General features: G+C 42.7%; 56 protein-coding genes and 2 pseudogenes (2 of these 58 running past the window's edge). 36 read left to right on the top strand and 22 right to left on the bottom strand.

The window, feature by feature from the left end:
- Both MKX71_RS18730 and MKX71_RS18725 read right to left on the bottom strand, forming a co-directional pair.
- Positions 1 to 431, bottom strand: the 5' end (the start) of a protein-coding gene (locus MKX71_RS18730) for a histidine kinase (protein ID WP_250622429.1). It extends 541 nt beyond the left edge of the window; only the first 431 of its 972 coding nucleotides appear in the window; the start codon lies at positions 429 to 431; its stop codon lies off the left edge, out of view.
- Positions 432 to 608: 177 nt separating this feature from the next.
- A pseudogene (locus MKX71_RS18725) lies at positions 609 to 1,922 on the bottom strand (ATP-binding protein); the annotation flags it as partial.
- 806 nt (positions 1,923 to 2,728) lie between these two features.
- Here MKX71_RS18725 and MKX71_RS18720 point away from each other — a divergent pair.
- The 3 genes from MKX71_RS18720 to MKX71_RS18710 all read left to right on the top strand — a co-directional run bounded on the left by MKX71_RS18720 (position 2,729) and on the right by MKX71_RS18710 (position 10,822).
- The gene (locus MKX71_RS18720) at positions 2,729 to 3,805 is read left to right on the top strand and encodes a response regulator (protein ID WP_044052439.1); all 1,077 of its coding nucleotides are present in this window, start codon (positions 2,729 to 2,731) and stop codon (positions 3,803 to 3,805) included.
- A 317-nt stretch (positions 3,806 to 4,122) separates the two neighbouring features.
- The gene (locus tag MKX71_RS18715) at positions 4,123 to 10,086 is read left to right on the top strand and encodes a SpaA isopeptide-forming pilin-related protein (protein ID WP_339231482.1); all 5,964 of its coding nucleotides are present in this window, start codon (positions 4,123 to 4,125) and stop codon (positions 10,084 to 10,086) included.
- Between the two features lie 97 nt (positions 10,087 to 10,183).
- On the top strand, positions 10,184 to 10,822 hold the full coding sequence (locus MKX71_RS18710; RefSeq protein ID WP_015251045.1) for a class A sortase: 639 nt from the start codon (positions 10,184 to 10,186) through the stop codon (positions 10,820 to 10,822).
- Positions 10,823 to 10,961: 139 nt separating this feature from the next.
- Here MKX71_RS18710 and MKX71_RS18705 read toward each other — a convergent pair whose 3' ends face one another.
- The gene (locus MKX71_RS18705; protein WP_003227794.1) at positions 10,962 to 11,372 is read right to left on the bottom strand and encodes a YwpF-like family protein; all 411 of its coding nucleotides are present in this window, start codon (positions 11,370 to 11,372) and stop codon (positions 10,962 to 10,964) included.
- A 174-nt stretch (positions 11,373 to 11,546) separates the two neighbouring features.
- Here MKX71_RS18705 and ywpG point away from each other — a divergent pair, with 174 nt between their 5' ends.
- From ywpG to ywpJ, 4 genes are all read left to right on the top strand, one after another.
- Entirely contained in the window at positions 11,547 to 11,930 is a 384-nt protein-coding gene (ywpG, locus tag MKX71_RS18700) for a DynA interaction protein YwpG (RefSeq protein ID WP_014478204.1), read from the top strand.
- Positions 11,931 to 12,006: 76 nt separating this feature from the next.
- The gene (gene ssbB, locus MKX71_RS18695; RefSeq protein WP_198878443.1) at positions 12,007 to 12,348 is read left to right on the top strand and encodes a single-stranded DNA-binding protein SsbB; all 342 of its coding nucleotides are present in this window, start codon (positions 12,007 to 12,009) and stop codon (positions 12,346 to 12,348) included.
- A gap of 223 nt (positions 12,349 to 12,571) precedes the next feature.
- Entirely contained in the window at positions 12,572 to 13,348 is a 777-nt protein-coding gene (gene glcR / locus MKX71_RS18690; protein ID WP_015251048.1) for a transcriptional regulator GlcR, read from the top strand.
- A gap of 5 nt (positions 13,349 to 13,353) precedes the next feature.
- Positions 13,354 to 14,211: a phosphatase YwpJ gene (gene ywpJ / locus MKX71_RS18685; RefSeq protein ID WP_015251049.1), complete on the top strand. Its 858-nt coding sequence runs from the start codon at positions 13,354 to 13,356 to the stop codon at positions 14,209 to 14,211.
- A gap of 124 nt (positions 14,212 to 14,335) precedes the next feature.
- Here ywpJ and MKX71_RS18680 read toward each other — a convergent pair whose 3' ends face one another.
- Both MKX71_RS18680 and MKX71_RS18675 read right to left on the bottom strand, forming a co-directional pair.
- Entirely contained in the window at positions 14,336 to 17,104 is a 2,769-nt protein-coding gene (locus MKX71_RS18680) for a DEAD/DEAH box helicase (protein WP_339231480.1), read from the bottom strand.
- Positions 17,091 to 18,701, bottom strand: coding sequence for an SWIM zinc finger family protein (locus MKX71_RS18675; RefSeq protein WP_339231479.1), 1,611 nt, complete (start codon positions 18,699 to 18,701; stop codon positions 17,091 to 17,093). Before MKX71_RS18675 ends, MKX71_RS18680 begins: the two co-directional genes overlap by 14 nt.
- A gap of 203 nt (positions 18,702 to 18,904) precedes the next feature.
- Between MKX71_RS18675 and MKX71_RS18670 the strand changes: the two genes are divergently transcribed.
- From MKX71_RS18670 to MKX71_RS18600, 15 genes and pseudogenes are all read left to right on the top strand, one after another.
- Positions 18,905 to 19,048: a hypothetical protein gene (locus MKX71_RS18670; protein ID WP_003242876.1), complete on the top strand. Its 144-nt coding sequence runs from the start codon at positions 18,905 to 18,907 to the stop codon at positions 19,046 to 19,048.
- Between the two features lie 232 nt (positions 19,049 to 19,280).
- On the top strand, positions 19,281 to 20,027 hold the full coding sequence (gene tkmA, locus MKX71_RS18665) for a protein-tyrosine kinase activator TkmA (protein WP_339231478.1): 747 nt from the start codon (positions 19,281 to 19,283) through the stop codon (positions 20,025 to 20,027).
- Positions 20,017 to 20,733: a tyrosine-protein kinase PtkA gene (gene ptkA / locus MKX71_RS18660; RefSeq protein ID WP_043858830.1), complete on the top strand. Its 717-nt coding sequence runs from the start codon at positions 20,017 to 20,019 to the stop codon at positions 20,731 to 20,733. Before tkmA ends, ptkA begins: the two co-directional genes overlap by 11 nt.
- Positions 20,734 to 20,781: 48 nt before the next feature.
- Positions 20,782 to 21,546, top strand: a complete 765-nt coding sequence (locus MKX71_RS18655; RefSeq protein ID WP_339231477.1) for a tyrosine-protein phosphatase — start codon at positions 20,782 to 20,784, stop codon at positions 21,544 to 21,546.
- Positions 21,547 to 21,740: 194 nt separating this feature from the next.
- On the top strand, positions 21,741 to 23,063 hold the full coding sequence (gene uglF, locus MKX71_RS18650; RefSeq protein WP_120363537.1) for a UDP-glucose 6-dehydrogenase UglF: 1,323 nt from the start codon (positions 21,741 to 21,743) through the stop codon (positions 23,061 to 23,063).
- Between the two features lie 203 nt (positions 23,064 to 23,266).
- Entirely contained in the window at positions 23,267 to 24,052 is a 786-nt protein-coding gene (locus tag MKX71_RS18645) for a YwqG family protein (protein WP_339231476.1), read from the top strand.
- Positions 24,053 to 24,127: 75 nt separating this feature from the next.
- A complete protein-coding gene (locus MKX71_RS18640) occupies positions 24,128 to 24,226 on the top strand; it encodes a hypothetical protein (protein WP_128993489.1) in 99 nt (32 codons plus the stop codon).
- A gap of 216 nt (positions 24,227 to 24,442) precedes the next feature.
- Entirely contained in the window at positions 24,443 to 24,865 is a 423-nt protein-coding gene (locus MKX71_RS18635) for a DUF5082 family protein (RefSeq protein ID WP_017696586.1), read from the top strand.
- An 8-nt stretch (positions 24,866 to 24,873) separates the two neighbouring features.
- Positions 24,874 to 25,134, top strand: a complete 261-nt coding sequence (locus tag MKX71_RS18630; RefSeq protein ID WP_339231474.1) for a YwqI/YxiC family protein — start codon at positions 24,874 to 24,876, stop codon at positions 25,132 to 25,134.
- Positions 25,135 to 25,152: 18 nt separating this feature from the next.
- Positions 25,153 to 27,039, top strand: a complete 1,887-nt coding sequence (locus MKX71_RS18625; protein WP_339231473.1) for a T7SS effector LXG polymorphic toxin — start codon at positions 25,153 to 25,155, stop codon at positions 27,037 to 27,039.
- Between the two features lie 2 nt (positions 27,040 to 27,041).
- On the top strand, positions 27,042 to 27,506 hold the full coding sequence (locus tag MKX71_RS18620) for a hypothetical protein (protein ID WP_163131583.1): 465 nt from the start codon (positions 27,042 to 27,044) through the stop codon (positions 27,504 to 27,506).
- A 336-nt stretch (positions 27,507 to 27,842) separates the two neighbouring features.
- Positions 27,843 to 28,205, top strand: coding sequence for a hypothetical protein (locus MKX71_RS18615; RefSeq protein ID WP_163138352.1), 363 nt, complete (start codon positions 27,843 to 27,845; stop codon positions 28,203 to 28,205).
- Positions 28,206 to 28,245: 40 nt separating this feature from the next.
- Positions 28,246 to 28,797 (top strand): hypothetical protein, encoded by a 552-nt coding sequence (locus MKX71_RS18610; RefSeq protein WP_064671652.1) that lies wholly within the window; start codon positions 28,246 to 28,248, stop codon positions 28,795 to 28,797.
- A gap of 75 nt (positions 28,798 to 28,872) precedes the next feature.
- Positions 28,873 to 29,349, top strand: a pseudogene (locus tag MKX71_RS18605) (hypothetical protein).
- A 109-nt stretch (positions 29,350 to 29,458) separates the two neighbouring features.
- Positions 29,459 to 30,175, top strand: a complete 717-nt coding sequence (locus MKX71_RS18600; protein ID WP_339231471.1) for an endonuclease V — start codon at positions 29,459 to 29,461, stop codon at positions 30,173 to 30,175.
- A gap of 86 nt (positions 30,176 to 30,261) precedes the next feature.
- Here MKX71_RS18600 and MKX71_RS18595 read toward each other — a convergent pair whose 3' ends face one another.
- Positions 30,262 to 31,143 carry a LysR family transcriptional regulator gene (locus MKX71_RS18595; RefSeq protein ID WP_029318742.1) on the bottom strand — a complete coding sequence of 294 codons (882 nt, stop codon included), beginning with the start codon at positions 31,141 to 31,143 and terminating at the stop codon, positions 30,262 to 30,264.
- A gap of 122 nt (positions 31,144 to 31,265) precedes the next feature.
- Between MKX71_RS18595 and MKX71_RS18590 the strand changes: the two genes are divergently transcribed.
- Positions 31,266 to 31,811: a flavodoxin family protein gene (locus MKX71_RS18590; protein WP_064911633.1), complete on the top strand. Its 546-nt coding sequence runs from the start codon at positions 31,266 to 31,268 to the stop codon at positions 31,809 to 31,811.
- On the top strand, positions 31,808 to 32,029 hold the full coding sequence (locus MKX71_RS18585) for a hypothetical protein (protein ID WP_032722655.1): 222 nt from the start codon (positions 31,808 to 31,810) through the stop codon (positions 32,027 to 32,029). The genes MKX71_RS18590 and MKX71_RS18585 overlap by 4 nt, the downstream gene beginning before the upstream one ends.
- A 26-nt stretch (positions 32,030 to 32,055) precedes the next feature.
- Here MKX71_RS18585 and chrA read toward each other — a convergent pair whose 3' ends face one another.
- Genes chrA through chrS form a run of 3 tightly spaced genes read right to left on the bottom strand, consistent with a single transcriptional unit; the run spans position 32,056 to position 33,672 of the window.
- Positions 32,056 to 32,592, bottom strand: coding sequence for a chromate resistance efflux protein ChrA (chrA, locus tag MKX71_RS18580; RefSeq protein ID WP_014665634.1), 537 nt, complete (start codon positions 32,590 to 32,592; stop codon positions 32,056 to 32,058).
- On the bottom strand, positions 32,589 to 33,182 hold the full coding sequence (chrB, locus tag MKX71_RS18575) for a chromate efflux transporter subunit ChrB (RefSeq protein ID WP_015251064.1): 594 nt from the start codon (positions 33,180 to 33,182) through the stop codon (positions 32,589 to 32,591). The genes chrA and chrB overlap by 4 nt, the downstream gene beginning before the upstream one ends.
- 13 nt (positions 33,183 to 33,195) lie before the next feature.
- The gene (gene chrS, locus MKX71_RS18570; RefSeq protein WP_014478181.1) at positions 33,196 to 33,672 is read right to left on the bottom strand and encodes a chromate efflux transcriptional regulator ChrS; all 477 of its coding nucleotides are present in this window, start codon (positions 33,670 to 33,672) and stop codon (positions 33,196 to 33,198) included.
- Positions 33,673 to 33,885: 213 nt separating this feature from the next.
- On the opposite strand from chrS, the gene ggt reads away from it, so the two are divergent.
- Positions 33,886 to 35,463, top strand: a complete 1,578-nt coding sequence (ggt, locus tag MKX71_RS18565) for a gamma-glutamyltransferase (protein WP_046381376.1) — start codon at positions 33,886 to 33,888, stop codon at positions 35,461 to 35,463.
- 4 nt (positions 35,464 to 35,467) lie between these two features.
- Here the strand turns inward: ggt and MKX71_RS18560 are convergent, their stop codons facing one another.
- The 3 genes from MKX71_RS18560 to cotG all read right to left on the bottom strand — a co-directional run bounded on the left by MKX71_RS18560 (position 35,468) and on the right by cotG (position 37,358).
- Positions 35,468 to 35,803 carry a DUF4181 domain-containing protein gene (locus tag MKX71_RS18560; protein WP_021480762.1) on the bottom strand — a complete coding sequence of 112 codons (336 nt, stop codon included), beginning with the start codon at positions 35,801 to 35,803 and terminating at the stop codon, positions 35,468 to 35,470.
- Positions 35,804 to 35,979: 176 nt separating this feature from the next.
- A complete protein-coding gene (locus tag MKX71_RS18555; protein WP_003227852.1) occupies positions 35,980 to 36,597 on the bottom strand; it encodes a flavin reductase family protein in 618 nt (205 codons plus the stop codon).
- A gap of 173 nt (positions 36,598 to 36,770) precedes the next feature.
- Complete coding sequence (cotG, locus tag MKX71_RS18550; protein ID WP_072692783.1) at positions 36,771 to 37,358, bottom strand: spore coat protein CotG; 588 nt, start codon at positions 37,356 to 37,358, stop codon at positions 36,771 to 36,773.
- Between the two features lie 140 nt (positions 37,359 to 37,498).
- On the opposite strand from cotG, the gene cotH reads away from it, so the two are divergent.
- The 3 genes from cotH (at position 37,499) to MKX71_RS18535 (ending at position 40,594) form a co-directional block, all read left to right on the top strand.
- Positions 37,499 to 38,587, top strand: coding sequence for a spore coat protein CotH (cotH, locus tag MKX71_RS18545; protein ID WP_064911629.1), 1,089 nt, complete (start codon positions 37,499 to 37,501; stop codon positions 38,585 to 38,587).
- A 127-nt stretch (positions 38,588 to 38,714) separates the two neighbouring features.
- Entirely contained in the window at positions 38,715 to 39,857 is a 1,143-nt protein-coding gene (gene cotB, locus MKX71_RS18540) for a spore coat protein CotB (RefSeq protein WP_277736746.1), read from the top strand.
- Positions 39,858 to 39,916: 59 nt separating this feature from the next.
- Entirely contained in the window at positions 39,917 to 40,594 is a 678-nt protein-coding gene (locus MKX71_RS18535) for a DUF2642 domain-containing protein (RefSeq protein WP_015714829.1), read from the top strand.
- 56 nt (positions 40,595 to 40,650) lie between these two features.
- Here the strand turns inward: MKX71_RS18535 and MKX71_RS18530 are convergent, their stop codons facing one another.
- Together MKX71_RS18530 and alsR are read right to left on the bottom strand one after the other, a co-directional pair.
- Positions 40,651 to 41,979 carry an arsenic transporter gene (locus MKX71_RS18530; RefSeq protein ID WP_080529885.1) on the bottom strand — a complete coding sequence of 443 codons (1,329 nt, stop codon included), beginning with the start codon at positions 41,977 to 41,979 and terminating at the stop codon, positions 40,651 to 40,653.
- Positions 41,980 to 42,189: 210 nt separating this feature from the next.
- Positions 42,190 to 43,098 (bottom strand): acetoin biosynthesis transcriptional regulator AlsR, encoded by a 909-nt coding sequence (gene alsR, locus MKX71_RS18525; RefSeq protein ID WP_003227859.1) that lies wholly within the window; start codon positions 43,096 to 43,098, stop codon positions 42,190 to 42,192.
- Between the two features lie 157 nt (positions 43,099 to 43,255).
- Here alsR and alsS point away from each other — a divergent pair, with 157 nt between their 5' ends.
- The 3 genes from alsS to MKX71_RS18510 all read left to right on the top strand — a co-directional run bounded on the left by alsS (position 43,256) and on the right by MKX71_RS18510 (position 46,424).
- The gene (gene alsS / locus MKX71_RS18520) at positions 43,256 to 44,968 is read left to right on the top strand and encodes an acetolactate synthase AlsS (RefSeq protein WP_014478171.1); all 1,713 of its coding nucleotides are present in this window, start codon (positions 43,256 to 43,258) and stop codon (positions 44,966 to 44,968) included.
- 61 nt (positions 44,969 to 45,029) lie between these two features.
- Complete coding sequence (gene budA / locus MKX71_RS18515; protein WP_339231469.1) at positions 45,030 to 45,797, top strand: acetolactate decarboxylase; 768 nt, start codon at positions 45,030 to 45,032, stop codon at positions 45,795 to 45,797.
- Positions 45,798 to 45,896: 99 nt separating this feature from the next.
- A complete protein-coding gene (locus MKX71_RS18510) occupies positions 45,897 to 46,424 on the top strand; it encodes an NAD(P)H-dependent oxidoreductase (RefSeq protein WP_003242788.1) in 528 nt (175 codons plus the stop codon).
- Between the two features lie 39 nt (positions 46,425 to 46,463).
- Here the strand turns inward: MKX71_RS18510 and MKX71_RS18505 are convergent, their stop codons facing one another.
- From MKX71_RS18505 to MKX71_RS18470, 8 genes are all read right to left on the bottom strand, one after another.
- The gene (locus MKX71_RS18505; RefSeq protein WP_003227867.1) at positions 46,464 to 46,760 is read right to left on the bottom strand and encodes a DUF3892 domain-containing protein; all 297 of its coding nucleotides are present in this window, start codon (positions 46,758 to 46,760) and stop codon (positions 46,464 to 46,466) included.
- A gap of 155 nt (positions 46,761 to 46,915) precedes the next feature.
- Entirely contained in the window at positions 46,916 to 47,452 is a 537-nt protein-coding gene (locus MKX71_RS18500) for an SH3 domain-containing protein (protein WP_021480756.1), read from the bottom strand.
- Between the two features lie 81 nt (positions 47,453 to 47,533).
- Positions 47,534 to 48,451: a ribose ABC transporter substrate-binding protein RbsB gene (rbsB, locus tag MKX71_RS18495; RefSeq protein ID WP_160244549.1), complete on the bottom strand. Its 918-nt coding sequence runs from the start codon at positions 48,449 to 48,451 to the stop codon at positions 47,534 to 47,536.
- A 12-nt stretch (positions 48,452 to 48,463) separates the two neighbouring features.
- Positions 48,464 to 49,432, bottom strand: a complete 969-nt coding sequence (gene rbsC, locus MKX71_RS18490; protein ID WP_069322945.1) for a ribose ABC transporter permease RbsC — start codon at positions 49,430 to 49,432, stop codon at positions 48,464 to 48,466.
- A gap of 1 nt (position 49,433) precedes the next feature.
- On the bottom strand, positions 49,434 to 50,915 hold the full coding sequence (rbsA, locus tag MKX71_RS18485; protein ID WP_257434374.1) for a ribose ABC transporter ATP-binding protein RbsA: 1,482 nt from the start codon (positions 50,913 to 50,915) through the stop codon (positions 49,434 to 49,436).
- Between the two features lie 15 nt (positions 50,916 to 50,930).
- A complete protein-coding gene (gene rbsD / locus MKX71_RS18480; protein WP_015251073.1) occupies positions 50,931 to 51,326 on the bottom strand; it encodes a D-ribose pyranase in 396 nt (131 codons plus the stop codon).
- Positions 51,323 to 52,204, bottom strand: coding sequence for a ribokinase (gene rbsK / locus MKX71_RS18475; RefSeq protein WP_015251074.1), 882 nt, complete (start codon positions 52,202 to 52,204; stop codon positions 51,323 to 51,325). Before rbsK ends, rbsD begins: the two co-directional genes overlap by 4 nt.
- Position 52,205: 1 nt before the next feature.
- Entirely contained in the window at positions 52,206 to 53,186 is a 981-nt protein-coding gene (locus tag MKX71_RS18470; protein ID WP_217011547.1) for a LacI family DNA-binding transcriptional regulator, read from the bottom strand.
- Positions 53,187 to 53,969: 783 nt separating this feature from the next.
- On the opposite strand from MKX71_RS18470, the gene pgsB reads away from it, so the two are divergent.
- The 5 genes from pgsB to pgdS all read left to right on the top strand — a co-directional run.
- Positions 53,970 to 55,151 (top strand): poly-gamma-glutamate synthase PgsB, encoded by a 1,182-nt coding sequence (gene pgsB, locus MKX71_RS18465; RefSeq protein ID WP_003227883.1) that lies wholly within the window; start codon positions 53,970 to 53,972, stop codon positions 55,149 to 55,151.
- 14 nt (positions 55,152 to 55,165) lie between these two features.
- Positions 55,166 to 55,615: a poly-gamma-glutamate biosynthesis protein PgsC gene (gene pgsC, locus MKX71_RS18460; protein ID WP_003227889.1), complete on the top strand. Its 450-nt coding sequence runs from the start codon at positions 55,166 to 55,168 to the stop codon at positions 55,613 to 55,615.
- 18 nt (positions 55,616 to 55,633) lie between these two features.
- Positions 55,634 to 56,776 carry a capsular polyglutamate synthetase PgsA gene (gene pgsA, locus MKX71_RS18455; RefSeq protein ID WP_003243306.1) on the top strand — a complete coding sequence of 381 codons (1,143 nt, stop codon included), beginning with the start codon at positions 55,634 to 55,636 and terminating at the stop codon, positions 56,774 to 56,776.
- Positions 56,777 to 56,790: 14 nt separating this feature from the next.
- The gene (gene edmS, locus MKX71_RS18450) at positions 56,791 to 56,958 is read left to right on the top strand and encodes an extrachromosomal elements maintenance protein EdmS (protein WP_003227896.1); all 168 of its coding nucleotides are present in this window, start codon (positions 56,791 to 56,793) and stop codon (positions 56,956 to 56,958) included.
- A gap of 140 nt (positions 56,959 to 57,098) precedes the next feature.
- Positions 57,099 to 57,671, top strand: the 5' portion of a protein-coding gene (gene pgdS, locus MKX71_RS18445) for a gamma-DL-glutamyl hydrolase (protein WP_326131690.1). It continues 669 nt past the right edge of the window; only the first 573 of its 1,242 coding nucleotides appear in the window; it begins with the start codon at positions 57,099 to 57,101; its stop codon lies off the right edge, out of view.

Below are 57,671 nucleotides of genomic sequence, written 5' to 3'. Positions count from 1 at the left end.
GCCTTTTCAATATCCAAATGAGTGAGAGAAATAATCGTGTTTAATACATTATAAAGAAAATGAGGCTTGATTTGCGACTGGAGAAACGCCATTTCCATTCTTGTGGCTTGATTTGCTGTATGTTTCATCATGATCAGGTTTTGAATACGCGCCATAAATTCAGAGTAATGATAGGGTTTTTGCAAAATGTCATTCGCTCCGGCATGAAAAGCCTTGTATTTGTCATGGCCGATAATGGCAGCTGTAATGATCAGAACCGGAAGATCAACCATGCTGAATCGTTCACGAATTTTCATACAGACTTCGAAACCAGTCATATCCGGCATCATCAAGTCCAAAATAACCAAATCAAGGTTTGTGCAAGAGATGATTTCTAATGCTTCCTTTCCGTTCTTCGCAGCAATCACATTGTAGGGCACACCTTCAAGCATATCGCTCAAAATTTTTAAACTGTCAATGTTATCATCGACAATCAGGATGGTTGGAGCGTCAATATGCTCAGAGTAATAAGGCGTGCTAAATGAGATATCTGATAGATCTCTCTCGGATTGTAATTCAGGAAGGCGTTTTTTTGTTTCAGATACAGGTTCATACTGGGCGATCGGCAAGGTGAAATGGAATGCCGAACCTTTTCCTTCTTCCGATTCGACCCAAATGTCTCCGTTATGGAGCTGAACCAGCTGTTTGACAATGCTGAGGCCAAGACCGGCACCATCGTCTTTATTCTTTTCGGCTTGCTGAAAAGACTCAAAGATGGTTTGGCGATCGGCTTCTGAAATGCCGCTTCCTGTATCCGCTACTGTCACTTTGATCATGTTGTCGTTCAGTCTTGAAGCAGAAAGTGTGATTTGGCCCTCTGTTGTATATTTGATTGCATTGTCTACCAAATTGGTTAATATTTGGCGGAAGCGGTTTTCATCTGCGAGCACTAAAGGAAGATCGTCAGGGATATGGTTCATCATATTCAAGTTTTTATGTCTCGATAAAAGATTGTAGAAATTCATTTCCGAAAAAACTAAAGTATAAATATCAACAGGAACCGGGTGGATTTGAAGCATGCCCTGCTTTATTTTTTCTAAATCCAGGATGTCATTTACCAGATTGGACAGCCTGTAGCCCATGCGGATGACGAGCTGCATGTTTTCTCTCTCTTCTTCTATCGTTCTTTTTCCTTTGCCGGCCAGCAGGGTCTGGCATATATTAATGATGCTGTTCAGCGGTGTTTTGAATTCATGTGATGTTTTGGCAATAAATTCATCCTTTAGCCGGTCACTTCTGAGCAATTTCCACGACAGCACTTCATTTTCACGGAATGCTCCGGCAAATTGCTGCGCCATCAGCAGAACGATCGCCAGTAAAGCGATAACTGTTGGCAATGAATAAATCGAATTAAAAGAAAAGGCCGTTTTGCCGCTGTAAGCTGAAATGGTGGTTAAAATGACAAAAGCACTCATTGATATAGATGCAATAGTAAGATACAGACTTCCTTCCATTTTGCGGATCGCAGCAATCGTAAAAATATATGTAATATAAACCAGAGTCGAGACGGCTAGCACAGAATGTAAGATGTACGAGGCATGGCCGATAAAACCCACGGTTAAAAAATCTGTGACTAAGACCAGCCCGGAAGAAACAGTGGCAATGCGAATAAAACGCTTTGAAACAATCCCTCTGTAAGCAAAAAAGAGATAGAGAAAAACCGCAATGCTGACGAGCACAGTAGAGGTTGCCCTCAATGAATTTAGCAGTGAAAATGAAATTGACGGATAGAGGAGAAATATAATCCGCTCTTTTCCGATCATCAGAATAATGAACGAAAACAGAAGACACATAACAGAAAAAAACAACAAATGTTTATCTTTTTTTCTTTGCAGGAAAAAGCCCAGAAAATATAATCCGGTAATGAAAAAAGCTGTAATCATGATTGTATCATTAAGAAAGGAAATTTTGTTTTCCCGCACTATTTGCTCCTGGGTGCCAAAAGTAATTGGCTTTGCGATTCCCCATCCCGGCGTTTTTCCGAAGTTCGAAAATTGTACGACAAGTTCATTGTCACCCTTGTGAAGCGTAAAAAAGCTCGTATATGGGCGGTTTTGTGCCGCAAAATCAGGTTTATTTGAAGGGTTGCCGCTTTGGCCAATGAATTGTCCATTAAAATAGATGCGATTGGCACTGTAAATAAACGACGTGCTGATCCCAAAAACCTGATTGTCTTGCTTTGATCTGATGGTCAGCTTATACGTTCCGTAATCCACATTGATACCCTGCTTGGCTAGCTTCACATTGCTGGGGACATCAACGCAGAGAGGATCTTTTCCTTTTGCTGAAGCGATCTCTTTTGGTGACAGAATCTGATTTGGATACAATGTCCATTTTCCGTTCAGCTGTACATTCCCATCCTTCTGAAAATCCCAATTCTCCAGGTTCATGACCCCATGCCTTGCCGCAGGAAGCGTTGTTCCAGAAAAATGGTCAATGGCAATGAAAACCATAAAAAATGCAGCGTAACCGAAAATAATCGAAGTGAAGATCAATTTCTCTTTCATATCATGGCTCCTTTATTCAAATAGGATCATTCTAAATTCCTATTTTTTTATAAATATTGTAAGTGCAAAATTTCAAAAACTACAATAGAAAGAAAAAGAATCCAGATAAAGGGGTTATTTGTCATGATATAATAGAAGTTATTTACTGATATCTCGATTTTACATATAGGGTGGGATGTTTTGTGAAAGCGTTAATTGTTGATGATGAGCACTTGGCATTGCTTCATTTTAAGAAAATGCTTGAACGAACAAACGCCTTTCAATCTATTATGGCGTATCAAGATCCAGTTGAAGCCTTAGAGCATCCTGAGACTCCTGCTGTAGATGCGGTGTTTCTTGATATTGAAATGCCGGGGGTAAACGGCATTGAGCTTGCTGAGGCGATTCAATCGATGAATGAAAACATCCAAGTCGTTTTCATCACGGCTTATAATGAGTTTGCTATCAAAGCGTTTGAGCTGAATGCCATTGATTATTTGCTGAAGCCTGTCATATACAAGCGGCTTGAGACAACTGTTGAACGAATCAAAACGAATAATATGCTCAGACAAAATGCAGAAAATACCGAGGCGCATTTTTCCATCCAATGCTTTGGGAGCTTGCAGTTTCATCAAACCTTAAAGGATGTCAAAACAAGCATTCCAGTCAAGTGGAGAACGTCGAAAGCACGTGAAATATACTTATTTTTGCTTCACAATCAAGGCCATGTGGTCAGTAAAGAAATGCTAATCGATCTTTTTTGGCCTCATTACGATGTTTCAAAAGCAAGCACCCAACTTTACTCCACCATTTACCAAATACGAAAATTATTCAGCCAGATCCCTTTCAGCCAAACTATCGAGAAGACTGATACTGGGTATATTCTTCGGCTTTCAGGCGCAAAAATCGATGTTGTCGAATGGGAAAAATCACTAAAAGGGGCGCCGCCGCTCAATACGGCTACATTACATCTGCACATGGATATTTTCATGTCCTATCAAAATCATTACCTAATGGAGCACGGTTATCTTTGGGCAGAACCGGAAAAGACGCGTCTTTCCCAGCTTTGGCTCGGAAAGGCCTATGAACTGATCGATTATCATATTCATGAAATGAACGATCATCAAGCGATGGACATTTGCCTGCAAGCCGAGAAAATTGAGCCATGCGATCATAAAATTATGCAATACAAGCTGCAGCTATTCAACAAAAACGGGAAGGTAGAAGAGGCGATAAAAGAATATCAGCGTTACAAACAAATGAAGGATCAAATTAATTAAAGAACTCCAAACCAGTATGTGTCGATTGCCTTTCGATGCACACTGGTTTTTTTGTGCACTTAAAGGGAAGGCCCTCGCCATATGTCTCCTGGGTGAAACTTCAACTCTCTCCAATTCACTTCAATCTTACATGATTTCTGAGTTGTACAGAAATTGTATAGTTCCATTTCATACAATGTAGTTTGGTTCGGATGGCAAATCTTAGTTTTGAAACTCATTCGGCATTAGCAGTTCTTTTTGGGGGATGAGACATGATGTTATGGTCTCGCGGATCAATCGGCAAGTGAAAGATAGATAAGAAAGGGAGGAATGAAAAGTTGAGAACGAGGAGTTTTCCCTTAGGGCTGAAAAAAAGCGGGCGGATCGTTATGATCATAAGCCTTGCCATCTTTTTCTTCTTCAGCCAGATCGCCAGCTATACTCTTACAGCACAGGCTGTGGACGTAACGTCCAGTGACAGCCAATTCTTCGATTCGGTAACAGTTAAGGACGCAAAGAGTCAGATTGTTGACGGATCAAAAGGAAACGAACCGGCATTAACGCCGGGGGATGAAGTGATACTGACATATGAATGGTCATTGAAAAAAAATAAAGAAGCATATAGCAAACAGGAAATCAATGTGGAGATACCTAAAAGCTTTACATTTGATAAAGGTGCAGAAGGTGAGATCAAATCTACTGATCAGGTCATCGGCAGCTATCAAGTGCCGGCGGGCAGCAGCATCATGACAGTAAAATTAACAACTGCATCCGCGGATTCTCCTGATGCCAAGGGGACCATTACACTGCCAGCTAAGTTTACTGCAGATGTAAAAGACGATGAACATACAGCAGCAGCCCTTTTTCAGCTAGGGGGAGGCAAAACCCAGCAGGTGATCATCCCTGTTAAGAAAGAGGAGACACCAGATGCCGAGGCGGAAGAGCCAAAAAACGACTCTTCTGATACTGCGGGTGATCAGGAAGGGAAAGATGACAAACCTGCACCTTCAGTCAGCAAGGATCAAAAAGAGGAAGAACAGCAGCCGTCAGATGACTCTAAGAGCGGCGAAGCCTCTAAGAGTGATGATTCAAAAAAAGTGTCATCCTCAAGTCAATCAGCTTTCAAAAGCTTGCAAACTGAAGAAAAACAAATCACGCAACATATTTTAACTGGCGTGACGTTGACGGACGAAAACGGAAAGCCATATGACAAGGGCAATCGCGCCAATACGAATTCTCCGGTGAAAATTTCAATTGATTGGGCTATTCCTGACGATTTAGGAAAAACGATCAATGCCGGCGATAAATATGAATTTGATTTGCCTAAAGAATTTATTATGCATAATGACATTGTGAACCTGCCGTTAGGCGCCGGAGACACCACCTACGGGACATTTTCTATTGATACGAACGGACATGTGGTGATGACATTTAACGGCGAGGTAAAAGAAAGTTCTAATGTCAAAGGCACATTGGTTATCAATACGCAGTTCAACGAGAAAAAAATAACGGGTTCGACAACACAAAAGATTCCATTCCCTGTGAATGCCGATACTCCTGAAACAACAGTTTATTTTAAACCCAATGTGAGTAAAACCATTGATAAATCAGGTGTGCTGGATAAAGGCATCAACCCTGGTAAAGTAACATGGACGGTCGATGTCAATAAAAAGTTGGATCAAGTCAAAAATGCCAAACTCGCGGAAAGCCTTCCAGATGGCGTAATCTACCGTTCAGTTAAAGTGTATGAACTCAATGTGAACATTGATGGTTCTGTCAGCAGAGGAAATGAAGTTTCTTCCGGCTACAGTGTTGATTCAAAAGGAAATGTCACATTTGAAGGGACAATTGATTCAGCCTACCGCCTTGTATACGAAACCGACATTGACAATGGTGCGAAGCCGAGTGAAGGCGGAAATATAACGCTGACAAATAAGGCGGCATTCAGCGGAGACAACCTGGAACCCATTTCTGCAGAAGCCACTGTTGCAGCCAAGTATGGAAAAATGATCGCGAAATCATCGACCGGCTATGATGGAGAATCTCAAACATTCAGCTGGGCTCTTGCATACAACTACGGTGAGAAACAGATCGACCAATCCAAGGCCAGCATTAAAGATTCTTTTGGAACTGGTGATTTGCATCTTGTGAAAGATTCTTTGAAGGTTATTCCTATTACCTTTGGTCAGAATGGCAGCGAGCAAGCGGGCAGGCCTTTAAAGGAAGGCGAGGACTACACGCTCATCGATAATGGAAGCGGATTTGAAGTCAAATTTAATAAAAACGTAACGAGCGCTTACAAAATCACATATCAAACAAAGGTCAACAGCGGAGTGATCATTGATAAATCTACAACATACACCAATAGCGTTGTGACCGGAACAGGGGATTCAAAAGAAGCTTCTGGAATAGCCATTCAGCAAAATCTCATCAAAGGATATTCAAACGTTGATTATGAGAAGAAGACGGTTGATTGGACGATTACAGTTAATAAAAATAAATACTTGATGAACAATTGGACTTTGGATGATCAATTTGAAAGCGGCGGAATGGTTCTGCTTGATGAATCGTTCAAGCTTCAAGACACAACGAACAACAAAACATTACAGAAAGACAAAGACTACACGTTAACAAAAAAACCTGATCATAAAGGCTTTACTTTGGCATTGATCGGGGATTATGCAAAAACAGACAGTCAATTTAAGATCACTTATACGACAACGTTCAATGCCGATTATTCTAACGAAAGCGTTAAGAATACAGCTCAGTCGACATGGACTGATCAAAACGGCAATGAGCGCACGAATAAGGTATCAAGCGGTTTTACGCCGAATCATCAGACGACAAACAATGGTTTCAAGAACGGTTCATACAACGCGGTTTCAAAGGAAATCACGTGGAAAATCGGCGTCAATTATAATGGCGAGCCGACGAAAAACCCTTATATCAAAGATGCCATAACAGATCCTCAGCAATTTGTGCCGGGTTCCGTTGTGGTTAAGAGCTATACGATCAATAAAAACGGCTCCATCACAGAAGGAGACGCGCTTGATCCTTCCAAGTATGATGTCGAAGAGCCTTCTGCAAAAAATGAACGCACTCTGACGGTACACCTTAAAACAGGCGATTCTGTACCATATCTGATTGAGTTTAAGACATCACTCAAAGGACAGGTCATTGATCAGAATCAGTACACAAACAAGGCAACCTACTATAATGACGGCTATGCAGACCGCACGTTAACAGGCTCTGTTTCAGTTACGAACGGAGGAAGCCTGGTTTTCAAAGGCGGCAAACAAAATGGAAGCTACATCGATTGGAACATCAATGTCAACTCCAGCCAATCAACGCTGGATGACGTAAAAGTTACTGACACGCCGGATGAAAATCAAATACTAGATGCAGATTCTTTTAAAGTATATCAAGCAAAATATGATGAAAACGGAGTGGTCAAAGACAGCAGCGGAAATCTGACCGCGGGAGATGTCGAGCTTCAAAAAGACAAAGACTACACGTTAGACATCAAAACGGACAATACAACAGGTGAACAATCGTTTGTCCTGAAATTCATAGGCAGCTATAAGCAAATTGATCGCGCCTATGTGATCAAATACCGGTCTCTGATTAACATAGCCGGCACGAGCGGCCATGTTAAAAATAAGGTGTCCATTTCAGGAACAAATGTGAAGGAGCAGACTCAAGAAAACAGCAGCTCGATCTTTGTTGCCATTTCAAGCGGCGACGGTTCCGGATCCGGAGAAAAAGGAAGCCTGACGATTTTTAAGACTGGAGAGGACGATAAAGCTCTTGAAGGAGCAGAATTCCAGTTATGGTCTGAGGACTCCAAACAGCTCCTCCGCACTGGTACGACGGATGCCGGCGGGAAGCTTACATTCGGAAATATTCGCTACGGTTCCTATGTATTAAAAGAAGTAAAAGCGCCTGACGGATATACCATCAGTGATGCTTATGCAAAAGGAGTCTCTGTAAAGATAGACAGCAACTCCTCCAAGCCAGGAGCGCTGTACAAAGTCGTAAATCAACAGAACAAGGTGACGCTTATCAAACAAGACGAACAAAACAATCCTTTGGTGGGTGCTGTTTTTAAGCTGGAGAAAAAATCAAATGACGGCACCTATACTCTCATACGAACAGATATAAAATCTGATAAAAACGGAAAAGTAGAAATGAACGGTTTGCCGGCGGGCTACTATCGCTTGACAGAAACACAAGCTCCTGAAGGCTTTATCGTAAATACAAAAGCGATTCATTTCTCAATCGCAAAGAATGAAAAGAATCAAGTGTCTGACGTCAATTTGGGGGCAATGACCAATTATCAAGGAAAAGTATCTCTGACGAAGGAAAATGCTGAAGGCCAGAAACTTGAAGGCGCAGTATTCAACATTGTCGATCAAGATGGAAAGATCGTTCAAGAGAAGCTGACTTCAGATAAAGACGGAAAAATTGAGGCTTCGGGCCTTGCACCGGGCCATTACGCTTTTGTGGAAACAAAAGCGCCAGCCGGCTATGTGCTGAATACAAAGAAAAAAGAATTTACCATCTCAGCATCTGCAGCAGGAAAGCCTGAAGCCGCAGATGCCGGAATCGCCGTTAACGATAAAGGCTCTGTTGAGCTGACGAAGGAAGATGCAGATGGCCAGAAGCTTGAAGGAGCCGTCTTTAAGATTATCGACAAGGAAGGTAATACGGTTCAAGAAGGACTGACCTCAGATAAAAACGGGAAAGTCGCAGCTTCAGGCCTTGCACCGGGACAATACGCTTTTGTTGAAACGAAAGCGCCAGTCGGTTACGTGCTGAACACAGAGAAAATAGAGTTTGAGATCTCTGATTCCTCTGAAGGAAAGCCTGAAGCTACAGATGCCGGGATCGCCATTAATCATAAAGGCTCCGTTGAGTTGACGAAGGAAAATGCGAAAGGCAAGAAGCTTGAAGGTGCAGTTTTCATCATTGTCGACGAAAAAGGAAATACGGTTCAAGAAGAGCTGACTTCCGATAAAGATGGAAAAGTAAAAGCTTCGGGCCTTGCGCCGGGACGTTACGCCTTTGTTGAAACGAAAGCGCCAGCCGGTTATGTGCTAAACACGGAGAAAAAAGAGTTTACCATTTCTGAATCAGCAGCAGGAAAGCCAAAATCCGCTGATGCCGGGATCGTCGTGAACTATCAAGGATCGGTTCAGCTGACGAAGGAAGATCAGGATGGAAAAGGCTTAGCAGGCGCGGTATTCAAAATCACTGACAGCAATGGGAAAACAGTGAGAGACGATCTAGTCTCAAAAGAAGGCGGCAAAATTGAAGTTGACGGGTTAGCGCCAGGAAGCTATCAATTTATCGAAAAACAGGCGCCAGATGGATATCTTTTATCCGAAAAGCCAGTGTCATTCACCATTAAAGGAGAATATGGCGGCAAACCTGAGCAAGTGAAAGCAACAGCGGTTAATACGAAGAACCTTGTTGTCCTCACCAAAGTGGATCAGCATGATCAGCATAAAGTTCTGCAAGGTGCGGAGTTCAATTTGACAGATGCCAACGGCAAAGTGCTGAAGTCCGGTTTGGTTACCGATGACAAAGGACAAATCACGGTGCACGGCCTTAAAGCTGGCGAATATCAGTTTGTTGAAACAAAAGCGCCTAAAGATTATGAGTTGGACCAAACTCCTATATCGTTCAAGATCACAAACACAGACACGAAAACAGTCGAAATCACCGCGGAAAACATATTGGCACCAGGTGACGTAAATGTGAAAAAAGTGGATCAAGACGATAAAAATACCGTTTTGGAGGGCGCTGAATTCAAGTTATTGGATGAAAGCGGCAAGCCTGTAAAAACTGACGGGTATGGAAAAGAGCTTTCTGAACTCTGGAAAACAGATCAAAATGGGCAGTTCACTGTAAAAGGCCTTGCGCCGGGAAGCTACCAGTTGATTGAAACGAAGGCACCCGAAGGTTACAAACTTGACGAAACACCGATTGAATTCACAATTGAAAAAGGACAGTCAAAAGCTGTTGAGATCGTTGTTTCTAATCAAAAAGTGAAAACACCAACGCCTGATAAGCATGATCATCCTGATAAACCTGCACCGGGTGGAAATGGAAAAGATGATGGAGATCATCCGAATACCAATGGTACAGATGGCAGCTCGGATGGTCAGTCGAACACAGACAAAACCCTCCCAAAAACCGGAGATACAGACAGCATGCTGACAGCAATGATCGGTATCCTGCTGCTTATGGCAGGCGGAGGCTTAGCTGTTGCCTCAAGAAAGAAACAAAGAAAAGGATAAAGTTGAAGGCACCTGATCATCGAAGAATCGATCAGGTGCTTTTTTGAAAAGTGACACGAAGCGTTTTTAGAAGGATGCATAAGAAAGGGTTTTTTGCATGTACAAGAAAATGATCATTACAGTGTTCATCCTTTTCGGACTGCTGCTGATCTCTTCTCCTTATATCAAAGGTGGAATTATAGCTTATCTTAGCAAAAGCCAGAGTGAATCGGCCTTAACTGTGGAGCAGCTGAAAAAAAATAATGAGAGAGAAGCGGAATTTGAATTTGATTCAATCGAGCCGCCTGAGTTAATGGATGCTGTAAAGGCCGGCTTTGATCACGATCAAAAAGCGGTTATCGGGCGGATAACAATTAAAAGTGTCGATCTGGAGCTTCCGATCGTAAAAGGCACAACCAATGAAAATCTTTTGATAGGGGCGGCAACAATGCGCCCGGATCAAAAAATGGGTGAGGGAAATTATCCGTTGGCGGGCCATCATTTGAAGCAAAAGAATCTTCTGTTCGGACCTCTGGAAAACATAAAAACAGGTGCCCAAATTGTCATCACGGATTTTAAAAAGGATTATATCTATTCTGTAACATCTAAAGACATCATATCGGAAATGGGTGCAGATGTAATTGAGGAGACGAACAAAAAAGAGATTACGTTAATCACATGTGACAAGGCGGTCAAAACTGAAGGGCGCCTTGTTGTGAAAGGGGAATTGGTTGATTCTTTTGGCCATACAAATTAAATATGCAAGAGTGAAAGCACGAAAAGAAAAGCTGCCGTTCAAAACGGCAGCTTTTTTCATGCAGAACATATCTATTCTAAATGTCTATTGTGATGCTCTTCGGTTCTGTGTCTGTTTTGGGGAACATGCCCCCTCATATTTATAACTTTTGCTTAAATGCCTCAATGAGTTTTGTTCCTGTATAGCCCTCTTTTACAAGGGACTCGAGAATGGTTTCAGTGCCCTGCTGTTTTCTTGTGACCATTTGTCCGTAGAGTAAAACCTGGATGCTTTCTTCCAGCTTGACGATATTTTTCACTGCTGCTGTCAGCTGGGCGGGGCGATTGCTTTTTTTCGTGATCGTTACAAATACTTTGGCTTCAGATTGGCTGTTTTGAAGCTGTTCAAAAAAAGACAGATGTTCTTTCTGTACAAGCGCCTCAATCAGCCAGTGATTTTCACCGTCTTCTTTATTTATAATCAGTCCGTCAATAAGGGGAAACTGTTCAATTGATTGTTCTTCCTTGTCCACTCGTTCCACATTCAGGTCAACCAGTTTAAAGGTTTTCATTTCTTCTCACCCCGATTACTTCCAAAGTTTTCTTGCCTTCCATTATAACATAAACGTTTTCGAGGAAAAAATCCTGCAATGCTGGGGCTAAAGAATTTTGTATGAGCGAAACATTTAATAATTTCTATTTTTTCATTATACTGTAACTGACTATGGATTACGGAGAGATGTGGTATGAATCAATTTCGTTTAAAAGAAATTTATATTGACGGCGCTCCTTCTGAAAGCCATTTGATTCAAAAGGAAGTAACATATATGTTAAGCCGTAAAGAAGTGTTTGAGGTTCATCTGAACAAAAAAGGAAGAATAAGTTTTTTATACGAAACACAAGATGGCATGGAGCAGTATAAAATCAAGCTGTCAATGCCGGAAAAAAAATTGAGCTTTCAGTGGTTTGCGTGGGATGGCTCTTCCTATGTGCGCATGAATACGCAAAACTGGCTGACAAAGCAAATCTTTTTCCGTTTTTTAAAAAGTACATATTTCTTCAAAGGAAAAAAGCAAAAGATGTTTTTAGCTGAAGGAAAAATGAAAACGAAAGATAAAAACAGAGGCTGAAAGCCATTTTTAAGCGTTTTTCTTTTCTTGTTGCATCATTTACAATACATACAACCGCAAGGAGAGGAGGAATCGCATGTTCAATCAGGTCATGCTTGTCGGACGTCTTACAAAAGATCCTGATCTTCGCTACACTTCCGCCGGTGCGGCAGTTGCACATGTTACGCTCGCGGTGAACCGCAGCTTCAAGAATGCTTCAGGTGAAATCGAAGCTGATTACGTCAATTGCACACTTTGGAGAAAAACAGCTGAAAACACGGCGTTGTATTGCCAAAAAGGTTCTCTCGTCGGCGTAAGCGGACGGATTCAGACAAGAAGCTATGAAAACACGGAAGGCGTTAACGTGTATGTAACAGAAGTGTTGGCTGACACTGTTCGTTTTATGGACCCTAAACCCCGGGAAAAAGCTGCTGATTGACACCCCTGCTCCTCCCGTTATCTATCCATTCACTATTATCCGGATCTTCGCATCATCCCCTCAAAATTGACCAGTCGACCAGACTGGTTCTTTCTTTTTGCCTACTTAGGAAAAATTGGTTCTCTCGACGCATTTTTACTTAAAACCACTTATTAATGTTGAATAAAATCAAATAAAAACTTATAATTACTTATAAATGATTGCTGAGAAAAGGAATGAGGGCGTGTACCAAGAAGAAAGATTAGTAGCGATTTTGGATTTTTTAAAACAGCATAACCGAATTACAACGGAGCAGATCTGTACGCTCCTGCAAGTGTCAAGGGATACAGCGCGACGAGATCTTGTGAAACTTGAGGAACAGAATGCCATCATCCGCACAAGAGGCGGCGCCATTTTGCCGACTGTGCATCAGAAAATTCAAAGCTATTCCGGCCGCCTGAAAACAGTGTCTGAGGAAAAAAATAAGATCGGCAGGCTTGCAGCATCGCTTATTCATGATGGAGACCGGGTGATTTTAGACGCCTCTACAACTGTTCAGGCATGTGCAAAGCATTTGAATGCGGTTGATTGTACGGTAATCACCAATTCGATTAATCTTGCGGATGTGCTGTCCGATAAAGAGGCAATTGAAATTTATCTGCTGGGAGGCAAGCTGGAAAAGGAGCACCGCTTTCTGTACGGGTCCTCTGTGATTGAAAAGCTCTCAAGCTACCATGTTGATAAAGCGCTGATTGGTGTGGTCGGTATTTCCGAACATGGCATTACAATTGCGCATGAAGAGGATGGCATGGTGAAGCGGAAAATGATACAGCAGGCAAAGCAGGTCATCGCGCTTGCAGATCATTCGAAGCTGGGCAGCACCAGTTTTTATCAGTATGCGGAGCTGAATGAAATCGACCTTTTGATTACAGACAGGCTGCCGAATCAGGCATTTTGTGACTTGCTTGACCGAAACGGCGTTGAGCTTCTCGTGACAGAGCAGGATGAAGGAAAGGACTGACAAACGTGAAATTAATTGCGATTGATTTAGATGGAACCTTACTCAACAGCAAGCATCAGGTAAGCTTGGAAAATGAAAACGCACTGCGGCAGGCGCAGCGGGATGGCATTGAAGTGGTGGTGTCAACTGGGCGCGCTCATTTTGACGTCATGTCAATCTTTGAACCGCTGGGGATCAAAACATGGGTCATCAGTGCAAACGGCGCCGTCATTCACGATCCCGACGGCAGGCTTTATCATCACGAAACGATTGATAAGAAACGGGCGTATGACATTCTCTCATGGCTTGAGTCGGAAAACTATTATTATGAGGTATTCACAGGTTCAGCGATTTATACGCCGCAAAACGGCAGAGAACTTCTTGATGTTGAGCTCGACAGATTCAGAAGCGCAAATCCGGAAGCGGATCTTTCTGTCCTTAAGCAGGCGGCCGAGGTGCAATACAGCCAATCGGGCTTTGCTTACATTAACTCCTTTCAAGAGCTGTTTGAAGCCGATCAGCCAATCGATTTTTACAATATTCTCGGCTTTTCTTTCTTCAAAGAAAAGCTTGAGGCAGGCTGGAAAAGATATGAGCATGCCGAAGATTTGACGCTTGTCAGTTCGGCTGAGCACAACTTTGAGCTTTCTTCCCGCAAAGCTTCCAAGGGGCAGGCGCTGAAGAGGCTTGCGGAACAGCTGAATATTCCGCTCGAGGAAACCGCTGCTGTAGGTGACAGTTTAAATGACAAATCGATGCTGGAGGCTGCGGGAAAAGGTGTAGCGATGGGCAATGCCCGGGAAGACATCAAATCGATAGCCGATGCTGTCACCTTAACCAATGACGAACATGGTGTCGCACATATGATGAAACATTTGTTGTAAGTATATGTGCTGCCACAAAAGCGCATCCTGTTGATAACCGGCGTAACGGATTTTTTGGAAATTCGGCGTGACGGCTATGAACGGAAAAAAGCTGGCTCTCTAGAGCCAGCTTTTTTAGTCATGATTATTGCGCTGTAGCGCTTAATGTAAACAGTTCTTCGAGCTCCTGTGTGGAAAGCTCGGTAATCCAGTTTTCACTTTGGATAATTTGATCGTTCAGGGTTTGCTTGGATTCAAGCATGACATCAATTTTTTCCTCGATTGTTCCCGTTGTAATCATTTTATGAACGTGGACAAAGCGCTCCTGGCCTATGCGGTATGCACGGTCAGTCGCTTGATTTTCAACCGCCGGGTTCCACCATCTGTCATAATGGATGACGTGATTGGCGGCAGTCAAATTAAGTCCGGTGCCCCCAGCTTTGAGTGAAAGAATCAGTGTCGGATATTCTTTCCTTTGAAATTTCTCAACGAGTGTATCCCGCTCTTGCTTGGAGAGACTCCCGTTTAAAAATTGCACAGGTTCCCCGAACGTTTTTTCAAGCAGCCGCTTCATCATGTTCCCCATCTGAATGTATTGCGTGAAAATCAGGCAGCTTTCGTTTTGGGCGCGGATCGCTGTCATCAGTTCCAGCAATTTTTCGAGCTTGACTGATCTGCCGGCCAGCAGCTCGGTTTGCTCTTCCTTTAAATAAAGCGCGGGATGATCGCATATTTGCTTGAGCCGTCCAAGCATGCTGAGGATCAGCGCTTTTCGCTGCATGCCGGTGAGTGATGTCATATGGTCAAAAGTGTCTTTGACGAGCTGCTCATAAAGGGATGCCTGCTCGGCTGACAGCGGGATAAATTCTTTTTCTTCCAGCTTCTCAGGAAGATTAAGCGCGACCTCTTCATCCCGTTTCGTCCGGCGGAGAAGGAATGGCCGGATTAATTGCTGAAGCTGTCCGATTCTCTTTTCGTCCCGGTCTTTTTCGATCGGCAGCACATAGCGTTTATGGAAGCCGGTCAAACTGCCGAGGTAGCCTTTATTCATGAAGTCAAAAATAGACCACAGCTCAGTCAGTCGGTTTTCCATCGGCGTGCCGCTCAGCGCGATATGGTGAAGCCCCTTCAGCTTCCTGATTGCGCGTGATTGCTTCGTATGCGCGTTTTTAATATTTTGCGCTTCATCAAGGCAGATCGTGTTCCATGTCACAGAAGAAAGCTCTTCAGTATCGGCATGTGACAGACCGTATGAAGTGAGCACCACGTCTGCGTTTTCATAATGCGCGGCGAAATCATCACCCTTTGGCCGGCGCGGCCCATAATGGAGCGCGACAGACAGATCAGGGGCAAAGGTTTGAAGCTCCCGCTGCCAGTTGCCAAGTACGGATGTCGGCGCAATAATCAAATGAGGCGTTTTTTGCCGGCCGCTTTCCTTCACGTGAAGGAAATAGGCGATCATTTGAATCGTTTTCCCAAGCCCCATATCGTCAGCCAGACAGGCGCCAAAACCGCTTTCCCGCAGAAACAGCAGCCAGTTCATGCCGTATTTCTGATAAGGGCGGAGCGTTCCTTTGAAAGAAGGACTGACTTCGTGCTCCGGCAGGTTTTCCGCGGCAGTGAGCTTTCGAATCAGTGACCTGAGCTGTTTAGACAGATCAAACTGAATGCCTGCGAAAGCGGATGTATCAATCAGATCCGAATCCTCAAGTCCGCCATCCTGCTGATCCATTAGCTCACGCGCCAGAATATCAGACATGTGGAGTCCCTCTGATTCTGCTTTTTCCATCAGGCGTTTCATCTGTTTGATAAACTGCGGATCGATTTTAACCCATTGCCCGCGGATATTAACAAGGCGCCTGTTGCTGGCGACAAGCTCATTAAATTCAGCCTCAGTCAGTTCAATTCCATTTGTCGAAAACCGCCAGTTGAAATCAAGCAGTGCATTCATGCCGACAAATGACTCGCCGCGCGGGGAGGACGACACCTTTGCTTTCAGCATCATGTTGCTGTCTCTGACAATCTGCCACCAGGACGGCAGGAGGATTTCTACCCCCATATCGACAAGCGTCTCACTTGCTTCTGACAGGAAGATCCAGGCTTCTTCCTCCGAGATCAGCGTTGTCCCGGAATCAAACGACAGCCACGGAACCGTTCTGTGAAAGCGGTCCTGCTCACGCGCGATTTTATCGCTGTACGCCTGCCACGATTTTTTGAGGCTCTTCAGTCCGTCAAAGAATTCTACAGCGCCGCTCTTTTTATCGCGTAAAAACATCTCGATCTTCCATTCGTCTCCGTCAAAGTCCGGTTCATTTAAGCGCAAGCCGACAGTAAATGGAGATTGATCGTCAATCCAGCCAATGCCTTCCAGAAAATCCTCTTCATCAAGAAAATGGCCGCGGAATGTCGTAACCGCAGGCGATTTTTCCTTGATATGTTCCCATTTCTCCCGCAGGTCATCGTCGTACTGGATGTAATCCTGTACGGCAGCGGAAAACCATTCCGCAGTAAAGCCTTCCAGTATATTATCGCGGTCTTTCCAGCGAAAAACACCGTTTGTCCATGCTTCATAGTCAGGCATAAAATCGCCGTCTGCGATAAATTCATAGATGGTCGATGCCGCCTCGATCAGCGGCTCCGTTTCTTCTGTAAGCTGCACGGAGCTGAATGAGTTGAACGAGTTTTTGCCGAGAAGCTCTACAGTCATCCATGGCGATAGCAGGACAGCAGTCGTCCCGATGAAGCTGACATCCTCTAGAAAGGTCCCGTAAAATGAGGATTCATGCCATTGGAACAAATGCTTTTTCATATGGCTGTAGGGAAGAGGCTGCTCATTTTCATCAAAGGCTGAGAGCGTAAATGACCCATCTTCCATTTGTTCGACGTGGATGAGAATTTCTTTAAGACTCGCCATCAATCAACTTTCCTTTCTGCAGTTCTTCTTGAAGCGCACGCAGGCGCTTGTAATGCGAGCTCAGCAGCTGAATATACCGCTCCCACACCTTTTGCTTTTTCGCTTTTTTGTACAGGGTGCGCAATTTTTTCAAATACCGGGCGGCTTCCTTGTACGAGCTGCGGTTCTTCTGATCAATGAAAAAAGCCACTTCTCTATGGTAAGCCGGTATAAGCGCCTCAGGGTCGCTCGCTGCAATTTCCTTGAGCATCATTTTATCCATTTCATTGATGGAAAAGCCGACAAGGCTATGAATTTCAATCCACTCGGCATAGCGTTTTTTTTCATATAAATGATGGCTGTATTCTGTGAACGTATACGGCAGACAGCCCGCGGCAAAGCGCTCAAACAGCGCTTGATCATTGGTTTGCTGCACATAGGCATTCAACAGAAGGAACAGCTCGCCGATCACATCGCGAATCTCTTTAAACGGCTTATCCAGCTTCGTATAACCCATCGCAATTGGCTCAATTTGCTGGTACCATGTTTTAAGCCGTTTCCAGTCCTTCTTGGCAGTCATTTCACTCAGCCATTGGAACGTATAAGGGAGCGCTTCCGGCGGGAATTGATCCGCTTCCGCAAAAATAACGTCATCATTCTTTTGCAGGAATTCCAAATGCAGGCGCCCGAATTGCAATTCGGGAGAAAAACGCCGTCCAGCTTCTTTTTTCAATATCTCCTGTTCGCGTGCCACCCATTTTGGCCGCGACAGCAGCGCACTCCAAATTTCACCGAAGACGCGGATGCGTTCATATTGGAAAATTTCTTCTTTCAACAGCAAAGGTCGGATAACATCCGGTGTTTTATCCAAAAACGGATCAAGCGCAAAAGACAGCGCGTACGTTTTTAATTTATCAATAGAGCTGTAGATTGTATCCATCAGCTGTTCAACGTACGGATTGAGGGAATAATAATCTTGTTCGGGGTTCAGCTTTCCCGCTTCAATCAATGTGAACATGCGAAGCCAAACCGCAATCGCGGAATGAATCTGATACAGGCTTTTCAGCTCCGGTTTGTTCGGCGCATGTTTTTTTAATGCGGACAGGTAGCCGTAATAGAGGCCCTGCATGTTTTGGCTGCCTTCTGGCGTACGTGCCTGCCAGAGAGAAAACTCTGAATCAAAAAAAGCAAGCCAGCTTGAAAGCGATTCTTCATTAGGCAGCACCTTTTCCTGAAACTGGCGGCGGACGAGCTCTTTGCTTTCCTCAAGCTTTTCCCTCTCCAGCCAATACTCTGTAAAAGTACCCACTCGCTCGAACATTGCATATACATATAAAAACACAGCCAGCATATGGCGGCAGATTCTTCCGGACGGACATGAACAGCCGCTTTTGACTATGACAAACAAGTTCAATGTGACCCGCACAGGCACAACATCCTGCACGTAAGCCGTAACTTCCGTCGGACTCACTGCTTGTAAACGATAGACTGAATCCTGCCGATATAAAATAAGGGCTTTTTTGATCAGCTGAACATTTTCCTCATTGTAAGGAAGAAGTTCTTTTAACTGTTCAGCAGATGCCAGCACATCGTCTTTGGAAATCATATTCTGAAGCATGATTATCGCTCCTAACCGAGTCACGTAATAAAAAGATCCAATTTCTCTATTATATCGCAACACATCGGCCTTAAAAAGTTTTTCCTAAAAAAGGACATAAAAAATAGGATGTGTCGAATGATGTATTAGAGATTGCAAATTGATAACCAGCATCATATAATAATCGTGTTTTCAACTTAATGGAAGCTGAAAGGAAAAAAAAGATGAGTGAAAAGAAATTGAATCAAGAAGAATTTCTGAAAATTTTGATGCATGCACATGAAATTGGTGAGCAGTCATCTGAGATGACGACGAAGGAAATGCTTGAAAATTTGATTTCTCATATTAAAAATGGATATGCAACATAAAAATCCCGCACGCCTTTAGCGGGATTTTTTATGCGAGATGACGTGACTGCACGAATAAGAGAAAATGAGACAGCACTGTCAACACAGTAAATATAGCGCTTACATAAAAAAGAGTAACATATCGTTTTGTGAAAAAATGTCGAATTATGTCACGTGAAAAGCTGGAGAAATGCGGTTTCAACGTTGTATAATCGTAAATGGAAAAGGATGTTATAAGAGATTTGGAGGTATCATGGGAGAATCTACAAGCTTAAAAGAGATATTATCAACGTTAACAAAACGCATACTTTTGATTATGATTGTAACCGCGGCTGCCACTGCTGCCGGCGGACTCATTAGTTTCTTCGCACTTACACCCATCTATGAAAATTCAACTCAGATTCTGGTCAACCAATCGAAAAATGAACGAAAAGAAGTCCAATTTAACGATGTCCAAACCAATCTTCAGTTAATCAATACGTACAATGTCATCATTAAGAGCCCTGCCATCTTAGATGAAGTCATTAAAGAAATGGGCCTGTCGATGACATCCCAAGAACTGAATGACAAAATTACCGTATCCAGCGAACAGGACTCCCAAGTGGTCAACATATCAGTCAGGTATGAAAACGCGGAAACAGCGGCTCATATTGCCAATACTATAGCATCTGTTTTTCAAGACAAAATCACATCCATTATGAATGTTGACAATGTCAGCATTCTGTCAAAAGCCGAGGTTTCAGAACATCCGTCCCCTGTATCGCCAAAGCCGCTACTAAACATTGCCATCGCGTTTGCGGCCGGATTGGCGGGAAGCATCGGACTGGCCTTCCTGCTTGAGCATTTGGATAATACGATCAAATCGGAAGAGCAGCTCGAATCCTTGCTGGACATACCTGTTTTAGGGACAGTTTCCACCATTGCGAATGAGCAGAAAACAGCAAAGACCTTACAGGGTTTCCAATCTGAAAAAACGGGGAGTGGACATTTTGGCGCTTAGAAAAAACAGAGACTCGTGGATGCGGAGAAATGTCATTGCAATGACAGAGCCGAAATCCTTGAACTCTGAACAATATCGGACGATTCGCACGAATATAGAATTTGCTTCAGTGGACCGGCAAATGAAATCAGTCATGATTACATCGGCTTGTCCAGGGGAAGGAAAATCAACAACGGCCGCCAACCTGGCTGTCGTATTCGCCCAACAGGGAAAAAAAGTGCTCCTGATTGATGCTGATTTGCGAAAACCAACAGTACATACGGCTTTTTTTCTTGAAAATACGGTTGGCTTAACATCTGTTTTATTAAAGAAAAGCTCTATGGAGCAGGCTGTACAAGCATCGAATGAAAAACATCTTGACGTGCTGACGAGCGGCCCGATCCCGCCAAACCCGGCCGAGCTTCTCTCCTCGAAGTGGATGAAGGAGCTTGCATACGAAGCGTGTGCGGCATATGATATGGTCATTTTTGATACGCCGCCTATTCTTGCCGTAGCAGATGCACAGATTTTAGGCAACGTGGCAGACGGTTCTGTTCTGGTTATTTCAAGCGGGAAAACAGAAAAAGAACAAGCCGCAAAAGCGAAAGAGGCGCTTGAAACGTGCAAAAGCAAGCTTCTTGGGGCGATTATGAACGGCAAAAAGCTTTCGAAGCACTCTGAATACGGATATTACGGAAACAAGGACAATTTCATGCAAAATAAATAACGTGCATCGTGCCCGTTATTTATTTTTGCGAAAAAAGGGGGCTAGGACATGATCGATATTCACTGTCACATTCTTCCCGCAATGGATGACGGGGCAGGTGATTCGGCCGACAGCATAGAAATGGCAAGAGCAGCTGTTCGTCAGGGAATCCGGACGATCATTGCGACACCTCATCATAACAACGGTGTGTATAAAAACGAGCCAGCCGCAGTCAGAGAAGCAGCAGATCAGTTAAACAAACGTTTAATCAAAGAAGACATTCCTTTACATGTGCTTCCGGGACAGGAAATCAGAATCTACGGCGAGGTAAAACAAGACCTTGCCAAACAGCAGCTGCTTTCACTGAATGATACAAAACACATCTTGATTGAGTTTCCGTTTGATCACGTTCCCCGATATGCGGAGCAGCTTTTTTATGATTTGCAGCTGAAAGGATATATTCCGGTTATCGCCCATCCTGAACGCAACAGGGAAATTCGCGAAAACCCGTCCTTGCTGTATCATCTTGTGGAAAAAGGAGCAGCATCTCAGATTACTTCAGGAAGTCTTGCGGGGACCTTCGGCAAGCAGCTGAAAGCATTTTCTCTCCGGCTGGTTGAAGCCAATTTGATCCATTTCGTAGCCTCAGATGCCCATAATGTGAAAACGAGAAATTTTCACACTCAAGAGGCTCTTTATGTTCTAGAGAAAGAATTCGGCTCGGAACTTCCTTATATGCTGACGGAAAATGCAGAGCTTCTCCTGCGGAATCAGACCATCTTCAGACAGCCTCCGCAGCCGGTCAAAAGAAGAAAATTGTTTGGTTTTTTTTAACAGCCGATTCTCATTTCACCACTTTCTTTTTGAGAGCGATATAATAGTGTATTGTATGGTTGAATCACATTTCAGAAATCTGTACAGGCTGTACCCGACAGGCTATGCGGGAGATCATTCGCATTCATGATAGGATGTTCTCATACGATATTACGGAAGCTGCAAAGCAGCAATTTAACTGTTGGAGGGAAACAATGAATATAACAGTCATCGGAACAGGCTATGTCGGTCTTGTGACAGGTGTTTCTCTTTCTGAGATTGGACATCATGTAACCTGCATTGATATTGACGCTCACAAGATTGATGAAATGAGAAAGGGCATTTCCCCCATATTTGAACCAGGTCTTGAAGAGCTGATGAGAAAAAATACAGCTGATGGACGGCTGAACTTTGAAACGAGCTATGAGAAAGGCTTGGCACAGGCAGACATCATTTTTATAGCGGTCGGCACACCGCAGAAAAGCGACGGGCACGCCAATCTGGAGCAAATTACAGATGCGGCCAAACGCATCGCAAAGCATGTCAAACGAGATACAGTCGTGGTAACGAAAAGCACAGTGCCCGTTGGGACAAACGATTTGATTAATGGACTGATTACTGAACATCTAGCGGAGCCTGTCAGTATTTCGGTCGCATCCAATCCGGAATTTTTGCGTGAGGGGTCGGCGATCTATGATACCTTTCATGGTGACAGGATCGTGATCGGGACGGCCGATGAGAAAACAGCAAATACGCTGGAGGAGCTCTTCCGTCCGTTTCAAATCCCGATTTACCAAACGGATATCAGAAGCGCCGAGATGATCAAATATGCCTCAAATGCTTTTCTGGCCACTAAGATCAGTTTTATAAACGAAATTTCGAATATATGTGAAAAGGTCGGCGCCGATATTGAAGCAGTCGCGTACGGGATGGGACAGGATAAGCGGATCGGGAGCCAGTTTTTAAAAGCGGGCATAGGCTACGGCGGCTCTTGTTTTCCAAAGGACACAAACGCCCTCGTGCAAATTGCCGGCAATGTCGAGCATGATTTTGAACTGCTGAAATCGGTTATCAAAGTCAACAACAATCAGCAGGCGATGCTGGTTGATAAAGCGCTGAACAGGCTCGGCGGGGTGACGGGAAAAACGATTGCCCTTTTAGGCCTGTCATTTAAACCGAATACGGACGATATGAGGGAAGCGCCGTCAATTGTTATTGCAGACCGTCTCGCTGCGCTCGACGCCCGTATCAGAGCCTACGATCCCATTGCAGTTAGCCATGCAAAGCATGTTCTCCCGCAAGCTGTTGAATATAAAGAGACGATCGAGGAAGCTGTCAAAGGGTCTGACGCCGTCATGATTTTAACCGACTGGGCTGACATTAAACAATTCCCGTTAGCGGCTTATCAGGATTTGATGGAAACGCCGCTCATTTTTGACGGCAGAAACTGCTACACATTGGATGAGGCTGCGGCTGCAGGAGTGGAGTATTATTCTGTCGGTCGGAAGGCGGTTGTGCCGTCAGGTGCAATTCAATAGATGAAAAAGAAAGGCTGGTTGCGCACCAGTCTTTTTTTCATCTATTGCGGGGTGCTGAATACATTTGCTACTATTTAACTATTGTTTGGAAAATTATGCAGAAGTAGGGCTTCTTTAAACATTCGTTTGAAAAACATTAGAAGAAAACCAGAAAATAAAACCTTCCAAAAATAATTGGAGATGCCGGAAAAGGAGAGAATCTGATGAATCATCTGCCCGAAAAAATGAGACCGTACCGCGACTTGCTGGAGAAATCAGCGAAAGAATACGTGAAATTGAATGTCCGAAAAGGGAAAACAGGACGATATGACAGTAAAATTGCCGGTGATCCCTATTTCCCCAAGCATGAAACATACCCGACTGATGAAAATGGACAGCCGATGAAGCTTCTGGCACAGATTAATTTCTCACACATTCCCCAGCTTGACGGCTACCCTTCTTCAGGTATCCTGCAGTTCTACATTTCTGTTCATGATGACGTCTATGGATTGAATTTTGACGATCGATGTGAACAAAAGGATTTCAGAGTGATCTATTTTGAAAATATCATAGAAAACGAAGACGAGCTTGTTTCTGATTTTTCATTTATTGGCACAGGCGAATGTGATTTTCCGATTTTATCAGAAGTGGCAGTCGAGCCTGTGAAATCTTCGGAATGGGTGCTGCCTACAGATTTTCAATTTGAGCAGTATACAGGCATGGAAACAATGGAGTTCTTTGGTCAGTTCGACGAGGATGAAGAAGACATTTATAATGAACTGGCTGAAAACGGATTTGGCCATAAAATCGGCGGATACGCTTCTTTTACCCAGCATGATCCGCGGGAATACGCATATAAAGAACACACCATCATGCTTTTACAAATTGATTCAGACGATGATATCGATTCAATGTGGGGAGACGTCGGCATCGCCAATTTTTTCATCACACCTGACGATCTAAGGAAAAAAGACTTTTCAAACGTTCTGTACAACTGGGACTGCAGCTAATACAAGCTTTTGATCCAAAGGGTCAGAAGCGGGGAATAATAGAAGCCAAAGACAAAATCAGACGTGGCCGACCTGATGAAGAACATAAACATGAACAATAAGCTCAGCGCCGTAAGAGGCAGATCAACAACATCTGCCTCTTTCAAGTGCCTTTATAACTATGACTTTAGGTGATTTCATTTTAAAAAACGTTTTCATTAGCTGTATAACGAACAAAAACAAGATCAAATACCTACATTTCAAGAGCGTTATATGCCTAAATTAAGCCATTTACCCTATTTAAGCCGCCTTCTGGCTATTTTAAAATATAATATATGGAAATAAAGTATGGAAAAGTCTATCTTCATCAGCCCCTCCATACGACTTTTTGAGTATTAAGAGGTGATTCAGATGGGTTATGAAAGTATGCTAGCGGATATCAAAAGTTCGCTCAACGGAAAAATTTCCGACGTAGAAGACAAGATCGAAAAGCTGAAAAAAGCAAAAAAGGACATAGACACGCTGCAAGAAGAGGCAATCACTGAAATCAAAGAAATTGTAAAACCGGAATTGGGCAAGCATTGGACGGGAACAAAAGCCGATGATTTCGACAAGGGAAGAGAAGAGGCGAAATCGGAAGCATCTAAGATTGTGAATGATAAATATAACGAGTATATGGCTTCGATTCAGATGGAGATTATTCAGTTGGAATCTATGAAATTTCTCTATGACAAAGAATTAAAGCTAGCGAATTTTGCTGGTCATACTCTTGCTAAGGGTGAAGAATTCTTGGAGGATGCTGTTAATCAAATTAAATCTATTAAATTGTGGTGATCTTTTTTATGTCAGAAATTAAATTGAAATACGATACTGTAATCAAAACATTAGATTCTGTCAAAGATGCGCTTGCTGACGTATCAATCGGCGCCGCGGGATCCAATGGAAAAAACAAACTCGATTATACGAAAAAATATCATGAGCGTGAGGAGAACATCAAAACCATGCTCGGAGATTACAAAAAAGCGGTACAGAAAAATCTCGAGGATACAAAGGATAACGTAGATTCACTCAAAGAGCAGGACGAGGCGATAGCGGTAAAATAGAACAGAAAGGGCAGTGCGATGAGTAAAGTATTTGAATCAAAATCTTTAATCGAAGAAGCGAAGAGCAGAAAAAAGCAATATGAGACGCTTGAAGAGCAGCTGAATACGCTGAAAAAAGCGTTTCAGGGAGTTGCAGATTTAGGCGACAATTTTAAAGGAAAAGGCGCGGACAATATTAAAGATTTTTTTCAGGGGCAGGCGGAAATCGTAGACAGCTGGCTGACGCTTGTCTCTGCTCAAATTGCGTTTTTAAACGGCATTTCAGGAGATATTAAAGATCAAGAACTCAATGATTCATATGTGGAAACTTCATTTTTGGATCATGAGCTGCCCAATGGCGACCTGAAAGCTTCAGAGATTGTCTCCGCTCATAAAGAAGAAATCGATTCTATTTTGTCAGGCATCAGCGATATTATTGATCTCGACATGTACACGCTTGACGAGTATGCAGATAAGATGGGCGATGCCCAAAAAATCAGACGTGACACGATCACAGCTGTCGATAAGCTTGATGAATCCCTGACCACTGAATATCAAAATTTAGAATCTCTGGACAACGCAGTGCTCACCAAATATTCTGTTCTCATGCAGGCCACCAGCAATGGGAAGAGCGCATCCCCTATGTACTATGACAAAAAAGCCTTCCACAGCAATGAAGTCTACAAAAGCGTGATTGAAGTAGAAAATCAAGGAACAACCTATATTGATGCAAAAGCCCAGCAAGCAGAAGCAAGACGTCTCCAGGAAAAAGCCGAGGAAGAAGCAAACAAACCATGGTACGAAAAAACATGGGATGGAGTTTGCAACTTTACTGGAGAAGTCACTGGCTATTATGATTATAAAAGAGCAACTGAAGGCGTTGACCCGGTTACCGGAGAAAAACTCTCCACCGCAGAACGTGTGACAGCAGGAGCTATGGCCGCAGCCGGATTTATACCAGTCGTCGGCTGGGCAGGCCGCGCCTTCAAAGGCGGAAAAGCCATCTACAAAACCGGAAAAGCTGCTATCGCGGCTGAACACGCTTTAGATGCCTACAAAACAGGCAAATCCTTAGACATCCTCAAAATGACAGAAATGGGCGCATACGGCCTTGTTGCGTCAAACGGATTCTCAGAAGCCGTCACGGGACGGGATATGTTTGGAAACAAAGTGTCTGAGGAGAAGCGGAAGCAAGGGGCGCTCGAAGCGGCATTGAGCTTGGTTGGAGCCGGTGCATTGGCGAAACATATTGATAAAGGCATCCCGCTTGCAACCCATTCAAAAGTCCAAAAAGCAAACAAAACACTAGAAAAAGTAAAACAATTCAAAGTCCCAACAAACGTCCGCGTGTACGCAGAACGCCCTGTAACTCCGGATGGCTTTACATTCGGAATCCCGACAGTACGTGTCGATGTGGAAAAGACGGCTGTTAAGGATCTTGGGATTGTGAAGATGGTTAGTAGTGGTAAAGGTATTAAGGGTACGGGTAAGTCATCTAATAAGAATCCATTACCGTCTTGGCTTAAAGAACGGTGGGAAGCAGGAAATAATTTCAATAAGGAAAATCGCCCCCGTTACCCTTATAATGAAGTAGAGCTAGAAGCAAAAGAAGCAGGCGGCAAAAAGTACGTAGTTGATTCATATTCTCCAAATAAGGAGATAGTTTCCAGGAAGTATACTCAACTTAGTGACGTTCAAGAAAAGACAGCACTGAGTTACTTGAACGAGATTACTAAAAAATATTCTTCAGGGTCTAAAATATCAAATGGTCCTTTTAATCCAAAAGCTCTTAAAGGCGGACGACTGAAAGGTGAATTGATATTAGAAGTACCTGTTCAAAATAAAGCTATTCCACAAAAAATTCTTGATGAAGCAACAAAAAATAGGATTATTATTAGGGATATAAATGGGAAGGTGTATAATTGACTATGAAAGTTTATTATTGTGATGAATGGTCGGACATAAAAAAACAGCCTTGGAATATTCTTGATGATTGTACCGCATACTTACATCACCAAAAACATGAACCATATACTGCGGTATTAACCGAAGGCGAAAAACCTAAATATGTTGTAAATGTAACAAATGAATGGGTTTCAGTGGGTTTTTATGATGACTTGACTCGTAAGTATCTGAATTATGATTTTGAAGTTATAAGTGATGGTAAAATCTTCTTAAGAACAGCAATGTATTGGGAATATGATGATGCAACTGATAATGAAGTTAGCAGTTTGATTATAGGCTTTCGCGAAGATGGTCATATAGCAATGGAGAAGACAGATTTCAAGACCGGTTCGGTCGAAGAGCGTGAGACTAACGACAACCTTAAGAGCAACTGGGATGATTTCCCTAAATTTGGTGAATATAATCACTTGTGCAGAGAGGAAAGATAATATGAGATGCAGCTAATGTTCTCATAACGTTTTTCCTGGAAGAATATCAGTTTTAATCCTTTTACAAGTAGAAAAAAAACTAACCTTCCCTCGATTGGCGCTTGCCTCTCGAGGTTTTTTAAACTTAAAATTTTTGCATTGAAACTGATCTATAAGATAATTAGTAAGATGAATATAGATGCAAGGGGCAGCCTTGTAAAATGAAGTTCGTACAGCTAAGTAAATATTATTCATAATCTACATTTTCACCTTTCAGGTCTCCCACTCAAATAGTTGGTTGACAAGTTATCTAAAAACAGACTTTAAGAATAACGGCTCTCTAAAGAGGTTATATAAATGAGAAAACATATTAAATTAGATGTTCCAAAAGCTAATATACATCCCTTAAGAATAACACAAGGTTGGAAAGTAAATTATAATCATTTTGTTGAAATAGATCCAAGAACATTAGAACCGAATGATGATTCCTGGTTTTTGTTCACAGACAGTTTGTTGCAGCTTTATCATGAACAATCCTCAATAACGCTTGATTTAGGCTGGGTTCCTGACATTTCTCCTGAAGGTAATTATCTGGTTTTACTAGTCAAAGATAATGATTGGGAAGATCCTATTAAAGAATTTTCATCAGATGACTATAAAAAAGTGATTTTATATATTGAATATCATTTAAAACAAGTAACAACTACTTGGTGGAATTAAGTTTAATGATTCTTAATTATGGATGGAATGGTTACTATTTATGGAACATGGAATCAGGTTTATTAATGAATATCCTGAAATTGGTGAGTTGCTTCATCGTCTATTTGTGAATAGGGAATTAGACGAATGGTACAAGAACAAATGCGCAGAGAAAATAAAAGTACCTGATGAATTTAATCAAATAAAAGGTTTGAAAAAAATTGAAGTTAGAGATTTAAACAATCCTTCAGGAGAAATTGATATCCATTTGCAAGATCTTTCTGGGGAAAATGGTTTTCATTTAGAACAGCAAATCAATATGAAAGTATCTAAATTGGTTCCTGTTTATGTATTAGATTATAGTTATTCCCTAAGACACGATTTAATCGATGGCGCTTATGACATTGTAGGTACCGCTGAATCTTTAGAATTCATTCAGGGAACGAACTATATTAATAAAATAATGCAAGAGAAAGGGTTTATTGAACTCAGTTATTTATATGATTACTACGATACTGTGTATGAGTGGAGTGAATTGCCGCATATACAGCCTTTCAACAGGAGATTAACATTAGGAGATGCCTTGTTTACTGATGTATTAGAATTGCTGTAGTTAAAACTTGTCGTGTTGTCATCGGCAAGTTTTTTTATAGAGAGTATAACAATATGGAGTGCAAGGAGAAGCGGGATGGAAAGAGACCATATTTCTCTATTGCAGCCATTAAAAATCTGCAATGGCTGGTCTGTAGTACTGAACAATTTATGTTCAGAAAAAAGAATTCAAGAAAAATGTGAATTACTAATACTGCAAAATGAAGAACGTAAGGCCTTTATTAAGGTAAGTTATGAAAATAATCAATACCATATCAAAGTAGCTGGCTTAAAAACAGATAAGATTTATGAAGATGAGTCTTTTAATGAGATAGAACAATTATTAGAAGAGTTAGAATATCAAATCGGGAGTGTGGGAAGCGGGGTTTTAGAGGGTTTGCAGCCACTAAGCCCAGGGTGGTAACCAAAAGGTGATCCAGCCGGAAGCTATGGGATTGAACTGATAAAAAACGAAGATTGGGAAAATCCTTTAGAGGATATTATGTGTACTGAACTTAAAGAATTAATTAAACAATTGGATTATATTTTTATGAAAGAAATGAAAAATGAATAGTAATAAAAAAGCAGATTATACTATCTGCTTTTTTCAATGATATAATTTGGTGTCATTGCTAGAATCGATATGCAGGACAATTGAGCGCGAAGAGAGGGAAACAAGTAAAATGGAAATACATCAAATACACGATTTTCATCTAAAAGATGAATCGGATTTTGTTCAAACACAACAATCCCTTAGAAATCGTATCAACCTATCCCAGACGATCCATCCCAACTCCATCAACACCTGCGCAGGCGTCGATCTCGCCTATTGGGAGCAGAACGGAGAACCATACGGAGTGTGCAGTATTATCGTGATTGACGCTGATACAAAAGAAGTCATTGAAAAAGTGCACAGCATGGGGAGAATCAGCGTGCCGTATGTTTCCGGTTTTCTTGCGTTTCGCGAGCTGCCTTTGATCATCGAGGCGGCGAAAAAGCTGGAGACGGAGCCGGATGTCTTCTTGTTTGATGGCAACGGATATCTGCATTACAATCATATGGGCGTTGCCACCCATGCGGCTTTTTTTCTGGGCAAGCCGACGATTGGGATTGCGAAAACCTATCTCAAAATCAAAGGCTATGATTTCGTGATGCCTGAAAATGAAGTCGGTGCATACACCGATATTCTCATTGACGGCGAGGTATATGGCCGGGCGCTGCGAACGCGGGGGGACGTGAAGCCTATTTTCTTGTCTTGCGGTAATTATATTGATTTAGACAGCAGCTATCAGATCACGATGAGCTTGATCAATCAAGAAAGCAGATTGCCAATCCCTGTCCGCCTGGCTGACCTTGAAACGCATGTTTTGCGAACGTTTTATCAGAAAAATCACATGTAACACTTGGGGCTCTAAGTCATCAAGTGTTTTTTTGTATGTGTGTGCTTTCCTGGTCTCAAAAACCTTGTCGTCCTTGTGGAGAGGTTTTATTTGAATGTTTTCCGTGTCAAATCGATAAAAGCCTTTAATGGCGCAGACATCCATTTGTCCTTATGCCATGCTAATTGAGTGAAAACGGGGCAATCGCTCTGCCAATTGAGTTCTTTCATCCGGCCTGCTGCAATATCATCTTTTACTGTCATTTCAGGCAAGATTCCAATCCCAAGTCCGGCTATCACGCATTGTTTGATGGCTTCTATGCTGACGAATTCCAATTTGTTAGGATAGACACCGGAGTCATGCAAATTGTTCTCAAAGAGCGTGCGGTACGAGCAGCCGTCCTCTGTCAGCAGAAGAGTTTCGTTTTGAAGATCCTTCAATGTTACTGGTAAATCCGCAGGAAAAGGATGGTCATTAGCAGCCACCATTTTGATCTCATCCTGAATCAAAGATTCAACGTGCAGTGCGTCTTCCATCCGGTTTACATCCAAGATGAAGGTGATATCAAGCTGGCCCTGTAAGAGCTGTTCTTTCGCTTGTTCATTGGAGATATATGGTTTGAATATGAGCTTTACTTGGGGAAAAGCCTGTTTAAATTCTTTTATGATAGGCGGCAGGCGGTATGTGCACTGGCTTTCCGTCGCCCCGATTTTTAAGGTTCCGGTTGTTTCTCTTACTTGATTTGCGGCCATTTTCGCTTCTTCTGTTAACGCAATGATCTTCTGTGCATAAGATTTGAACGTTTTTCCTGCTTCTGTCAAGATAAGCCGCTTGCCGAGCCGTTCAAATAAAGGCGTCCCAATTTCTTCTTCAAGTGATTTGATCTGAGAGGTAACGCTTGATTGTGCATAATTAAGCATTTTGGCGGTTAGGGTGAAGTTTACATGTTCTGCCGCCGTAATAAAGGTGATCAGCTGCTTCAATTCCACTTGTTCTCTTCCTTTCTAAATCGGTTTTAGCGATTGGATTAATCGAAATAATCATCTGTATTGATTGATGAATCCATTATAAGATGAAGAAAATCATTCGTAAACAAAGGAGCAGATGCATCATGAAAATTGCGGTTATTAACGGCGGAACTCGGTCTGGCGGAAATACGGATGTTCTTGCGGAGAAGGCTGTTCAAGGATTCGATACGGAGCACATTTATTTGCAGAAATATCGAATTCAGCCAATTGAAGATCTGCGTCACGCCCAAGGCGGCTTTCGTCCTGTTCAAGATGACTACGATTCTATCATTGAACGGATATTGCAGTGCCATATTCTTGTATTCGCCACCCCAATTTATTGGTTTGGCATGTCAGGGACATTAAAGCTGTTTATTGATCGCTGGTCACAGACGTTGAGAGATCCGAGATTTCCTGATTTTAAACAGCAAATGTCAGTGAAACAGGCATATGTAATAGCAGTGGGCGGAGACAATCCAAAAATAAAAGGGCTGCCGCTGATTCAGCAATTCGAACATATTTTTCATTTTATGGGAATGTCCTTTAAAGGCTATGTGCTGGGAGAAGGCAATCGTCCAGGCGATATTCTTCGTGATCATCAGGCGCTGTCCGCTGCGGGCCGCTTACTGAAAAGAAGCGATGCGATATGAAGTTTTTGCTGTCGGTCATTGCTGGCTTGCTGATTCTTGCACTCTATTTATTTTGGAAGGTCCAGCCTCCTGTTTGGATACAAGTTGAAACCAATTCGTCCGAGTTGAAGCAATCTGTGAGAATGGCAGGAACCACGCTGCAAGTCAAGCACATCATCAAGAGTGACGCAGGAGAAGAAACAGCTGTCATATCAAACGGCATTTCTGGGCCAAAATAAAAAAGCACCTGTCCAGGTGCTTTTTTCTATAAATGAGGGATCACAAGGCCCCCATATAAAAACGCCGCGATAATCAAAAATGCCGGATGCATTTTGAATTTTGTCATGGCAAGGAGCGAAATTCCCGCAATCACGATCGATTGGATCCAGCCGATCGCTTTGATGCCATCTGCGCCGATTTGCCAGGTAAGAATGAGCATCATGACCGCGATGACAGGCTGGACGGACAGCGTCATGCCTTTGATGACAGGTGATTGGCGGAAGCGCTGGATGATGCGCAGCAGGACGATCAATGCGAGCGCCGACGGTACGACGGTTGCGATCAGGGCAATTAGGAAGCCGGGCCACCCGCCTGCGCTGTAGCCGACATACGCAGCGATTTTCGTGGCGATCGGGCCCGGCAAAGCGTTCGCAAGTGCGAGCATATTTGAGAATTGATCGTTTGAGAGCCAGCTGTATCTGTTTACAACTTCTTCAAACATTAGCGGGATAGACGCAGGTCCGCCGCCATATCCCAGTAGGTTTGCGATAAAAAACGCCATAAATAAATAGATCGATATCATGAGGCTGACATTCCTTTATCTTTTGAATGTTTATTTGTGATTTTGTCTTTCAGTTTAAAATGAAACGCCCCGTACGCTAAGAAAATGATAATGACCAGGCCGGGATTAATCTGTAAAGTTTGCAGGCCGATAAAAGCGATGATAAAAAACAGGATGCCGGTAACCCAGCCGAAACCTTTAAGCGCTTTTTGGCCAAACTCGTACGCCATGATTCCGAGCATGACCGCAATTACCGGCGTGACGGCACCGATCATACCTGCAACAATTGCTGAATGGCTTAACACATTTACAGCCGCAAACAAGCCCACCATCGCAAGACATGTAGGCAGAATGTGGGCGAGAGTCGCCACAACTGCACCTAATGTGCCTTTTAGCTTAAAGCCCAGATAAGCAGCCATTTTGGTGGCAATCGGTCCGGGAAGCGCATTAGCGATTGCTAATATTTCTCCGAATTCATCATCGTCAATCCATTTATATTTATTGACCGCTTCATGGCGGATCAGCGGAATCACGGAAGGTCCGCCGCCGAACCCTAATATGCCGGTGCGAACCATTGCGGCCGTCATATCCCGATAAGGATGGTTTTTCATTCGTTTCTCTCCTTTACAGCTTCATTCCCATACGGCTTTTGTATCGTTTGATCAGCATCTGGCAATCAACACTGACGACGCCTCGCAATGGATACAGCCGTTTTGTTAAGAATTCTTCCATTTCTTGATCGTTGGCAAAGATCCCATGCATATGCAGCTTGCTCGGGCCTGTCATGTGATAAAGGCTGGTGACCGCAGGCTCTTCCTCAAGCTTAAGAGCGACCTCTTCTAAAAATTGCGGTTCTACCTCGACATTGAAAAACACGGAAACATGAATGCCGATTTTAGCGGGATTGATGACAGCGGTGAATTTTTCAATAACACCGGCTTCAATTAATTGGTTGATACGGGCCTGGACGGCGACCCGTGACAAATCGACTCTTTTGCCAAGATCCGTATAAGAAATTCTGCCTTCTTCATGCAAAATCGTGAGAATTTGTTTATCAGTCTCATCAAGTACAAGGTTGGGGATTTGATATTCATGACTCAATTGCTCCACCTGCTTTCGTAGCCTTTTAGCAATCATTTTATCATAAAAGTTACGTATCGAAATAATAATTTTTTATTTGTTTTCGAAATGAATGAAAAAATATCTTGTTATTTGCGAAAAGTAGAAAGTTCGTCAGTTTTTCTGCCGGATCAGTAGATGTGAAAAATCAGGCTCCCTATACTGAAGAAAATTTCTTAAAAAAGGGGACTTGTGATGAACAAATCTGTCATCGGTACAAAGCAAATGATCGTCAGTCCGCATTACCTCGCTTCTCAAGCCGGAAACCGCATACTGGATAAGGGAGGCAACGCGTTTGACGCCGCTGTTGCGGTGAGTGCTTGTCTTGCGGTTGTGTACCCGCATATGACCGGACTTGGCGGGGATTCCTTTTGGCTGACCTTTCACCAGGAAACAAAGGCAGTAAAAGTCTACAATGGCAGCGGCAGTTCAGGAAAAAACGTAACGAGAGATGTATATAAGGGAAAAAGCGCGATTCCGCTGCGGGGAATTGACAGTGCCATTACCGTGCCGGGAATGGTTGATAGCTGGGATGCGGTCCTGAAGGAGTACGGGCGTCTGTCTCTTGCAGATGTATTGGAGCCCGCACGCGATTATGCCCAAAATGGGTTTCCTGTATCAGCTGATCAGTGTCGTCACACAGAAAAGAATATTGAATTGCTGGCTTCCACGCCTTACACGGCTGACATCTTCACAAGAAGGGGCAAAGCACCTGTCCCGGGAGAGCGGTTTGTGCAAAAAGAGCTTGCAGACAGTCTGAACTTGATTGCTGAAAAAGGAAGAAGCGCATTTTATGAAGGAGATCTCGCTCAGCGGATTGTCTCACATTTACAGAATAACGGCAGTTACATGACAATCGATGATTTTAAAGCGCATCGGGGTGAGTGGGCAGTGCCTGTATCAAGTGATTATCGAGGGTACAGTGTGTATCAGGCGCCGCCAAATTCTCAGGGATTTACCGGTTTATTAACACTGAACATTTTGGAAAACTATGATTTCACCCAAATCGAACACGGTTCATTTGAGTATTATCACGTGCTTGTGGAGGCATTGAAAAAGAGTTTTCTAGATCGGGATGCCGTCCTGACTGATCCGGCGTTTGCAGACATTCCGCTTGAAAGGCTTTTGGACAAACGTTATGCAAAACAATTGGCAGAAGAAATCGGCTATCTCGCAATACCGGCAGAAAGCAGGCCGGTGGGAAGTGATACGGCATATGCGGCCGTAATCGATGCGGATGGCAACGCAGTGTCATTCATTCAAAGCCTGTACTTTGAATTTGGCTCGGCAGTCACTGCCGGTGATACAGGCATATTACTGCAAAACCGCGGATCGTTTTTCTCACTGGATGAAAATCATGTCAACACGCTTGAACCGAGAAAGCGCACCTTCCATACGTTGATGCCGGCTATGGTCTGTAAAGGCGGAAAGCCAAAAATTCTGTACGGCACACAAGGCGGCGAAGGCCAGCCGCAGACTCAGACGGCCATCATTACCCGAATGCTGGACTACGGAATGCATCCACAGCAGGCAATCAGCGAACCGCGCTGGGTATGGGGCAGAACGTGGGGAGAGGAATACGAAGGTCTCAGAGTCGAGGGCAGATTCACAGACAAAACAATCCAAAAACTGAAAGACAGCGGGCATCTCGTGGAGGTTGTCGGTGACTATGATCCGCTGATGGGACAAGCGGCTGCAATCAAAGTTGATGAAGAAGGCTTTCTCCAAGGCGGAGCCGATCCTCGGGGAGACGGAGCGGCTGTGGGGATTTAAATAACTATAGGGTACAAATATAAATCAAAAGCATAAACATAAGGGAGACCTCTACAATGTGGTACATAAACTGTTTATCTTCAGGTCTATAATGCCACTCCATAAAAATTCGTATTGAGTCAATCACAATAAAAAATAAAAGAAGCAAATATTCAACTGGAAAAAAGGAGAGTGAAAACACAAACAAAATAAGTAAAGTGATTTCGATCCATTTGTGTGTATTGCTGACATGCTTATATCGCCAGCCGGATTTATCAATACCGTATTTTTTCTTTATAAAAAATTGAGAGGCGAGACTGATGGTAATAGCGATCAGCATTAAAATCCAAAAGTTTGTCATTCCAATTCCTCCTAATCTACCTATATACGAAGAAAAAGGAAAAACGTTTCATAAAAGAACACCCCGAGCTTACTCTGGGTGTTCTTTTTTTGATATTTTTTCAGTTATTTACAGGCGATATTTTGTAATCATAAGGTCTTTTTGACTAGTTTCTTCTATTTAAATAGTCCTTCTCTTCAGCTGGGACGAATCAGTGTGAATTCTTCCCCCAGCTTGGCATAGTGATTTCCCGCCAATCGTGAGGCAGGCTTTAATTCATCCGTTAAAATATATCCCTTTTCTGCATCATACACCTTTTCATCTAGGTGGAAGCAGACAACTCTTCCGATGAGCAGATCTGCTGTAGTGATGCCTTGATCATTGTCAAAGGTAATATGCCGCTCTAATTTGCACTCAAAGCGAACGCGGGCTTCCTTAATGCCGGGAACTGAAACAGCTTTGCTTTCAACAGGATGAAGCGAGGTGCGTGTAAGCTCGCTTTCATCCGGCCTTAAGCTTGCAGCTGTTTCATTGATATCTTCAATGATGGCTTCATCACTGACATGAACGACAAATTCTCCGTTCTCCACTGCGTTTCGCGCTGTATCTTTTTGGCGTCCTTCCGTCCTGTTAACAGAAATACTGAGAAGCGGAGGATCTGAGCTGACGACGTTATAAAAACTGAAAGGCGCGGCATTGACCGCTCCTCCTGAAGAAAGTGTTGTCACAAATGCAATGGGGCGGGGAATAACGGTACCTGACAATAGCTTGTATGTGTCTTTGGCACTAAGCTGATCAGCTTGAAATATGTACATAGCAACAACCGCCTTTATCGTTAGGATACCTTGATTATAACGAAATGGTTTAAAGGAAACCAAATGATGCGGGTTGCATATGTTATGTCATGACATATATCTAATACAGGGCAAATAAAAAAATAGGCTTCCGTACCTCCGCCGGCAGCCTATTGAAACAATGAAAACTTAGATTATTTGTATTTCTTTTTGACTACCCAGCAATTGCCGTCTTTCCAGTATTCTTTTTTGCTGTCATAATCATCGTGTCTTTTGTAGTCGTCGCAGTGGTGGTACGGTTTTTTGTAGTATTTCTTATGGGAACGATAAGATTTTTTGTGTGTGCGGCATGACTTTTTATAGCTGCGAGATTTTTTCTTGTGAGAACAGTATGACTTTTTGTAGCTGCGAGATTTTTTGTAAGAACGGCAAGATTTTTTATAGCTGCGAGATTTTTTGTAAGAACGGTAAGATTTTTTATAGCTGCGAGATTTTTTGTGAGAACGGTACGATTTTTTGTGGCTGCGAGATTTCTTGTGAGAGCAGTATGATTTTTTGTGGCTGCGAGATTTTTTGTGAGAACAGAATGATTTTTTGTGACTGCGAGATTTTTTGTGAGAGCAGTATGATTTTTTATGGCTGCGAGATTTTTTGTGAGTGCGGTGCGACTTTTTATGACTGCGTTTTTTTCCATGAGGCTCTTGGTATAAATAATCCTTTAAACCTTCTTTTTTTGCGGATTTCACCGCTTCTTCGATGTCAGAATGGGAATAGTGGCCCAATTTGAAATCCTCCTTTTAAAAATATGTTAAGGATGAAGATCCTTACTACCCTCATAGTACGCGCGGTTTTAAAAAGTGTATAAGTGTTCCGCTGAGATCTTATAAAAATAAAAGCCTAAAATTTGTAAGGAGGATTATGGATGAAGAATCAATCCAATTTACCGCTTTATCAGCTGTTTGTTCATCCAAAAGACTTGCGTGAATTAAAAAAGGATATATGGGACGATGATCCGGTGCCAGCTGTGATGAAGGTAAATCAAAAAAGGCTGGATATTGATATCGCTTATCGGGGATCACATATCAGAGACTTCAAAAAGAAGTCATACCATATTTCCTTTTATCAGCCGAAAACATTCCGCGGCGCGCGAGAGATTCACTTAAATGCGGAGTATAAAGACCCTTCCTTGATGAGAAACAAATTGTCTCTGGATTTTTTCTCGGAGCTAGGGACACTGTCTCCAAAGGCAGAGTTTGTGTTTGTAAAGATGAATGGGAAGAATGAAGGGGTTTATCTTGAACTTGAATCCGTAGATGAATATTATTTGGCGAAAAGGAAGCTGGCTGATGGCGCGATTTTTTATGCGGTGGATGATGATGCCAACTTTTCTCTGATGAGCGATTTAGAAAGGGAAACGAAAACATCGCTGGAGCTTGGATATGAAAAGAAAACAGGGACTGAGGAGGATGATTTTTATTTACAGGATATGATTTTTAAAATTAATACGGTCCCTAAAGCTCAGTTTAAGTCAGAAGTGACAAAACACGTGGATGTCGATAAGTATTTGCGCTGGCTTGCTGGTATTGTATTCACCTCGAACTATGACGGGTTTGTCCACAACTACGCATTATACAGAAGCGGGGAAACCGGATTATTTGAGGTGATTCCTTGGGATTATGATGCGACTTGGGGCAGGGATATCCATGGAGAGCGGATGGCTGCCGATTATGTAAGAATTCAAGGATTTAATACACTAACCGCCCGGATATTGGATGAATCCGAGTTTCGCAAGTCCTACAAGCGCCTGTTAGAAAAAACGCTCCAATCTCTTTTTACAATAGAATATATGGAACCGAAAATCATGGCGATGTATGAACGGATTAGGCCGTTTGTCCTCATGGACCCATATAAAAAGAATGATGTTGAGCGTTTTGACCGTGAGCCGGATGTGATCTGCGAGTATATTAAAAACCGTTCACAATACCTCAAAGATCATTTAAGTATTTTATGAATGCGTGAAAATGGGTATTCGCGGAAAAAGCGACAATTAGGCTATTGAATTAGTTCAACAAATAAATGTGACACGTATATATGCAGTATGTTTATCATCTATGTATAAGTGACTAGGAGGAATTTGAATGAGCAAGAGGAGAATGAAATATCATTCAAATAATGAAATATCGTATTATAACTTTTTGCACTCAATGAAAGATAAAATTGTTACTGTATATCGTGGAGGTCCGGAATCTAAAAAAGGAAAATTAACAGCTGTAAAATCAGATTATATAGCTTTACAAGCTGAAAAAAAAATAATTTATTATCAGTTGGAGCATGTGAAAAGTATTACTGAGGATACCAATAATAGCACCACAACAATTGAGACTGAGGAAATGCTCGATGCTGATGATTTTCATAGCTTAATCGGACATTTAATAAACCAATCAGTTCAATTTAACCAAGGGGGTCCGGAATCTAAAAAAGGAAGATTGGTCTGGCTGGGAGATGATTACGCTGCGTTAAACACAAATGAGGATGGGGTAGTGTATTTTAATATCCATCACATCAAAAGTATAAGTAAACACGAGCCTGATTTGAAAATAGAAGAGCAGACGCCAGTTGGAGTTTTGGAAGCTGATGATTTAAGCGAGGTTTTTAAGAGTCTGACTCATAAATGGGTTTCAATTAATCGTGGAGGTCCGGAAGCCATTGAGGGTATCCTTGTAGATAATGCCGACGGCCATTATACTATAGTGAAAAATCAAGAGGTGCTTCGCATCTATCCTTTTCACATAAAAAGCATCAGCTTAGGACCAAAAGGGTCGTACAAAAAAGAGGATCAAAAAAATGAACAAAACCAGGAAGACAATAATGATAAGGACAGCAATTCGTTCATTTCTTCAAAATCATATAGCTCATCAAAATCATCTAAACGATCACTAAAATCTTCAGATTATCAATCATCCAAATCTGGTCGTTCGTCACGTTCAAAAAGTTCTTCAAAATCATCTAAACGATCACTAAAATCTTCGGATTATCAATCATCCAAATCTGGCCGTTCGTCACGTTCAAAAAGTTCTTCAAAATCATCTAAACGATCATTAAAATCATCAGATTATCAATCATCAAAATCATCTAAACGATCACCAAGATCATCAGATTATCAATCATCAAGATCACCAGGTTATTCAAGTTCCTTCAAAAGCTCAGAAAAACAAAAGGAAGATTATAGCTATGAAACGATTGTCAGAACGATAGACTATCACTGGAAACGTAAATATTAATAGATAATGGAGGAGCATCAGATTAAGTGATGCCCTTTTTCAGTTAAAGGAGGAGAATCGTGAAAGGTTTGAATCAATTCCTAAACACAGATGTTGAGGTTGTCATTTCAGGAGATACAAGGTTTGTCGGCACCCTTATAGATATTGGACAGGATATTTTTGTTATTTTTGATGGCTGCAATTATCTTTATATTCCCTTGTTGCATCTTCATCAAATAAACAAGGCGAAAATAATGACCAGTACTGAGAAGCCATTTTTGATCAATCCGGAAGATCCATCCATAGAGGCAGAAACTCAAGCTTTTTCATATAGAAATACATTAAACAAGGTCAAAGGCCAGTTTATTGAAGTTTATGTAACTGGGGGTCGATCGATCCATGGATATGTTACAAATGTTTTAAACGATTATATTGTATTTTTCTCACCTGTATTTAAAATACTTTTTATATCTATGCATCATTTAAAATGGTTTACCCCTTATTCAACTGAACAAACACCGTATACTCTTGACAACTCACAATTGCCTGTCGTGCCTTCCAAAGTTCCTCTTGTGCGTAATTTTGAGGAGCAGATCAAAAAAAATATTGGTGAATTGGTCATATTTGATATGGGAGAGGTGCCAGAAAAAGTCGGACTATTAAAGGGTGTCTCTAATAATATCATTGAGCTTATTAACGCAAGTGGAGAGCCAGTCATTTGGAAGTTAAATCATCTAAAGACAATGCATCTTCCCTAGTGTATACAAAACTGCCCTCTTGAAAAGCAGAAGGCAGTTTTTCGTTTCATACTATGCTAAAGAAATAACCAACTGATCCAAAAATATAAACATGTTAACGTAAAAAGAACAGTCAGCGGAATGATGATAATGGTCGTTTTTATATATTCGCCCCATGAAATACTTTCATCATGCTGTTTTAATATATGCATCCAAATAAGCGTTGCTAAGGTTCCCATAGGTAATAATAATGAACCGATATCACTGCCGATAATATTTGCCAAGTAGATGATTTTTGTTGCTGAAGGATTCAGGGTCATTTCAGTTAAGGTAAAAGTACTGATCATTAACGCTGGATGGTTGTTAAAGAGATTAGAAAAAACTGAAGTAGAGATACCTGATGCGAAAGTTGCATGGGCGAGGCTTCCAGAAACCACAGGTTCAAAATAATTCACAAGTAACTCTGTGAATCCAATATTATGCAGACCATAAATTAAGACATACATAGTAAAAGCGAATATAAAAATGTGCCAAGGCGATTTATATAACAAGTCTCTTGGGGAGGTTTTGAAATAAATCCATCTCCAGCTCAACAGGATAAAAGATCCGATGACAGCGACTAGAGGAACAGAAATACCGGTATATGATGCTGCAAATAGACTCATTCTGACGAGAAAAACAAATGCAAGCACAAACAACATGATTTTTGTTTGATTTCGTTCTGGTAAAGGAGCTGATGGCGAATGAAGAGGATGGTACCTTCTATGCCGCAGAGACTGAAAATGGCCCGGTATATCTGGCAGGTTCTTGGGAAGACGTTTATAAAAGAACATAAACAGTAGACAAGTCATAAAAATGAGTCCCATCATACTAGGGACAAACATCATGGCGGTGTGAAGATATAGATCCATTCCAATGATTTTGAGAGAAATTAAATTAACAATATTACTTACGCCAATCGGTGCGCTAGAGGCTGTGGCTATTAAAACACCGCTTAATAAATATGGGGCTTTTTGATGTTTTTTTAAACCTAAATATTTTAGTACAAGCAAAAGGATTGGAGTTGTGATCAAAATGCTCCCATCATTATTAAGGAAAATGGTCATGAGAAAGCAGAGCAAATTGGTTAGCCAAAAAAGCTTGATGCCTGAACCCTTGGATTGTTGGAGCAGTTTTGCAGCCACCCAATAAAAGAAACCAAAGCTTTCTAGTGCAATGGCCATAATCATAGTGGCAAGGATTGTAACCGATGCTCCCGTGACTTTTGTTCCGATTTCCCCTAAGTCTGCCAATGACACACTTCCGCACAATAAAACCATTAAAGCGCCAAATGTGGCAGGGATAGCTTCATTTAGTCCTTTTGGTCTCCAGAAAATAAAAATCATTGTTACGAAAAAAGCGAGCAATGTGAATATGCCGGTGAACTCAATAATTTACTTCACCTCTCTATCTTTCATTTTTAAAATCAAACTAATGTCCTGCGCTTACTGATGTCCTTGCCAACTATTTGTACTGTATGTATACGTATACTGACATAAAGTTGTACTAAGCGATTATATTAAATTAATAAAAATTCCATAAGAATCCCAAAAGAAAAAAGAGATTGCAAGTATCGTTCATGTACCTGCATCACTCTCTTTAGTTCTTGTCTGCTGACAATTTGAAATATGAATAAAATGCTTTATAAGCGGATTATGATTGTCTTTGCGGTAAGCGATAACCCATTCTGCATTAAGCTGTATTTGGTCCATTTTTCGATAAGTAACATCCAAATTAAATAATTTTTTGGCTGAGGAAGGAACAAATGTCATACCAATTCCGGCACTGACTAAACCAATCACCATTTGATATTCTGTGGCTTCCTGGACAATGTTGGGTCTGAAGCCCGCTTGTTCACAGAACTGAATAAAATCCATGTATAGAGTAGGCCATGCTTCTTTAGCAACAGTAATAATTGGTTCATCTCTTAAATCCTCAATCGTAATTGATTCCTTAGAAGTCAATGGGTGTTGCTTAGGCAAAGCTAAAACACAAGGGCTGCTTTGGGCGGTTTCGATATGTAAAGCTGTATGCTGTAAGGGAGGATGAAGTATACCAATATCAATGTTGCCCTTTAGTAGCTCCTCCTGCTGCCTAGACGAGGATATTTCACGTAGTTCTATTTTCACAGATGGGAATTTTTTACGATATTCCCGGACAATCGGCGGCAGAAATTCATATGTAGCTGATCCGACAAAACCGATTACGAGAAGGCCTTGCTCGCCGCGGGCCGTCCGCTGTGCCAGTTCAATTCCTTGTCCGATTTGCATCAATGCCATGCGGCAATGATTTAAAAAGATTTCTCCTGCTGCGGTAAGCTCGACAAATCGTTTTGTCCTTTTCAGAAGCGTAACTCCGACTTCTTCCTCCAGCTGTTTGATCTGCTGGCTGAGAGGAGGCTGCGTCATGTTCAGCCGCCGGGCAGCCTTTCCGAAATGAAGCTCTTCGGCTACTGCGATAAAGTATTGAAGATGGCGAAGCTCCATTCAATATGCATTCCTTTCCATAGGTTAATAATTCGTATTACATATTAATCATAAGGCGAATCGATATTGGAGGTCAATTTCCAAAGAGTGTATAGTGAAACTTATCACAAGATATTTAAAATTTTACGTTTAAAATGCATAATAAGGAGTGAGGGTGTTGACAAAAGCAACAAAAGAACAAAAATCCCTTGTAAAAAACAGAGGGGCGGAGCTTGTTGTTGATTGCTTAGTGGAGCAAGGTGTCACACATGTATTTGGCATTCCAGGTGCAAAAATTGATGCGGTATTTGACGCTTTACAAGATAAAGGACCTGAAATTATCGTTGCCCGGCACGAACAAAACGCAGCATTCATGGCCCAAGCAGTCGGCCGTTTAACTGGAAAACCGGGAGTCGTGTTAGTCACATCAGGACCGGGTGCCTCTAACTTGGCAACAGGCCTGCTGACAGCGAACACTGAAGGAGACCCTGTCGTTGCGCTTGCTGGAAACGTGATCCGTGCAGATCGTTTAAAACGGACACATCAATCTTTGGATAATGCGGCGCTATTCCAGCCGATTACAAAATACAGTGTAGAAGTTCAAGATGTAAAAAATATACCGGAAGCTGTTACAAATGCATTTAGGATAGCGTCAGCAGGGCAGGCTGGGGCCGCTTTTGTGAGCTTTCCGCAAGATGTTGTGAATGAAGTCACAAATACGAAAAACGTGCGTGCTGTTGCAGCGCCAAAACTCGGTCCTGCAGCAGATGATGCAATCAGTGCGGCCATAGCAAAAATCCAAACAGCAAAACTTCCTGTCGTTTTGGTCGGCATGAAAGGCGGAAGACCGGAAGCAATTAAAGCGGTTCGCAAGCTTTTGAAAAAGGTTCAGCTTCCATTTGTTGAAACATATCAAGCTGCCGGTACCCTTTCTAGAGATTTAGAGGATCAGTATTTTGGCCGTATCGGTTTGTTCCGCAACCAGCCTGGCGATTTACTGCTAGAGCAGGCAGATGTTGTTCTGACGATCGGCTATGACCCGATTGAATATGATCCGAAATTCTGGAATGTCAATGGAGACCGGACAATTATCCATTTAGACGAGATTATCGCTGACATTGATCATGCTTACCAGCCTGATCTTGAATTGATCGGTGACATTCCGTCCACGATCAATCATATCGAACACGATGCTGTGAAAGTAGAATTTGCAGAGCGTGAGCAGAAAATCCTTTCTGATTTAAAACAATATATGCATGAAGGTGAGCAGGTGCCTGCAGATTGGAAATCAGACAGAGCGCACCCTCTTGAAATCGTTAAAGAGTTGCGTAATGCAGTCGATGATCATGTTACAGTAACTTGCGATATCGGTTCGCACGCCATTTGGATGTCACGTTATTTCCGCAGCTACGAGCCGTTAACATTAATGATCAGTAACGGTATGCAAACACTCGGCGTTGCGCTTCCTTGGGCAATCGGCGCTTCATTGGTGAAACCGGGAGAAAAAGTGGTTTCTGTCTCTGGTGACGGCGGTTTCTTATTCTCAGCAATGGAATTAGAGACAGCGGTACGACTAAAAGCACCAATTGTACACATTGTATGGAACGACAGCACATATGACATGGTTGCATTCCAGCAATTGAAAAAATATAACCGTACATCTGCGGTCGATTTCGGAAATATCGATATCGTGAAATATGCGGAAAGCTTCGGAGCAACTGGCTTGCGCGTAGAATCACCAGACCAGCTGGCAGATGTTCTGCGTCAAGGCATGAACGCTGAAGGTCCTGTCATCATCGATGTCCCGGTTGACTACAGTGATAACATTAATTTAGCAAGTGACAAGCTTCCGAAAGAATTCGGGGAACTCATGAAAACGAAAGCTCTCTAGCACTCTGCGCATCACGACACTGTTTTATGAACAGCACTAAATAAAAGGAGTGAAGGGAAATATGAAACGAGAAAGCAACATTCAAGTGCTCAGCCGTGGTCAAAAAGATCAGCCTGTGAGCCAGATTTATCAAGTATCAACAATGACTTCTCTATTAGACGGAGTATATGACGGAGATTTTGAACTGTCAGAGATTCCGAAATATGGAGACTTCGGTATCGGAACCTTTAACAAGCTTGACGGAGAGCTGATTGGGTTTGACGGCGAATTTTACCGTCTTCGCTCAGACGGAACCGCGACACCGGTCCAAAAAGGAGACCGTTCACCGTTCTGTTCATTTACGTTCTTTACACCGGACATGACGCACAAAATTGATGCGAAAATGACACGCGAAGACTTTGAAAAAGAGATCAACAGCATGCTGCCAAGCAGAAACTTATTTTATGCAATTCGTATTGACGGATTGTTTAAAAAGGTGCAGACAAGAACGGTAGAACTTCAAGAAAAACCTTACGTGCCAATGGTTGAAGCGGTCAAAACACAGCCGATTTTCAACTTCGACAACGTGAGAGGAACAATCGTAGGTTTCTTGACACCAGCTTATGCAAACGGAATCGCCGTTTCTGGCTATCACCTGCACTTCATTGACGAAGGACGCAATTCAGGCGGACACGTTTTTGACTATGTGCTTGAGGATTGCACGGTTACGATTTCTCAAAAAATGAACATGAATCTCAGACTTCCGAACACAGCGGATTTCTTTAATGCGAATCTGGATAACCCTGATTTTGCGAGAGATATCGAAACAACTGAGGGAAGCCCTGAATAAAAGAAAAAAAGAAAGCCCCTTTTAGCAGGGCTTTCTTTTTATTTGGCTCTTTTCCTGATTTTAGATAAAATAACATCAAAACAGTAAAGGTGTGGTCTGATGAAAATATTGGTTTTGGCAGTTCATCCTCATATGGAGACCTCAGTTGTTAATAAGGCGTGGGCTGAGGAATTGAGTAAACATGACAATATCACAGTACGGGATCTTTATAAGGAATACCCGGATGAAGCGATAGATGTTGCGAAGGAACAGCAGCTGTGCGAGGAATACGATCGGATTGTCTTTCAATTCCCGCTATATTGGTACAGCTCTCCGCCGCTCTTGAAAAAATGGCAGGATCTTGTGCTGACTTATGGCTGGGCTTTTGGTTCAGAAGGAAATGCCTTGCATGGCAAGGAGCTGATGCTGGCTGTATCAACAGGGAGCGAAGCGGAAAAATATCAAGCGGGCGGAGCAAATCATTACTCGATCAGTGAGCTATTGAAACCATTTCAGGCCACGAGTAATCTGATCGGCATGAAGTATCTGCCTCCATATGTGTTCTATGGCGTGAATTATGCAGCTGCAGAGGATATTTCTCACAGTGCAAAACGGTTAGCCGAATACATCCAGCAGCCTTTTGTTTAAAATACAGCCCTGTCCAACATACGGCAGGGCTGTATTTGTTTAAAAATCCGGCAGCTCAGACAGGTTATTTTCCTTGATGCCGTCCGGTTCACTTCGCAAAATGTCACGCCCGTATTTATGGAAGACATCAACATGAGCGAGTTTTCCTGATTTTGCTTCTGACAGCGCAGTAGGGTAGTCGAGCTCTCTTCCTGTATTGGTTTTCACTGCGATAATATTGTCTTCCTCATTTCTTCTAACCGCAATAATTTCTTCTTTTCCAGATGGAACATTTTCTTGATCGACAGTTGTTTGCCGGGCTTTATACGATTCATATGCTGCTTCAAATTGATCCATATTTACACCTCCGCTTTTTAGCGTGAACAAAAATGTCGATGATCATGTAAGGTTTCGACACAGCATACGACAATATTTCCTGAGAAATATCTTGGGAATGTGACAAATCAATTCATAATAAAAGGGATTCCGCATAAATGCGGAATCCCTCTCAGTTATTTTGTCATGTGTAAATCCTTTGTTTTCATATAACCTGTCGCACCGCCGTAATCAACGAATACCCAATCAAAATCAAAACCGCCTTTATTCGTTTTACTCCAGCCTAAAAAAGAAACGCTTGTGTCTGCTGGAAGAGTCTTAATGCTCTTTCCATCAGCGGAAGTATATACTTTTGTTTTTGTTTTGGTTTTTACCGTTGTCGCTGCTTTTACAATGTAATGAGTGGAGACAAATCCTATTTTTCCGTTTTTATACTGAACCTTTGCCCAGTCAGCATTTGAGAAGGAAATCAGCTTTAAGCTATCTCCTAGGTGCAGCGTATCGGCTTTCTGGCTTGATGCGGAAGGCTTCGTTCTGACATTTAGAGCCTCTGCTGATACCAAATAAGAATCAATCGGATAACTGTATAAATCATCAATGCTTACCGTTGTTTCTGGCTGTTGGGCATGGATCGTTCCAGCGCCGCCAGCAGCCGCCGCAGTCATTCCAGCCGCAAGTGCTAATGTTGAAAATAGTTTTGTTGGTTTGTTCATGCCGTTCCTCTCCTCACGTAAGAGAAATAATTCATTCTATATCTCTATTCACGTTATCGCAGGTTCCTAAACATCAGACAATTATTTTTGTGTTTCTAGTTTGAGAGGCGCGGATATTGTTTTTTGCACTTTTTTTCCGTGCAAAATATCATCTGCTGCTTCTGTAGCCAATTTACCGATTAATTCAGGCTGCTGAGCTACGGTGGCTGACAGCTTTCCGTCTTTAATGGAAGCGAGCGCATCTTTATTGCCGTCAAAACCGATCACCAATATGTCTTTCCCCGAGCTGTTAATTGCCTCGAGAGCACCGAGCGCCATTTCATCGTTGTGAGCAAAAACAGCTTGGATATCAGGATGTCCCTGCAGCAGGTTTTCCATGACAGTCAGGCCTTTCGTGCGGTCAAAGTCAGCTGATTGTTTTGTGACCACTTGGAGCTTTTGGTCAGCGATGTTATGGAATCCTGAGCCGCGTTCCCGTGTGGCAGATGCGCCGGGGACGCCTTCAAGCTCTGCCACCTTTGCTCCTTTTCCAAGTTTGTCGGCAATAAACGTCGCGGCCATTTCACCGCCTTTTACATTATCGGAAGCAACGAGGGTTTCAACTTTTCCTTGTTCGGCAGATCGATCGATTGTTACGACGGGCACACCGACTGCGTTTGCAGATTCTACTGCCGTTGAGATCGCCGAAGAATCAGTCGGGTTGATTAATAATGCATCAACACCTTGCTGAATTAAATCTTCCACGTCACTCGTCTGTTTCGATGAATCATTTTGTGCATCAACAATGATGACTTTCATTCCCCGTTTTTTAGCTTCTTTTTCGATACCCTTTTTTAATGAGACAAAAAAAGGATTATTAAGTGTTGAGACGGACAAGCCAATGGTGAATTCCTTTTTGTTCCCCGAGTTTGACGGCTTTGCCCATTGGGGAGGCTCAAGCGAACAGGCGGTTAACAAAAATAATGATAACGTTAAAATGACGGATACAGCCTTTTTCATGTGAAAACCCTCCTAAGCTGACTTCTTGCGGTCTAATAATACCGCAATCAAGATAACAATCCCTTTGACAACCAGCTGATAAAATGATGAGACGCCAAGCAGATTAAGTCCGTTATTAAGTGTGCCGATGATCAGCACCCCGATTAACGTGCCAACAATGCGTCCTCGGCCGCCAGAAAGACTTGTTCCTCCTAAGACGACTGCCGCGATAGCATCAAGTTCGTACGATTCCCCCGCAGTCGGCTGGGCCGAATGCAGGCGGGAAGTCAATATGGCACCTGCAAGAGCGGATAAAAGCCCGGCTAAAGAATAGATCATCACTTTCACGTGCGTCACTTTGATGCCTGAAATGAGCGCGGCTTTTTCGTTGCCGCCGATAGCGTACGTTCGGCGTCCGAATGGTGTTTTATGAAGAAGCACCCAAAGGATGACAAAGGCAAGAACCATCGTAATCGCCGGTACAGGAATGCCTAAAAAGTAACCGCGTCCGAACATCTGAAAAGCGTAGTTTGTGCCAAGTCCGGTAATCGGATTTCCATCTGTATACACTAGCGTCAGTCCGCGAAACACAGTCATGGTCGCAAGCGTGGCGATAAAGGGCGCCATTTTTCCTTTAGTAATCAATAATCCGTTGATCATGCCTAGTACGGCACCAATGATACAGCCAAGGATGATCGCGAGAACCGGATCGACACCGGACACAATCATCCCCGCAACTAAAGCACTGGACAGGGCAAGAATAGCGCCAACAGAAAGATCAATGCCGCCTGTCAAAATGACAAAGGTCATCCCGAACGCGATTAATCCGTTAATGGCGACCTGGCGAAGCAGGTTTAAAATATTCAGCGGTTCAAGAAAGCTTGGATTTAAAATAGATACAATGATAACGAGAATAAATAAACCAAGAAACGGGCCGAGTTTTTGCATGATTCCGTCGAAGTGAATCCGTTTTTGTTCTGTTTGCAGTTGTTCCATTTTCATATTACCGCCCTCCCGTGGCAAGTGTCATAATTCGTTCTTGTGTTGCTTCTCGCGCATGGATTTCTCCGCTGATTCTGCCTTCATGGACAACGATAATCCGATCGCTCATTCCCAGAATTTCAGGCAGCTCTGATGACACCATGATGATAGCGACGCCGCGTTCGGTCAGCTCATTCATCAGCGTATAAATCTCTCGTTTGGCGCCAACATCCACACCTCTGGTTGGCTCATCCAAGATAAGCACTTTCGGTCCGATGCCGATCCACTTGGCTATCACCACTTTTTGCTGGTTTCCTCCTGATAAATGGCGTGCGTGCGTTTCCAGTGATGCTGTTTTGATAGTGAGTCGTTTGATTAACAGATTGACAAATTCAGCCTCCCGCTTATGATCAATGAGACCCTTTGGTGAGAAGCTGGACAGATTGGGCAGGGCAATATTTTCGCGGATCGAGGTGTCGAGCAGAAGCCCTTCATCCTTGCGATTCTCTGTAATAAAGCCGAGACCTTTTTTCACGGCTTCCTGCGGGTTCTTAATAGCCGTTTTTTTCCCAGCGATCCATATCTCACCCGTGTCCAGCCTGTCAACGCCGAACAGCGCTCTCATCATTTCTGTCCGGCCGGCTCCCATCAATCCTGAAACACCGACGATTTCACCGGAACGAACATAAAAGCTGACGTCCTCAAAACTCCCTTTTACGGAAGCATTTTTCACCTCGAATACTTTGTCACCGAGAGAAGGAGTGCGTTTTGGATATCGTTCAGTCAGCTCCCGTCCGACCATTTTTTTGACGACTTCATCAAAATCAGTTTCTGAGATGTTTGTTGTATCTACCGTTTTTCCGTCACGCATGATGGTAATTCTGTCGCAAATCGCAAAAATTTCTTCCATGCGATGCGAAATATAGACAATGGAGACGCCGTTCTTTTTTAACGCTGTAATGACCTCGAAGAGCTTGCTGATTTCACGTTCAGTCAACGCTGCGGTCGGTTCATCCATAATGATGACCTCGGCATTTGTCATAAGCGCTTTTGCGATTTCGATCATTTGCTGCTGTCCGACGGAACATTCGCCGGCTTCTTGATCAAGAGAAAGAGAGACGGAGAGTTTGTCAAATTGCTCTTTTGCTAGCGCTTTCATTTTTCTTGTTTGTAAGACGCCCAGCTTGGAGGATATCTCTTTACCGATAAATAGATTCTCAAGAACGGTCATTTCCGGCCAGATATTCAATTCCTGATGGATAAAGGCTATTCCATGCTGTTCCGCTTCTTTTGGATTGGAAAAATACGTTTCGTTTCCGTTTATGCTGATTTGACCTTTATCTGCTTTGTGCAGGCCTGTCAAAATGTTCATAAGCGTGGACTTGCCGGCGCCGTTTTCTCCCATTAATGCGTGAACCTCGCCAGGCATGAGCTGAAAGGAAACACCTGACAGCACCTGGTTTTTTCCAAATGCTTTATGAATGTCTTTCATTTCAATCTGCATGTTTCATCCTCCTTTCTAGAAAAGCACACCCGCCTGCAGGATGCAGTTGGCATATGGTGTGAATTCTCCTGTTCTTATGACTGCCTTTGCTTCTTTTGTCAGCAGCTTAAACTCCTTGTGAGAAAGGTATTCAATTTCTTGTTCAGAGAAAAGATTTTCTAGAAATTTCGCATTCTCTTGATTGGATGCTTTTATTTCAGCTGCAGCAATGACTTTTTCGACCGCCATTTCCTCAGCCAGTACTGCCGCTGTATCTTGGAAAGCCGGAAGGCCCGGCTTCAGTGAAAGATCAATTTTCAAAACGCCGTCGGGAACCGGCAGTCCGGCATCCGCGATGACAATTTTATCAGTGTGGCCAAGGTCTGCTAAAATCTTGGCAAGATGGCTGTTCAGTATACCGTGTTTTTTCATGAAAGCAGCTCCTCTACTTCATTTCTTGTCGGCATTCCGCCTTGGGCCCCGAAGGAACAGACAGAAAGGGAAGCGGCACGATTGGCAAACCGCAATGCGGCTTCAATGTCTTTTCCCTCAGCCAGGGCCACGGCAAAGGCTGCGTTAAACGTATCACCGGCTCCGGTTGTATCAACGGGCTCTACAGGGAAGGACGGGATGAGCACTTCTTTGCTGCCAGCCGAATAGCGGACGCCTTGTTTTCCTTCCGTAATAAAGAGCTTTGCCGGATAAAGCGCCAAAGCTTCAGAAATGGTAAGCTCAGGGAATAAAATCGAAGCCTCGTGTTCATTCGGCGTCAGATAGGTGGCGTGATCAATTGTTTCCTGCTTGAGCGGGCGGGCCGGTGCTGGGTTTAGCATGATCGGGATATCGTGAGAATGGCAGTATTTGCACACCTCATCAACCGTTTCTTCTGGGATTTCCTGCTGAATCAGCACCATATCGACCTTTTCAATCTGTTCGAGCGCGTTTAACGCATACGCTGGGGTGATGTCATCGTTCGCGCCTTTGACAACGACAATGCTGTTGTCGCCTTCAGCAAGCACAATATGAGCGGTTCCGCTTTCCGTATGTGTAACCGGTTCCATATAGTCAGTGCAAACGCCGTTAGCTTTGAGATTATTCAAAATAGCTGTTCCATAATGATCGTCTCCGACCTTGCCGACCATAAACACTTGCGCCCCAAGTCTGGCTGCGGCAACGGCCTGATTTGCTCCTTTGCCGCCCGGCACAGTCTGAAATGACGTGCCAAGAACCGTTTCACCGGCTTTTGGGCGTTTGTCCGAGGTGACCACTAAATCCATAGAACAGCTACCAATCACACAAATATTACGCATCTTAATCTTCCTTTCTTGTCGTCTTTCTTCCTATATAGGTGACAGGCATTTGAATTGCCGTTTCTGCCAGCGGCTGTTTTTTGATGATACCCAAAAGCAGTTTGGCAGCTTCTTTCCCCATATCATATGCGGGCTGTTTAATTGTAGAAAGTGGCGGGAACAGAAGTCCGCTTTGCGGAATGTCATCATAGCCGATAATTTGAATGTCCTCCGGCACGTTTTTTCCGCGCCGCAATGCTTCATGTAAAACGGCAGCGGCTTGAATATCATTACTCGCGATCACACCATCTGTCGCTGGATAAGCGGCAAACAGCTCCTTCGCCATCGATTGTGCATCTTTAATTGAAAATGAAGCTGTCTCAATGACCTGAAAATCAACTTCAGCCTGCTTTAAGATTTCCAAAGCGCCGTAAAATCGGTCTTGAGCGGTCGGCAGGTGAGCGGGTCCTCTCAAGAGCGTAATGCGCTGGCTTTTTCCGTGAATGATAGCCTGGGCGGCTAACTTTCCTCCTGTATAGCCGTCACTGGACACAGAAGGAGCCCCTTCAAGTGTTCTGTCCAGAAAAACAACTGGATAATTCATGCCGCTGTATTCCTCGAGATCCGGGTAATTCGTTGCGGCAATAATGCCTGCGACATGATTTTGCTTAAAGGTTTGAAGGTATTCAAGTTCTTTTTTCAATTCCTCGTCACTGTTGCCGAAAATAAGGCGATAGCCTTCCCGGTTCAATTCATCCTCCGCACCGCGGGCAAGCTGGGGGAAGAAAGGGTTTGTGATATCCGGGAGCAAAAGTCCGATCAGTCGGGATTCTCTTTTATATAGAGATCTGGCGACTTCATTCGGGTAATAGTTCAGCTTCGCCATCGCCGCTATGACACGCGTTCGCGTTTCTTCGTGTACATAGCCATTATCATTCAGGACGCGGGAAACCGTCGCAACTGAAACGCCCGCCGCTCCGGCGACATCTTTAATTGTAGCCAAAACAGCTCCTCCTTGTTTATGTAACCGTTTACATAGATAGATTATCATGAACAATCCGAAGTTAGCAATAAAAATATCAAAAGAAATCTAATTGTAAATTGTATATATAATTGAAAAATTTAAGGTTTTCACTCTTTTTTTGACAAAGTCTTCACAAATATGGATGAAGATTTCTTGAACAAATATTAAGTTTTATTAAAATTGTTTCAAAGTCATGCGTTTAGACCTGTAAATGGTGAGAAACAGAAAAGACTATCATCCCAGAAAATGTTTAATTATGTTAGAGAATTCGGACTCGTATGTTTAGTGTTTTCATCTCGAACCTCCTTAGTCATTTTGGAATGGGCCTCATATTGCTTATTCCATGCAGAAAGGATGACATTATGACCTTGTCCTTAAGAAACAGGATAAAACTATTTTGTGTTCATAAGAACCGGAAACACGCATGATCGCAGGAGATGCTTGATAACACAGGCTGAAAAAAAGATTGATTTGAAATGCATATTAAACACAAACAGCAAGGTGTGACTATACGTCCAGAAGGATATCAGGGGAGAAATGAAAGCGCATTCTCTTCGATTTTTTAAAAAAGTGATAAGGTATAAGTCCTGCTGTTTTCCAAAAATAGAAAACAGTTTGTAGGTATAAAATCTCTTTCAAAAGAGAAGTTTGGCTTAGTCGATTAGGGAAGATTATGTTACATAATGCCGATTGAGAATTCATAGTGATTCTATATACTGATGAATGAATTTACAACAATATAGAAGGAGATGTCGAAAAGCAATGTGGTTACTCATTATAGCCTGTGCTGTCATACTGGTCATCGGAATATTAGAAAAACGACGACATCAGAAAAACATTGATGCCCTCCCTGTTCGGGTGAATATTAACGGCATCCGCGGAAAATCGACTGTGACAAGGCTGACAACCGGAATATTAATAGAAGCCGGTTACAAGACTGTTGGAAAAACAACAGGAACAGATGCAAGAATGATTTACTGGGACACACCGGAGGAAAAGCCGATTAAACGGAAACCTCAGGGGCCGAATATCGGAGAGCAAAAAGAAGTCATGAGAGAAACAGTAGAAAGAGGGGCTAACGCGATTGTCAGTGAATGCATGGCTGTTAACCCAGATTATCAAATCATCTTTCAGGAAGAACTTCTGCAGGCCAATATCGGCGTCATTGTGAATGTTTTGGAAGACCATATGGATGTCATGGGGCCGACGCTTGATGAAATTGCAGAAGCGTTTACCGCTACAATTCCTTATAATGGCCATCTTGTCATTACAGATAGTGAATATACCGAGTTCTTTAAACAAAAAGCAAAAGAACGAAACACAAAAGTCATCATTGCTGATAACTCAAAAATTACAGATGAGTATTTACGTAAATTTGAATACATGGTATTCCCTGATAACGCTTCTCTGGCGCTGGGTGTGGCTCAAGCACTCGGCATTGACGAAGAAACAGCATTTAAGGGAATGCTGAATGCGCCGCCAGATCCGGGAGCAATGAGAATTCTTCCGCTGATCAGTCCGAGCGAGCCTGGGCACTTTGTTAATGGGTTTGCCGCAAACGACGCTTCTTCTACTTTGAATATATGGAAACGTGTAAAAGAAATCGGTTACCCGACCGATGATCCGATCATCATCATGAACTGCCGCGCAGACCGTGTCGATCGGACACAGCAATTCGCAAATGACGTATTGCCTTATATTGAAGCAAGTGAACTGATCTTAATCGGTGAAACAACAGAACCGATCGTAAAAGCCTACGAAGAAGGCAAAATTCCTGCAGACAAACTGCATGATCTAGAGTATAAGTCAACAGATGAAATTATGGAATTGTTAAAGAAAAGAATGCACAACCGTGTCATATATGGCGTCGGCAATATTCATGGTGCCGCAGAGCCTTTAATTGAAAAAATCCACGAATACAAGGTTAAGCAGCTCGTAAGCTAGGGGGAAATGCAAACATGTTCGGATCAGATTTATACATCGCACTAATTTTAGGTGTACTACTCAGTTTAATTTTTGCGGAAAAAACAGGGATCGTGCCGGCAGGACTTGTTGTACCGGGATATTTAGGACTTGTGTTTAATCAGCCGGTCTTTATTTTACTTGTTTTGCTAGTGAGCTTGCTCACTTATGTTATTGTGAAATACGGTTTATCCAAATTTATGATTTTGTACGGACGCAGAAAATTCGCTGCCATGCTGATAACAGGGATCGTCCTAAAAATCGCGTTTGATTTTCTATACCCGATTGTACCATTTGAAATCGCAGAATTTCGAGGAATCGGCATCATCGTGCCAGGTTTAATTGCCAATACCATTCAGAAACAAGGTTTAACCATTACGTTCGGAAGCACGCTGCTATTGAGCGGAGCGACCTTTGCTATCATGTTTGTTTACTACTTAATTTAATGTAAGGTGTGTCAAACGATGAAAAAAGAACTGAGCTTTCATGAAAAGCTGCTAAAGCTGACAAAACAGCAAAAAAAGAAAACCAATAAGCACGTATTTATTGCCATTCCGATCGTTTTTGTCCTTATGTTCGCTTTCATGTGGGCGGGAAAAGCGGAAACGCCGAAGGTCAAAACGTATTCTGACGACGTACTCTCAGCCTCATTTGTAGGCGATATTATGATGGGACGCTATGTTGAAAAAGTAACGGAGCAAAAAGGGGCAGACAGTATTTTTCAATATGTTGAACCGATCTTTAGAGCCTCTGATTATGTAGCAGGAAACTTTGAAAACCCGGTAACCTATCAAAAGAATTATAAACAAGCAGATAAAGAGATTCATCTGCAGACGAATAAGGAATCAGTGAAAGTCTTGAAGGACATGAATTTCACGGTTCTCAACAGCGCAAACAACCACGCAATGGATTACGGCGTTCAGGGCATGAAAGATACGCTTGGAGAATTTGCGAAGCAAAACCTTGATATCGTTGGAGCGGGATACAGCTTAAGTGATGCGAAAAAGAAAATTTCGTACCAGAAAGTCAACGGGGTAACGATTGCGACGCTTGGCTTTACCGATGTGTCCGGGAAAGGTTTCGCGGCTAAAAAGAATACGCCGGGCGTGCTGCCCGCAGATCCTGAAATCTTCATCCCTATGATTTCAGAAGCGAAAAAACATGCGGACATCGTTGTTGTGCAGTCACACTGGGGCCAAGAGTATGACAATGATCCAAACGACCGCCAGCGCCAGCTTGCAAGAGCCATGTCTGATGCGGGAGCTGACATCATCGTCGGCCATCACCCGCACGTCTTAGAACCGATTGAAGTATATAACGGAACCGTCATTTTCTACAGCCTCGGCAACTTTGTCTTTGACCAGGGCTGGACGAGAACAAGAGACAGTGCACTGGTTCAGTATCACCTGAAGAAAAATGGAACAGGACGCTTTGAAGTGACACCGATCGATATCCATGAAGCGACACCTGCACCTGTGAAAAAAGACAGCCTTAAACAGAAAACCATTATTCGCGAACTGACGAAAGACTCTAATTTCGCTTGGAAAGTAGAAGACGGAAAACTGACGTTTGATATTGATCATAGTGACAAACTAAAATCTAAATAATCGGAGTGATAAAGATGAAATTTGTCAAAGCCATCTGGCCGTTTGTTGCCGTAGCCATCGTGTTCATGTTTATGTCAGCTTTTAAATTCAATGATCAGCTGACAGATCAGGAAAAACAGAAGATTGATATGGAAATGAATAAAATCCAGCAGCAGGAAGAACCGGTAAACGCCAATAAATAATTCAAAAAAGAGAGTGTCTGATGAGACACTCTCTTTTTATTTGCCCAGCATATTCATTCTGTAAAAATATTAAAAAGTCTCTTAACATATTCAAAAAAATACCGATGTTAAAACTGCAAAAAGAGGAGGAGATAATAAAAGTGAACACACTGGCAAACTGGAAGAAGTTTTTGCTTGTGGCGGTTATCATTTGTTTTTTGGTTCCAATTATGACAAAAGCGGAGATTGCGGAAGCTGATACATCATCAGAATTGATTGTCAGCGAAGCAAAAAAACTGCTTGGATATCAGTATAAATATGGCGGGGAAACGCCGAAAGAGGGTTTCGATCCATCAGGATTGATACAATATGTGTTCAGTAAGGCTGATATTCATCTGCCGAGATCTGTAAACGACCAGTATAAAATCGGAACAGCTGTAAAGCCTGAAAACCTGAAGCCGGGTGATATTTTGTTTTTCAAGAAAGAGGGAAGCAACGGCACTGTTCCGACACATGACGCCCTTTATATCGGAGACGGCCAAATGGTTCACAGTACACAGTCAAAAGGGGTTATCATCACCAATTACAAAAAAAGCAGCTATTGGAGCGGAACTTATATCGGGGCGAGAAGAATCGCTGCCGATCCGGCAACGGCTGATGTTCCTGTCGTTCAGGAGGCCGAAAAATATATCGGTGTCCCATATGTGTTTGGCGGAAGCACGCCGTCAGAGGGC

Source organism: Bacillus sp. FSL M8-0071 (assembly GCF_037975455.1).
In the GTDB taxonomy this organism is placed as follows: domain Bacteria; phylum Bacillota; class Bacilli; order Bacillales; family Bacillaceae; genus Bacillus; species Bacillus subtilis.
The sequence above is the reverse complement of the archived record's forward strand: the minus strand, read 5'-3'. Positions and strand labels throughout refer to the sequence as shown.

Coding starts and splice junctions, on each gene's coding strand:
- MKX71_RS18710 (WP_015251045.1), top strand. CDS start 10,184: ATGTACAAGAAAATGATCATTACAGTGTTCATCCTTTTCGGACTGCTG.
- MKX71_RS18705 (WP_003227794.1), bottom strand. CDS start 11,372: ATGAAAACCTTTAAACTGGTTGACCTGAATGTGGAACGAGTGGACAAG.
- ywpG (WP_014478204.1), top strand. CDS start 11,547: ATGAATCAATTTCGTTTAAAAGAAATTTATATTGACGGCGCTCCTTCT.
- ssbB (WP_198878443.1), top strand. CDS start 12,007: ATGTTCAATCAGGTCATGCTTGTCGGACGTCTTACAAAAGATCCTGAT.
- MKX71_RS18680 (WP_339231480.1), bottom strand. CDS start 17,104: ATGGCGAGTCTTAAAGAAATTCTCATCCACGTCGAACAAATGGAAGAT.
- MKX71_RS18675 (WP_339231479.1), bottom strand. CDS start 18,701: ATGCTTCAGAATATGATTTCCAAAGACGATGTGCTGGCATCTGCTGAA.
- MKX71_RS18670 (WP_003242876.1), top strand. CDS start 18,905: ATGAGTGAAAAGAAATTGAATCAAGAAGAATTTCTGAAAATTTTGATG.
- tkmA (WP_339231478.1), top strand. CDS start 19,281: ATGGGAGAATCTACAAGCTTAAAAGAGATATTATCAACGTTAACAAAA.
- MKX71_RS18655 (WP_339231477.1), top strand. CDS start 20,782: ATGATCGATATTCACTGTCACATTCTTCCCGCAATGGATGACGGGGCA.
- uglF (WP_120363537.1), top strand. CDS start 21,741: ATGAATATAACAGTCATCGGAACAGGCTATGTCGGTCTTGTGACAGGT.
- MKX71_RS18645 (WP_339231476.1), top strand. CDS start 23,267: ATGAATCATCTGCCCGAAAAAATGAGACCGTACCGCGACTTGCTGGAG.
- MKX71_RS18640 (WP_128993489.1), top strand. CDS start 24,128: ATGAAGAACATAAACATGAACAATAAGCTCAGCGCCGTAAGAGGCAGA.
- MKX71_RS18635 (WP_017696586.1), top strand. CDS start 24,443: ATGGGTTATGAAAGTATGCTAGCGGATATCAAAAGTTCGCTCAACGGA.
- MKX71_RS18630 (WP_339231474.1), top strand. CDS start 24,874: ATGTCAGAAATTAAATTGAAATACGATACTGTAATCAAAACATTAGAT.
- MKX71_RS18625 (WP_339231473.1), top strand. CDS start 25,153: ATGAGTAAAGTATTTGAATCAAAATCTTTAATCGAAGAAGCGAAGAGC.
- MKX71_RS18620 (WP_163131583.1), top strand. CDS start 27,042: ATGAAAGTTTATTATTGTGATGAATGGTCGGACATAAAAAAACAGCCT.
- MKX71_RS18615 (WP_163138352.1), top strand. CDS start 27,843: ATGAGAAAACATATTAAATTAGATGTTCCAAAAGCTAATATACATCCC.
- MKX71_RS18610 (WP_064671652.1), top strand. CDS start 28,246: ATGGAACATGGAATCAGGTTTATTAATGAATATCCTGAAATTGGTGAG.
- MKX71_RS18600 (WP_339231471.1), top strand. CDS start 29,459: ATGGAAATACATCAAATACACGATTTTCATCTAAAAGATGAATCGGAT.
- MKX71_RS18590 (WP_064911633.1), top strand. CDS start 31,266: ATGAAAATTGCGGTTATTAACGGCGGAACTCGGTCTGGCGGAAATACG.
- MKX71_RS18585 (WP_032722655.1), top strand. CDS start 31,808: ATGAAGTTTTTGCTGTCGGTCATTGCTGGCTTGCTGATTCTTGCACTC.
- chrA (WP_014665634.1), bottom strand. CDS start 32,592: ATGATATCGATCTATTTATTTATGGCGTTTTTTATCGCAAACCTACTG.
- chrB (WP_015251064.1), bottom strand. CDS start 33,182: ATGAAAAACCATCCTTATCGGGATATGACGGCCGCAATGGTTCGCACC.
- ggt (WP_046381376.1), top strand. CDS start 33,886: ATGAACAAATCTGTCATCGGTACAAAGCAAATGATCGTCAGTCCGCAT.
- MKX71_RS18560 (WP_021480762.1), bottom strand. CDS start 35,803: ATGACAAACTTTTGGATTTTAATGCTGATCGCTATTACCATCAGTCTC.
- MKX71_RS18555 (WP_003227852.1), bottom strand. CDS start 36,597: ATGTACATATTTCAAGCTGATCAGCTTAGTGCCAAAGACACATACAAG.
- cotH (WP_064911629.1), top strand. CDS start 37,499: ATGAAGAATCAATCCAATTTACCGCTTTATCAGCTGTTTGTTCATCCA.
- cotB (WP_277736746.1), top strand. CDS start 38,715: ATGAGCAAGAGGAGAATGAAATATCATTCAAATAATGAAATATCGTAT.
- alsR (WP_003227859.1), bottom strand. CDS start 43,098: ATGGAGCTTCGCCATCTTCAATACTTTATCGCAGTAGCCGAAGAGCTT.
- budA (WP_339231469.1), top strand. CDS start 45,030: ATGAAACGAGAAAGCAACATTCAAGTGCTCAGCCGTGGTCAAAAAGAT.
- MKX71_RS18510 (WP_003242788.1), top strand. CDS start 45,897: ATGAAAATATTGGTTTTGGCAGTTCATCCTCATATGGAGACCTCAGTT.
- MKX71_RS18505 (WP_003227867.1), bottom strand. CDS start 46,760: ATGGATCAATTTGAAGCAGCATATGAATCGTATAAAGCCCGGCAAACA.
- MKX71_RS18500 (WP_021480756.1), bottom strand. CDS start 47,452: ATGAACAAACCAACAAAACTATTTTCAACATTAGCACTTGCGGCTGGA.
- rbsB (WP_160244549.1), bottom strand. CDS start 48,451: ATGAAAAAGGCTGTATCCGTCATTTTAACGTTATCATTATTTTTGTTA.
- rbsC (WP_069322945.1), bottom strand. CDS start 49,432: ATGAAAATGGAACAACTGCAAACAGAACAAAAACGGATTCACTTCGAC.
- rbsA (WP_257434374.1), bottom strand. CDS start 50,915: ATGCAGATTGAAATGAAAGACATTCATAAAGCATTTGGAAAAAACCAG.
- rbsD (WP_015251073.1), bottom strand. CDS start 51,326: ATGAAAAAACACGGTATACTGAACAGCCATCTTGCCAAGATTTTAGCA.
- rbsK (WP_015251074.1), bottom strand. CDS start 52,204: ATGCGTAATATTTGTGTGATTGGTAGCTGTTCTATGGATTTAGTGGTC.
- pgsB (WP_003227883.1), top strand. CDS start 53,970: ATGTGGTTACTCATTATAGCCTGTGCTGTCATACTGGTCATCGGAATA.
- pgsC (WP_003227889.1), top strand. CDS start 55,166: ATGTTCGGATCAGATTTATACATCGCACTAATTTTAGGTGTACTACTC.
- pgsA (WP_003243306.1), top strand. CDS start 55,634: ATGAAAAAAGAACTGAGCTTTCATGAAAAGCTGCTAAAGCTGACAAAA.
- edmS (WP_003227896.1), top strand. CDS start 56,791: ATGAAATTTGTCAAAGCCATCTGGCCGTTTGTTGCCGTAGCCATCGTG.